Raw genomic sequence first — 57,452 nt, 5'->3', positions numbered from 1 at the left:
CCTGCGTCCGGCGGCGGATGAGTTCGGCCTGGCCGGAGGTGATCGCGCCGGACAGGGCGACAGCGCGACCGGTGGGGGTGTCCACCACATCCGCGGAGTCCGCCACGGCCAAGGGCGGCGCATCCGCATTCCCGCCGGCGGTCAGGGTCGTCAGCAGTTGCAGCACCGGGTCCGGCCCGCGCTGCACTTTGGTGAGGTCATCGCGGGTCCGAGCGAGAATGTTCTCCAGGTACTGAATCCGGTGCTGGACGTCGCTGAGCTCGGCGACCTGGCGGGCCTGTGGGGTGACGGCGGCGTCCACCGGCGGCTGCGGATACAGGTCGGCGCCGGGATCGCCAGCGATGAGCGCAGGGGCCGATCCGGGGCTCACGATCGGCCCGTCGTTGCCGGGCGGGGCCGGGACGCCCGCCCGCGGTAGCTTGCCGGCGGTCGGGGGAGTAGTCGCGGGTGACGCAGTCGGTCGGGTCGATGCAGTGGCCGACGGGACGGGCGGCGGCTTCACCGTCGGCGACTTGATGGGCGGCAGCGTCACCTTCGGCGGTTTGACCGGTGGCAACGGCAGGGTCAGCGACGGACTCGGCAGGGCCGGCAGGGTAGTCAGGGTAGGCAGGGGCGGCAGGGTAGGCAGGGGCGGCAGGGTCGGCAGGGGACCCTGCACAGATGAGCTTTGTGCCCCGGCGGTCGCCGCCCCGGCATCCAGGCAGAAGGATGTCACCATCAGCGTCGCCCCGGCGACGGCCGCCAGCGTGGCCTGCCTCCACCACCCTTCGCTCATGACGTACTCCTGCCGTCGACCCCGTTCCCGTCCCTCTGCTACATCGGATCCTGGTGCCTGGTCGTTACAGCCGGCCGGGGGGTGGAAGGCCGTGACGCCGCCGCAGCCGTCGACGCGTCAGCAGGGTGCCCGCCGCAACCGCGCCGACCACCACCGCCGCAACGGCCGGCATCCGCAGCGACCGTCCGGGCGGCCGGACCTCACTGGCCACGGCCGGCGACTCCAACGGTGGCTCCGTGGCCGTGGCCGGCGAGCCCGGGAGCAGATAGGCGTTGCTGGCGATTTGGGGATCCGTCGCGGTGGACTCCGCCGAAGTGACACCGACCCGGTTGCGGACCACCGTGCCCGGCGGCACACCCGGGCGGATGCGCCCGGTGATCGTGATCCGCGGCACCGCTGCGGCGGCACCCAGGAGCAGGTCACCGAGGTCGCAGACGACGATACGAGGGGATGCTGCACACCGACCCGGCTCGGCTTGGGCGATGACACCGTCGAGATCAGCCGTGGTGGTGAACGTAACCCGCGTCGCCGTGAGGGTGCCCCTGCCGGAGATCGTGACGGTGTGGGTCACCCCCTGCGCGGGAAGCGCGCCGAACGGTGTCGACGTCAGCACCGGCGTGGCGTCCACCGCAGGGGCCGGTGGCGGCGCCGGGGCAGCCACGGCCACGGCGCCCATCATGCCCGCTACCGACGCGGCGACAGACTCCCACATTCCCACACTGTAAGCCGACCGACCCACGATCGCCCCCGGCCAGGTGCACCTTCGTGCTCAGCCGTACTCTCCGCGACCCCAGCCGCCCGCGCCACGAGCCTGATCCCACCGTCACCAAGCATCCGGGCCTCGGCCCCCATCAGCAGACGCCGCCGCTCACCCAGATGCGGGAACAACACCTGGAACTTCGGAGGGCCCAGCCGTGTTGCGAAAGCTTGGTGATCGCCGATATTGAACATAGATAGGTGTGACACACACACTCCCAGAGGAGGCCCCTCATGCCTCGAACCACCCCCCTCCTGATCGCCGGCGTCCTTGCGGCCGCGCTCGTCGCGCCGGTCGCGCCGGTGCAGGCGAGCAACCCGCTCGCCCCGATATCCAGTTCACTGGCGCGGACGCTGACGACAGCCTCCGGCACGATCCCGGTGTTCGTGCACGGCACGAGCATCGGCGCCGCCCGGCAGGCGGTCGCCGACACCGGCCTCAAACTCCTCACAACCTGGAACAAGATCGGCGTCGCGGTTGCGCGCGGCACCGCCGGGCAGATCGCGGCCGTTCGCGGTCACGCCGGTGTGACGTACGTCGAAGGTGACCAGCCGCTGCGGCTGCACCTGTCGACCTCGAACGTGGCCACCCGAGGCGAGCAGGCGCGCGCCGAGCTGCGCGACGGGCAGGGACGGCCGGTCGACGGCCGCGGTGTGTCGGCGGCGATCATCGACACGGGCGTGGACGGTACGCACCCGTTCTTCCGCACCGCTGACGGTTCCAGTGCAGTGAGGCGCAACCTGAAGAACATCTGCGGCCCGCTCACCGACCTGGGTCTGCCGGTCCCGCTCCCCAACGACTCGTGCTTCCTCGACTTGACCGCGACCAACGACACCGACACGCTGTCGGCCGGCGGGCACGGCACGCACGTGGCGGGGATCGTCGCCGGGCGGGACACGACGCTCACCGACGGCACCCGGCTGCACGGCGCTGCCCCTGGCACCACGCTGATCAGCCTGTCGGTTGGCGCGGGATTGAGCATCTTCGGTGCGGACAGTGCGCTGAACTGGGTGCTCGAGCATCACCAGAACCCGTGCGCGGGCTGCCCGCCGATCAAGGTGAGCAACAACTCGTACGGGCCCAGCGGCGGTGGGGCGTTCGATCCGAACTCGGCGACCGTCAAGTTCCAGCGGGCGCTGGCCGCGGAGGGTGTCGTCACCGTGTGGGCGGCCGGCAACGACGGCCCGGACAACAGCGCCACCAACCCTGCGGGTCAGGACCCCACTCCGGGCATTGTCATGGTCGCCTCCTACGACGACCGCGGCACCGGCACCCGCGACGGTGGCGTGTCCACGTTCTCCAGCCGCGGCGCGGCGGGGCACCCGGAGACCTACCCGGACGTCTCGGCACCCGGATCGAACATCACCTCGGCCTGCCGGCCGTACCTGCCGATCTGCTCGACCGGTCTGGACCCGCAGAACGGCCCCGGGCCGCTGGACGTCGGCACGTTCAACACCATCAGCGGAACCTCGATGGCAACTCCGCATGTCGTGGGCATCGTGACCCAACTGTTCCAGGTCGCGCCGAACGCGACCCCGGCCCAGATCGAGGACGCACTCAAGGCCACCGCGTACAAGTTCACGGACGGCGCGCCGTACCAGACCGTCGGGCCCTACACCATCGCAGTCGACAAGGGAACGGGCCTCGTCGACGTGTACGCCGCCGCGGTACGGCTGGGAGCGACACCCGCCTGACGGCCGATCGACCCACCGGCGCAGCAGCGAGTTCAGCCGGCGCCATCACCGGACACGATCGACGACCAGGACCGCTACGAAACGTACGCCGCGGCGTTCATGAGGTAGTACCGGGGACGACTCCTCGCCACCGACGAGGCGCCGGAGGCGGTCGGAGGGTGCCCTGGTCGCTCATCGCCACCGTAGTCCTGGTGCGGTCAGTGTCGGTTACAGGTGTACGTGGCCGCGCGGCCCGAACGCCTTGACCAGGCTGCGTTCGTTCCATAGGGCGGCGCGAACGTCGTTGCGGGTGGTGCCGGCTACGCGCAGTCCGATGGACATCTCGGCGGCGGATAGCACCTGAGCGTGTGCGCCCCACATGGCGGCAACGGCGTCGGCTGGTCGGCCGCGGACCGGAGGGACATTCCCAGGCTTCGGATGACCTCGGAACACGTGTGGTCTCGTCGCCCGGCTCGGGCGGTCCGGGCGACGAGAGGCCGGCCTGGCCGGGTGCCGTCAGTGGAGCGTGCGGAAGAAACTCGCGCACGTCGCCGACGAGGAGGTTGGGTGCTGCCGGGCGGCGAAGTGGCCGCCGCGGCTGAACTCGGTCCAGTGCACCCCGTTGTGGTCGCGGTGGGTCCCGCTGCCGCCTGGACGAGCCCCGGCTGCGGCGGCTGGCCGACGCCCTAAACGAGGGGCCAGCCGCGCACGGGTTCGGCGAGGACCAGCGGTGGACCCTGGCGCGGGTGTCGGATCTGATCGCTCGGATGTTCCGCACCCGGTACACGCTGCGCGGCACCTCGTATCTGCTGCACCGCATCGGCTGGTCGGTGCAGGTCCCGGCGCACCGGCCCGTCGAGCCTGACGTGGCGGCGGTCGCGACGTGGCGGCAGGAGGTGTGGCCGGCGGGAAAACGGTAGCGGCGCAGCGCGACGCGTGGATCTGCTTCGAGGACGAGGGTTGATGATCAGCCCGAGCGCGGCGTCCGCCACGCAGTCGTCCAGCACGTCCGGCGTGTTCGACGCAGCGATGCCGCGTCAGGCTTGCAGGAGCCCACGCATGACCCGTAGTCCCGCCTTGCGGTGCGACGTCCCGGTCTTGCCGGCGGGTGCCGTGCCGGGGGCCGACCAGCGGGATCCGGAACACCGTCCGTGGCCCAGGGCCGGTTCAGCGTCGGTCGAGCTCCGACTGGAGTCGTTGGATCAGGGTCTTTCGGCCCTTTCCGTCGCGCTCGGCGCGCAGGGCCGCCTTCAGCTGAGCGGTGTCCAGGTCGCGGACGTGCCGGGTGGCCTCGGCGACCGGCAGTTCGGTGAGTGACACGGCCGCGGCGGCGTCGCGGCGCGCCCGGCTGGCCGGCCCGGTGTTCGGGACGTACTGCCGGCCGGATCTCGACTCCTTGCGCTTGCGGGCGTCGGTGGCGCGTTGCTGCTCGGGGGAGAGCTCCTTCCACGCCTGCTCGGGGAGGTAGCGGTCGGTCTCGCCGTCGTGGCGGGCCCGGGTGGTGCCCTTGCGGGTCTGCCACTTCTGCTCGCCCCAGTGCTGCAGGGACTGCTGGCGCTCGTCCTTGGGACCCTGGTAGCCGCCGCCGCGCTTCTGGTACTCCTTGGTGAGCAGCTGGGACTTGCGCGCCGACCATTGTCCGGGCCGGCCGCCCCGGTCAGACGCCGTGATCTCTTCCTTCAACTGTTCCCGCAGCTCGGGCTTTGTGTAACGCGCCATGCCCGGCGGGTACCCCCTGCCGCGCGGCGTACGCACCGGGCGCGGTGTCCGAGTGGGCAGTTCGGCTCGGCTGCGCCCATTTGCACGCTGTGCGGCCAGCGGCCGCGTTTGTGCGGTTCCCGAGGCGGACCTGCCGCCCAGGTGGGGTTGATCGACGACGGCGTCACGGGCCGATGCCCAGGACGGTGCAGCGAACCGCTTCTCACGCAGGTCACGCCAGGGCGGTCCAGCGCCCCATCGCGTACGTCACTTGACGGACACGGCCGGCGGCCGGTGGCTGCCCCGAAACCCGGTGGCCGGGCCGGAGCGCCGCTTGACCCGCCGCAGCCGCGGACAGCCGCGCCGAACCAGGCCCAGTCACTGCTGCAACCGCATCTGCCAACCCACTACAGTTACCGGACGTGGCCGACCGGCCACCACAGGATCGGATGGCTCGATTCGGAAGGGGCGTCAGTGGCGGTCGCAGCGGTACCGATGCGGGTGGGCGGCAGGGAACTTCTCGTCGAGGTGGTCCAGGTCGCCGGTTCCGAGCCGACCTCCCGCACCGACGCCGCCCGCGAGCGTGTGGTCGACGCCTTCGACCGGGCCAGGGACGCCATCGTGGCGGTGGCCACCTCCACGATGGAGACCGCGGACGAACTGACCCGCCGGGCGGCAAGCCCGGAGGGCATCGAGGTCGAGTTCGGAATCAAGTTCTCCGTGCAAGGCAACGTCATCGTGGCGGGCGGATCCGGCGAGGCGACCCTGACGGTACGGCTGACGTACGCCGTCGGGGCGCGTCGACAGCCCGAGATCCCGCCGCCGAATCGCGACCAGGCCGCGGCACGCGACTGAGGCGCCGGTGAGCGCCGACCCGCGGGTACCCGGCTTCCTCGGCCGCATTCTGTCCGGCGAACAGGGTGAGCCGACCGGCACCTGCTTCCAGATCGCGCCCGGGATCCTGGCAACCGCCTGGCACGTCATCGACTCGGTCCGGGCCGGTGAGCAGGGCCAGCCGGTCTGGGTCGATCCGCTGGCGGGTGGCGCGGCGGTACCGGGCCGGACGGTCCGGATCGATCCGGTGCACGACCTCGCCCTGGTGCGGATCGAGGGCGCACTTCCCCAGTCGGTGGAGGCGCTGGCGCCCACCGACAGCGAGCCGCAACGGTCGCCGGTGATCGTCACCGGCGTCGTCGAACTGAACGACCCGGCGCACACGCACCGGTTCCTCGACGCCAGCGGCACGATGGAGGGCGGCACCACCCGAGACGACCAGATCCCCCTCGGGCGGATGCAATCCCCGTCGGTCCTGCGCGGCATGAGCGGTGCTCCCGTCCGGCGTCAGGGCGACGGCGCGGTGGTCGGTGTCGTCTCCGCCCGGTACAACTCCGCCGACGGCTGGGCCAGGGACTCGGTCTGGCTGGCTCGGATCGAGAACCTGTTGCCGCTGCTGTCCGGGCTGGCGGAGCCGCCGGTGCGGCGCAGCGCGTGGACCGGCGACGTCATCGACCTGACGCTGGACGTCGAGAAGGACCAGGTACGGCTCACCGGCGCCGGGATCGCCCTGTCCGCTGCCCATCCGGGGGAGAGCCCCCTACTACGTGCGGCGGTGGATCGGTGGTGCCGGCACCGGAACCACCTGGCCGGGTCGCGTCAACCCGCACCGGCATCCGCCGAGGTGGAGATCTCCGAGACGGAGCACGTCGGCCGGCTCCTGGCCTCGTCCTTCCTCCCCGGATCCCTCGCAACGGAACTCGCGGCGGCGCTCGCGGCAGCCCGGTCCCGGCGGGTTCCGCTGCGCCTCGGGATCCGGGCCGCCGGCGAGTTGGGCCACCTGCCCTGGGAGACCCTGTGGCTGCCCGGCGAGGACCGGCCCGTCGTACTCGACGGACTCGTCCGGCTGTACCGGCGAACCGAAGCGGCGACAGTGCCACCTTCCGCCGGGCCGCTGCGGATCCTGGTGGCGATCTCGTCACCGCTCCAAGGCCGCGAGGGACCGCTCGACCACGAACGGGAACTGCGCAACGTCCTCAAGGCGGTGCGCGGAGCCCGAGCCGGGCGGGCCGAGGTGCGGATCGTGCACTTCGCCACCACGTCCGCGATCCGTGAGGCGTTACGCCAATGGCCGGCGCACGTACTGCACCTGTCCGGACACGGCGGACCGGGATCGTTCGTGTTCGAGAACGACAAGGGCGAGGCCCGACCGCTGACCGCCCGGCAGTTCGTCGACGAGGCGATCCCACCCGGGCGGATGCCACCGGTTGTCGCCTTGGCCGCCTGTCACACCGACGCGGCTACCGCGACCGGTGAGCCGTCGTTCGCGGCACGCCTGCTGGCCAGCGGGGCCGCCGCGGTGATCGCCACGCAGACCGCCATCACCGACATCTACGCGACCCGCGCGTTCGCCCGGATCTATGACCTGTTGGCCTCGACCGCGGACGCCGACGCTGTCGCCGCCGTCACCGAGGCACGCACCGCCGTGCAGCGCGAGCTGGCGCGCGTGGACGATCGGGACCACCGGTTGGCCGAGTTGGACGAGTGGGCCGTCCTCAGCCTGTCGGCGGGCTCCGGATCCGTGCCGCTGCTCGACCCCACCAGCCCGCAGCTCGACTCGTCGCCGCCCGAGGCGAGAGCCGGCGTTCTCCGTCGGGAGACCGGAGAGGTGGTCGGCCGCCGCTGGGAGCAGCGCCGGTACCCCGATGAGCTGCGCTCACCAGGCGTGGCCGGCCTGGTGCTGCACGGCCTCGGCGGGGTAGGAAAGACCACTCTCGCCGACGAACTCGTCGCCCGACTGACCGACGCCGACCCGACCCTGGTGGTCGCGGTCGTGGCCCGGCAGACCAGCGCCGAGCAGTTCCTGGATTCCCTGGTCGACGCGTACGCCGGTCGGCTCGGGCCGGCACACCGGCCGCCCTGGGCCGGCGATGCCGTGCTCCGCGCCCTGGCCCGGGCCGGTGACGGCGACCTGACCTGGCGGCAACGGTTCGCGGTGCTGCGTGACCAGGTGCTCCCGCTGGCGCCCACCGTCGTCCTGGTCGACAACTTCGAGGACAACCTCGCCATCGACACGACGGACGCGGCGCGCCCGCTGGCCGACGCCGAACTCGCCGCCCTGCTCGCCGAATTCGCGGCCACCCCGGGCCAGGGACGGCTCCTGTTCACCACCCGATACCGCTTCGTCCTGCCCAACCGGGCCGAGCGGGCGTTGCGGTTCCATGCGCTCGGACCGCTGTCGTACGCGGAGACCCTCAAACTCGTCTGGGCGTTGCCCCAGCTGGACCGACTCGACGAGGCCGGGATCGTGCAGCTCTGGCGGGCCATCGGGGGGCATCCACGCTGCCTGGAGTACGTCGACGCGCTACTGGCGAAGGGACAGGCACGCTTCACCGACGTCCTGCTCCGCCTGGTGGACACCGTGGCCGATCGCCTGCACCGACTCGGCCAGCCCGACGACGACATCGACCGGTACCTGGCCGAGCACGAGTCGCTGGATGCGGCGCTGGCCGAGGCGGCGGCGCTCGCCGCCGACGACGTCCTCCTGGACGACCTGCTCGCCGGGCTGTCACACATTCCGGGAGCGCACCGGCTCCTGCTCGGCGTCAGCGTCTACCGCGTGCCGGTCGACAAGAACGCCCTGCTGTACCAGATCGGCGAGCCGGACAGTTCAGCCGGGGGTACCAAGGAATGGTTCGACAACTACCTTGAGATCGACCGGATCGCCCGTGAGGCCGGGTTCTCGGTGCATGACCTGGATCCAGCACGGCTCAGTGAACCGATCCGAGCCAAGCTCGCTCCGTACCTGGCCTACCGGCCGAAGCCCCGGGCGCGCACCCGATTCGACCTCGAAAAGCTGATCAGTGCGTGCGCCGCATCCAGCCTGATCACGGTCACCGCGACCGGCGAGGACAGACTCGCGTTCATGCACAGGTGGACGGCGAGCGAGATTCAACGCCGCCAGCCTGCCACCGCATGGCGGCAGCTGGTGACCGCCCATCACGCCGCGGCGGCCTACTGGCGGTGGCGGGAATTGTCCTGGCCGCAACCCCTGGACGGGAAGATCGCCGACCTTCGGGAGGCCTACCACCACACGCGAGAGGCCGTACGCCTCGGCGACCCGAACGCGCGATCGGGAGTGGCCCACATCGCCCACCAGCTACAGGACAACCTCGCCAACCGGGGGCGCCGCGCAGAGGCGCTCGTCTACTGTCAACAGGCGGTTGACCTGAAGCGAATGCTGGCCTCGGAGAACCAGCGCGAACACCTCGTCGAGCTGACTGGCTACCTCATCGACCTCGGCAACCGATTGATGGATCTCGGCCGGCTGGACGAGGCACTCGCCGCCGACACCGAGGCGGTGAAGATCCTGCGCCGCATCGCCCCACGAGACCCCGACGCCCTCAACCCCCGCCTCGCGGCGGCGACGGCCAACCTCGCGAGCCGCCTGTCGATGTCCCGTCGGCACGAGGAAGCCCTCACCGCGGCCACGGAAACCGTCAAAATCTATCGTCGGCTGGCCGCCACCGACCCGTCCAGGTTCGCGCCCCGGCTCGGCGGGGCACTCAACAACCTCGGCATCATCAGGTCGGAGCTCGGCCATGACGAGACCGCCCTCGACCTGTGCACCGAAGCCACCACCCTGCTGCGTGACATCGTCGCCGACGACCCTGCCGTCATCGGTCCCATTCTCGCCACCGCCTTGACTGCCCTCAGCAATCACTTCTGTCAGATGCGCCGGTACGACGAGGGCTCGGCCGCCGCCGCCGAGGCCGTCGGCCTGTTCCGCCGACTCATCGAGGCCAACTCCGTGTTCGAACCCGACCTCGCGAAGGCGCTGGGCAGTCTCGGCGTCAACCGGTGGAACCGCGGTGAGCGCCAAGAGGCCCTCGACGCCTTCGTCGAAGCCGTGAGCATCTACCGTCGGCACGTCATCGCCACCCCCCAGGTCTTTCAACCCGCCCTCGCCGACGCTTTGCACACGCTCGGCGACGGCCTCGCGGAATGCGGCCGGAACGACGAGGCGCTCGCCGCCACCACCGAGGCCGTCACCCTGTACCGCCAGCTCGCGGCGATCAACCCGCAGAAATTCCAGGCCATGCTGACCGACGCCCTGACCAGTCTTGACTCGCAGCAGCTCCAACGCGACCGCGACGGCGGGGCCACCGGGTGACTCCGCAGGCTTCGTGGCGCCGGTTTGTCAGCCGCGAATGCAGCAGCAGCGGCTGCTGCTGATCGACACCCACACGCACCGCCGCCTCGAGGCTCCGGTCCCCGCGTTGCCGGTCGGACCGCGCCACGGCAACGCGCGGTCCGACCGGCTGCCGCCTGGTGGCCGGCAGCGCGCCGGCCACCAACGCTACCTCCACCTGCTGGGCGGGCGGCTGGCCACGGTGGGCGGCCCTACCGTGACAGCCAACTCCCGGTGATGGTTGATAACGCTAACAGCAGAAGTTGTCTCCCACGTGGTGTGGTGGTCAGCGGTAGCCGGCGGCCACCACGTTGGCCTGGACGGCGTTCTCGGTCGCGTCGGACGGGTAGCCCGTCACCATGGCACCCTCGTAGAAGGTGCCGGCGCTGAGGTTGGCGCCGCCGCCGGGCTTACAGCAGTCGCCACCGCTGCCCAGGATGATCGCGCCCTGCTTCTTCATCGGGCTGTAGCCGGGCGGCAGCGACCCGTCGTACAGGGTGTAGAGGTTGCCGGACTGCGCGTTGCTGCCCTTGATGGCGAACCGCGAGGTGCCGTTGTTCTTCAGAGTGGCCGTGACGAACTTGCTGGTGAACGCCCGCTGGTTCGGGTTCCAGGACTGGCTGCCGCCGGGGAACAGGCCCCACTCCAGGTCGGCCTGCACCCAGGGGCCGCTGCCCGAGCAGCCGCCGAACCAGCAACTGGTGCTGAAGTTGATCGCGTCCATCGCCCCGGCGGCGTCGGCGCTGCGGGTGGTCTCGCTGTTGCCGTAGTCGAAGCAGCAGCCGCTGTTGACGTGGGTGCCACTGGTCACCATGTACATCCCCTCGGGCGCCGCGCCGGTGGGGACGCCGGTCAGGTGACCGTCCCGCCAGTAACTGTTACCAGGGTTGATGTACAGCGAGTAGGCCTTGGCGCCGCCGACGGTCAACGACTCACTGGTCGCGATGGCCGGCCGGCTGGAGGTGGAGCCGGGGACCTGCGCGGAGCCCTGATACCACAGGTCGTTGCCGCGTCCCGACTGGTCGTAGACCACCGTGATGACGCAGGTCGTGCCGCCGCAGAACGAATCCTGGCCGGCGGCGTCGGCGTAACCGCCCGTGCTCAGCACCCCGATGTTCCGAGTGCCGTTGTCCGAGGAGCGGCGCACCTGGTAGAGGTTGCCGCCGTACGCCGAGAACAGCGCCCGGGTGGTGCTGTGCGCCGCCACGCACGGCGTACCGCCGGCGGCGTAGATGTCGCACGGCCGGCCGCCGGTCGGGGGTGGTGAGGTGGGCGGGGACGTCGGCGTCGTCGACGTGTTCCACTGCTGGTTGGCCTGACCGTTGCAGGTCCACAGGATCAGCTTCGTGCCGTTGGCGGTGCCGGCGCCGTTGGCGTCCAGGCACAGCCCGGACTGCTGGCCGACGATGGTGCCGTTGGTGTTGACGGTCCACTGCTGGTTGGCCTGGCCGTTGCAGTCCCAGATGATCACGGCGGTGCCTGGGCTGGTGCCCTGGCCGTTGGCGTCCAGGCACTTGGTGCCGTACACCGTGAATTGCCTCGCCGACGTGTACGTCCAGGTCTGCGGGGCGGCGCCCGTGCAGTCGTACAACTGGACCTGGGTGCCGTTGGTGGAGCTGCCGTTCGGCACGTCGACGCAGCGGCCGGACTGCACACCCACGATGGAACCCGGCCCGGGGGCGGCGACGGCCACCCGCGCCTGTGTCGCCAGGGCGGTGCCGCCGGCGGCCAGGACGAGGGCCAGGGCCGCGAACAACAGGCGTGCTCGGCCGAATCGAACGGATCGGGGACGGGGGTTGAGCATGGCGGCTCCTCCGATGCGCCGGGCTCCGGGACCGTCTGTGCCGGCACGGAGCCTTACGGGTGGTGAATGGCGATCGATGGGAACGCTGACGCGCGGGGCGTTGTCCGCCGCGGGCGTTGTACTCCGGCCCGAGGCGCGCACGCGCCACGATGCCGGAGGTGCCGGTGGTGGGGCCGACCGGGCATCAGTGTTAGCGCAAACATCGATCAGAATCATTAGAACATAGCGAGGGGCCGGGCACCGGTTCTGAGTTGTCGCCGGGTGATCCGACACCGCATCGTCGCCCCGGGCCGAGGGGCCGAGCCGGCAGAGGGCTGGCGGGCCTGTAGACCATCCACCCCGACGGGTCCTGCCTGCTGCAGGCAGGCGCCGAAGATCGCGGACTGCGGCTGGCCGATGACCACGAGCACGCCCTACGTCAGCCCGGCCCCACTACCGGCCCAAAAACTCCAAGCGCGTCTGACCACAGCGGCTCTCGGGCGTCAACGGCGTCTGATTCCACTCACCACGAAACGGCGTCAGAGGACCTCGGCGCCCGGCACATGCCCTACGCGGCGGCTGCCGGCCTCCCGCCCGCTCCCGGACTGCAGACCCCGCCCAGGGTTTCGCTCGCCCGGATGACCGCGGCCAATTCCGACCCGGCGGCGACCGCGTCCGCCTGTCGGCCGGCCGTCTCCTCGAGCAGGTCCTGGCCGAGGTAGCGGATCAGCACCCCGTAGCGCGCCAGGTAGACCACCACGTCGTTGATGGGGCGTCCGTCGTGGCACGCCAGAAGGATGTACGTCAGCAGTTGGGTAAACAGCGCGTCGACGTACTCGGGCTGGTCCATCCGCCCGGTCTTGACCTCGCCCACGGTGCTACCCATGATCAGGTCGGCGTGTCGATACCCGCCGAGCAGGGCCGGCGCCGGATCAGCCGGCCCGTACGAGCGCAGGGCCTCCCGAAATCCGCCGCAGTAGCTGCGCCAGTAGATGCGCAAGGCCGGACGGGCCCGCCAGAGGTCCAACTGCCCCGTCCGGACCATGACATCCTGCTGTAGCAGGCATTCCACAAGCATGCGTGGCCGTCCAGCTGTTTCCTCCGAAGAACCTGTGCAGGCTGGCCAGGTACGCCCCGGCGGTGAACAGCCGCGCTGGCCGGGCCTCGCCGGTGATCCGCCGCCACTCCGACTCCGCCGCCGGGCCGGTTGACGGTGGGGCGTAGCCAGCCAGGCGCAGCAACCGCTGCCGGTGGACGTCAGTCAGGCAGCCGGTCAGCCTTTCGTACGGCGGTCGTTGCGCGAGGTCCAGGCCGATGACGTGCTCGAAGATCAGACCGAGGAACGACTTGTCGGGTGGGTCGACATCCAACGGCCGTCGGTAGCGCAGCCGGGCGGCGACGTCGGCCAGCAGCCGTTCCCGGTAGGGAAACATGCGGGCCAACCACTGCTCAGCCGTGATGGGACGATGTGGTGCGGGCATGACGCTGCTCCTGACGTGGTGGGAAGGCCCGGCCGTCGGCCGAGTTGATGCCGGCGGCGTGCCGAGAACACGAGAGGGCGGCAGGACCGCCGGCCGACTCCACGAGTCAGAACCGGAAAGAAGTGGTGGCGCCGCAGATGGGGGATGAGGGCCGCGCGCGTCTGATGGCCCTCGGCGTCCTGGCCGGTCAGTGGGCCCGCGCAGTGTGCGGCATTACCCGACAACGGGTGTCACATCGACGGAAGCCTGTCCATCGATGAGTCGGACTCTAGCCACTCTTCGCGCCCGTCCGCAACGGGGCCAGCAATGCCTTCCACGAACGCCACGACGGAGCCGCCGTCTCCGAGCAGGGTGAGCAGGCCGCCCACCTCCGTATGCAGCCGGCGCAGCTCCGCCGCCGTCGGCGCCAACTCGTAGCAGTGGTGGTGCGTCGCGGCCGAGAGTGTCGCCCACGCGTACCCGATCCGGCGGGCGACCGCGGCGCCCGGGCCGAGCCGGCCGCGCAGCATCAGCTGCTTCGCACGATTCTGCTGACATGCGGCGACGGCCGGGCGGACCCGCCGCCAGTAGTCGTCGACGCCGACCTCCAAGGCGAGCCGGATCAGGCAGGCGCAGGCCCGCGGCCACCAGCCGGCGGTTACCGCCGCCGCACCGACCATGCCGGCGCCGCGCAGCAACTGGTCGGCCGCCGCCAGGCAGCGGGCGGCCGTCGGCGCGGTCACGCCAGCACCCCGACCAGCCGGCGGGTGTCGGCGACCAGGCCGGGCAGGTCCGCCGGGTACGCGCCGTGCACACCCTGGCGGCAGGCCTGGTACGCCCGCACCGCCCCACCACCCTGGCGCCGCAGCCAGCCGAGCACGTCGCCGCCGCGCTCCGCGTCGTCGAACACGGCCAGCGCCAGGATCGTGGCCAGCCGGCGGGACGCGTCGACGATGGCCGCCTCGATCTCGTCGTGGCGCACACCGCGGGCCACCCGGGCCCGCCAGATCCGCTGGTGGCAGGCCGCCTCCACCGCCGTACGGCACAACTCCGCCACCACCGGCCCGCGCACCTCGGCCGGCACCTCACCGCTGCGGGCCAGCGCGCCGGCGTCGTCGAGCTGCCGGCTGACCGGGTCGGAGCCGGGACGCAACGTCACCACCGACCGCTCCGCCCGGTGCACCTCCACGATCCGCGCCCCGCCGAGGTCGAGCCGCCGCACCGCGTCGGGCAACCGGCTGTCGTGGGTGAAGACCACCACCTGCCGATCCTCGGCCAGCTCGGCGAGCACTCGGGCCAGACCGTCCACCTTCGACGGATCCATGCTCTGCACCGGGTCGTCCACCACCACGAACCGGAACGGGCTCTCCGGCGCGCAACCGCGTGGCAGGAAGGTGGCCAGCCCGAGAGCCTGCATCTCACCCTGGCTCATCACCCCCAGCGCGGTGCCGTTGTCGGCGCCGTCCACGGCGACCGGAAACACCACCCGCCGCCGCGTGTTCGCCCCCGCCAGGCTCATCACACCCAGCTCGACATTGCTCTCCTGCCGCAGCCGCTCCCAGATCCGCTGCGAGCGCGCCGCGAACGGCCGCAGCCGCTCGTCCCGCACCGCCGCACCGGTCCGCGTCAACCAGGCCCGCGCCGCCTTCACCCGGACCAGCGCCGTCTCCCGCGCCGCCAGGCCGCCCGCCGCGGCCAGCCAGGCCCGCAGCTCGACCGCCGCCGCCCGCCAGCCGGTGTCGCGCTGTCGCAGGAAACCCTCGGCGTACGCGCGCGCCGCGCCGGCCGCCGCCACGACCGCCGGGTACCGCGCCGCCAGGTGGTCGGCCAGATCCGCCGGCCCACCGGGTACGCGCCGCAGCGCCGCCACCGCCTCGGCGAGCGGTCCGACCACCTCGGTCAGCTCGCCGTCCTCGCTCCAGCCGGCCCGCTCCGGCGCCTCCGGCGGGAACGCGATGTCGTCGACCAGGTGGTGCGCCTGGCGGAGCAGGGCGGTGAGCCGGGAGGCGCCGTTCTGCGCGGCCACGCTGCGCTGCCGCAACTCGGCCAGCGACGCCTCCGCCCGCGCCCGCCAACCCCCGTCCAGCGTCCCCGCCCGACACACCGGGCACGGCCCGTCACCACCGTCCTCGTGCTCCTCCAGGGCGAGACGCAGCAACTCCGCCGTGCGCAACGCCGCCCGGGACCGGCCGCCGTCGTACCGGACCGTCTCCACGGCGGCGGCGCGAAGCTGCCCCGCCAGCCGGGCCACCTCGGCCACGTCGGGCAGGGCGAGGTCGGCGAGTTCCCGGCAGCGCCGGACCGCCTCGTCGGGGGTGGCCTCGTCCGGTTCGGCGAGGATCGCCGCCAGCGCCACCAGATCCGCCGCGCCCCGACGGCGTAACAGCACCGTCGCCCGCCGCGCCCGCTCGTCGGCCACCCCGTCCAGCACGGCGGCCAGGGTGGCCCGCTGCGCGCGTACCTCCTTGACGGCCGTCTCGTGCGGCCGGGCGGCGCGCAGCAGACGCCGGTCCGCGTCGGTGATCGCGTCCAGGCCGAGGATCGCGAAGAGCGCGTCGAAGAGCTGGCTCTGCGTGCCCGCGGTGAGCCGGCCCAGCTCGGCGGCGGTGAGGAACGGCCGATACAGCTCCAGCGGGCGGGCCAGCCCCAGCTCGTCGAGGCCACCGTGCCGGCCCCGGTCACTGGTGACGGTGACCTGCGCGTCGGGCAGTTCGGCGCCGGCCGGCCAGGCCCGCGCCACCCGGGTCGGCGTGGCCACCCCGTCCACCCGCAGCTCCACGGCGATCCGGCACGGCTGCGGGGCGTGCAGGTTCCGCCAACCGGACCGCCACACACTGCTCTGCTCCGCCCAGCGAGCGCTGTCTCCGGTGAGCGCCAGCTCCACCGCCTCGGCGAAGCTGGACTTGCCGGAGCCGTTGCGCCCCACCACCAGGGTGAGACCCGGCCCCGGCGCGACGTCGAGAGTGCGCTCCTCGCCGACCCCGCGGAACCCGGCGACGGTCACCGATTTCAACCAGATCCGTCGGCTCGGATCGTCACCGGTGGGGGAGCGGGGGTCCAGCCGGGTCGGCTTACCCGCGAGGGCGGCGGCCAGGTCGTCGTCGCCGGCGAGCGCAGCGAGGACCAGGTCGGCGACGTCGGCCGGTACGGTCTCGTCGTCGGCGAGCCGGTCGAAGACCAGCTCCATCAGGGGCTGCGCGGTGTCGCTCATGGTCGTCTCCCTCAAGTGCGGCGAGTACCGGTAGCGGGCTACCGGGTGGGGCCGATCCAGCCGGTGTGCCGGGGAGCCTGCGGATTCCGGGGAGTGGGCATGGTCGCCTCCGGGGCAGGTGGGGCCGACGGGCCGGCCGGTGGCCGGTCCGCTGGTTCAGCGGGAAGAGATGCGCGGCGGCGGGTCAGCCGCGGGCGGCGCTGATGTGGTGCCAGTCGCGCAGGAACGCGTCGACCAGGGCGTACGCGCGGGCCGACAGGTCAAACGCCTCGGTACGGCGACGGCGGGCCATGTGGGACAGGGCGTCGGCGGCCTCGTTGAGCGGATGACCGCTGTGCCCCTTGACGTGGGCGAACGTCAGGTCGGGTCGGCCGGCCACCTGCCCGGCGAGACGGACCAGGGTGGGCTGCGTCGCCCACCGGCGCTGCCGCAGGTCGTAACCGGCCGGCATCGCGCCCGTGTCACCGGCCTGCCAGCGGTGCAGCCACCGCACCGCCGACAGGCTGTCCACCAGCACCGTCAACCCAACCGGCGGCTCCCCATCGTACGCGGTCAGCAGATAGTCGACCGCCCGCAGCTCGTTGATCAGCACCCGGGACACCCCGGTCGGGTCGAGCCGCCCGGTGCCCCGGCCGAGCAGGCCGTAGCGGCCGTCGCTGACCACGTACCCGATGCCACCCGCGCGGCCCTTCCAGCTCGCGTCGGTCGCGGCGACCAGCGGCGCGGACGTCGACGCCCAGCGGGCCACGCGGCCCCGGCCCCGCTGCGGGTGCTGGATGGCGGGACCGCGGTGCGGCGGATGCGACACGGCGAGCCGGCCGGCGGTGTCGAGGAGTTCGGTGCTGGCGATGAGCTCGTCGTAGCGGGCGGCGGTGAGGGCGAGGGCGACCGCGTCGCCGATGCGCTGGCAGTCGGCGCAGCGGGTGGGCCGGGTGTAGTCGGTGAGGGCGGCGGCCCGGTCGTGCAGGGAAGCAGGGAGCAGGGCCAGGGCGTGGAGGAACTCATCGGAGCGCACGACGCCTCCTGACGTCTCGGGGAAGGGCGGGACTCAGCGAGCCGGGCGCCACTCGCCACACCGCTGGGAACTGAATGCGTAATCGGAGGAACGGATGGTGACCTGCACACGGCGGGCGCCATTGGTGAAGTAGTTGTCGATGATCTCGCCGTTGCTGTCCTGCCGCTCCCAGTAGCAGCTGTCGACGTCGGTGACGACGTAGGTGCCGGGTTTGATCTCCTTGCCGACGCGGAACGTGCCCTCGCCGAAGAGCCGGCCCTGGGCGGCCAGGTCGACATCGACCTGGCCGCGCTTGATTGCCTGCTTCCACCGCTTGGCGTAAGGGTGCGTCGGGCAGAGAACGAGGGCCGCCTTGATCTCAGGTATCTGCTCGGCACTCGCCGCGAAGCCCGACTCGGCGTAGGCATCGTCGGGGTCGATCTCGCCGCACATCTCGTAGAGGACGGCGATGTCGCCCTCGTCGTACTGAGCGGTCTTGAGCGCGGTCTTCTCGATGGCGGTGACGGGAGACACGGAAGAATCGGTGTCGCACGAGACCGTCTTCTCCGCCCACAGTGCGGTGAAGTCGGCTCGGCCCTGAGGGCCGGCGGTGGTGACGGTGAACTGGGTGGTCTCGTCGGAGCCGTCGTCGAGGTAGCAGGTGAGCGTGAACGGTGGCTGCTGCGGGACGTTCTTCGGATCGTCCGGGTAGGGGTCGGCGAGGTCGGAGTAACCGTCACCGTCGCGGTCGGGCTCCGGAGTGGGGCTGATGGTGGGCGAAGGGCTGACCGTGGGGGCGGCGCTTGACGTGGCCGTGGCTACCGCGGTCGGGCTGTCGTCGGTGCCGCACGCAGCGACAGCGAGAGTGACGAGCAGGGCCGCGGCCACCAGAAACGCCGCCGGGCGGGAGCTGAAGTCGGGGCCGGTCTGAGAGCTGCGCAGGCGGTGTGGACGAGGCAGGGACATGACGGGCGTCTCCAGGGTGCGATGAGGTAGGAGTCAGGTGTGACGCCAGACCGCGGTGATGGGCGCGGAGGTTGCTGCACTGCGGATGCGGTGGGTGATCAGGCGGGCGGGATGGCGACGACCTCGACGTCGACGCCCTCGGCGCGCAGTGCCTTCATCGCCTGGTAGAGCGCGACCTGGGCGAAGGTGAAGAGCGAATCCACGGTTAGCGTGCGGCCCGACCTGAGGGCGATGGCGTAGACGACCTTGCGCGGCCGGAAGCTTCCGGGGAGGCCCCGGCCGTTGGGCTGCCGCCCGACCAGGTCGAGGAACCTGACGCGCGCCTCCTCGTCGTAGCGCAACGCCTCGATCGAGGTGATCCCCTGGGCGAAGAGGTGGCTCAGCGGTGAGCTGCCCGAGGCGCGCTTGACGTGGATCAGTTCGTCCTCCGGGCCGAGCAGGTCACACGCCTCGATACCGCGCGGGTGCTGAGCTGTGCGAAGGAGCTTCTTGTCGAGCAGGACGAGCTTGCTGTCGCGCTTGACGACCTCACGGTTGTAGGCGTCCTCGTCGGGCAGATCGTTCGTCCAGGGCGGCAGGACGATCTGGGACGGCCGCTCCAGGATCTGATGGATCTCCTGGCTGAGGAACTCCCGGTGTCGGTCACCGATCTCGTACCACCGGTCCTCGTGCAGCAGCAGGTGGCTGGTGCCATGAGCCACCTCCGCAGTGATCCAGCGGGAGACCCGCGTCGACACCATCTCGTCGTTCCCGCCCGCGTCGGCGTAGAGCGTGACGGTCCCGGTGCGCAAGCCATTCCACCGGTCACCGTCGAGCGCCTGGTTGGTGTGGGCGAGGATGGCGGCCAGGTCCAGCTCCGCGGTCAGGCTCCGCCGCCGCCCGGACTTGGGCACCTGGATCCGGTACGACCCGACGTGCTCGATGTCGGAGACGAGATCGCCGGGCACGGCCAAGCCGAGATCGGGCGGATCGGCCAGCGCCAGCCGCTGGTCAACGGTGCCGGCGAGTTCCGGCATCCGAGGGTCGGACAACGGCACCGGTCGGATCTGCGTGATGAACTCCAGATCGGCCAACGGCGACTCCTGCCGGCACACCCGATCGACCTCCCGGAGGTCTGCGAGGAGCCCCTCGGGCTCCACGCAGAGCGGGATGTGCAGCGCATCGCCACCCTCGACCCTGATCGACCGGCCGGTGCGGCGGCACGCCGTCAGGTTCGGATTGTCCGTGCGACCGGACACCTGGCCGACGATCTCGCCCCACTTGTCGATGCCGTACCTCCAAATGGGCTGACCGCCGGGCACCAGGCTCCGGTCCACCCGACCGCTGGCACCGACCACCCGTCGGCGGACCTGGCGGATCTCGCTCGGCAGCAAGGCCCGCACGGCGAAGGACACACCGAACGTCCGGTCGAACGTCTCATGCTCGACCATGAAGCGGCCCAGGGTGCCGTACGCCAGGGCGTACGCCCGGTCGTCGACGGCGAGGAGCAGCGCGCCGCCGCCGCTGCTGTAACTGAGATCGACGTCCGCGCCGATGAGCCCGGCCAGTACGTCGCACCACCCCGCACGGGCACGCGGCACGGTGCCGTGCACCAGCAGCGCCGGCGCCCCGGCGACCTGTCGAGGCGCCGGCTCGAAGCCGTGCTCCCGCAGGTAATCCGCGTTGAGCGCCGTTACGAGCCCGTCCGCCGTGGGCGGCACGGTGAGTCGGTAGACGGTTGTCGGGTGGGTGCCCGCTGGCGCTGGCGGCAGGGGGCAGTCGAACAGGGCGGGCTGGTTGGGGGAGCGGCGCTGGCGGTCCTTGCGACCGGTGCCGGCACGGTTCGTCGCACTGCGCATGTCGATCTCCTCGCGGAGAGATTCGGGCTGGGGGAGGTGCGGTGCGGACTACGCCGGGGGTGGGCTTCGCGGGTCCCGCCCCCGGCCATGACGACGTCAGCTCAGGGCGACGGTGACGCCGCCGGAGAAGGGCGAGTCGTGCAGCTCGAGCTTGGCGAGCTTGACGTTCTTCGGGATGTCGAAGACGACCACTCCGCTGACCTGGTTGCCGGGGTTGATGTCGTTGAGGAACGTCTCGGCGTTCTCGTTGGCGTAGAGGGCCGCCCCGCCGTCGGCGGAGTATTCGGTGCCGTCGGCCGCGTACGCCTTCTGGCTGCTGCCGTCGAACATCTGCGCTTCCTTGCCGATGTTCTTCACGGTCATGGTGACCAGGCAGAACTGGCCCTGGGCCTTCTGACCGATCGTGCTGTTGCCGATCTTGGCGACGCCGCACTTGGCCGACTTCACCGTGAACTCGAACTTCCCGTCCCGGGCCGGCTGGCCGATCTTCGCGGTCTTGGCGGGCTTGTCCTCGCCCGTGGTGCCGCCGTTGTCACCCGAGCCGCCGGCGTTGTCGGTGGCGCCGGCGCCGCAGCCGAGCGCGACGAGACCGGTGGCGATCAGGGCGAGGGTGGTGAGCTTGCGCATCGATGTCCTCCTGGTGTGAACCGTGGCGGCGTCAATAAGAGCATGAGCCGTGAACACTGTCAACAGACATGATGCTTGACGGGTGTGACACACTTCGGAGGTGCAGGAGACACCGACCATCACGGCGGCAGAGATCGCCCGGCTCGCCGGCGTCGGCCGGGCCGCCGTCAGCAACTGGCGCAAACGGCACGCCGACTTCCCCGCCCCGGTGGCCGGCACCCCGGCCAACCCCGAGTTCGACCTCACCCAGGTCGAGCAGTGGCTCCACACCCAGGGCAAACTCCCCGAGTTGGCCACCGCCGACCGGCTCTGGCGTCACCTCGCAGCCGCCAGCCAGTCACCGGCCGCCGGCCTGGCCGCCGTCGGCGCCCTGCTGCTGGCCCGACAACGCGGCCAGCGCCCCGGCCGCTCAGCCGACCCGCAGCTCAAGCCGCTGCTGCCCGAGATCGACGCCCTCGCCGGCGAACTCGGCACGCAACAGGCCTTCGACGAGCTGTGGCAGCGGTTCTCCGCCCCCGGCCCCGGACGGCTCTTCGCCACCCCCGACGACCTCGCTGACCTGATGGCGGGGCTCGCCGACGTCGGCGGTGGCTCCGTCCTCGACCCGGCCACCGGCTCCGGCGCCACCCTCCGGGCCGCCGCCCGCGCCGGCTGCACCTCGGCACACGGGCAGGAACTCGACCCCGACCTCGGCCGGCTCGCCGGACTTTGGCTGGCCCTGCGGGACGTACCAGGGGAGGTGTGCATCGGGGACTCGCTGCGCGCCGACGCGTTCGCTGGCCGGACCTTCGACGCGGTCATCTGCCACCCGCCGTTCGGGGCGAGCAACTGGGGCGACGAGGAACTCGGGCACGATCCGCGCTGGATCGTCGGCACCACACCCCGCACCGAACCCGAGCTTGCCTGGGTGCAGCACGCCCTCGCCCACCTGCGGGTCGGCGGACACGCCGTGCTGCTGATGCCACCCACCGTCGCCAGCCGCCGCGCCGGCAAACGGATCCGCGCCGAACTGCTGCGCCGAGGCCACCTGCGAGCCGTGATCGCGCTACCGGCCCGGGCGACGGCCGGACACGGCGTACCCCTGCACCTGTGGGTGCTGTGCCGGGCGGCGGCCGACGCGCCGCCACCGGCGCGGGCGCTGCTGGTCGACGCCGCCGGCGGCGACCTGGCCGAGGCAGGGCCGCGGATCCTCCAGACCTGGCGGGCCTTCCTCGCCACACCAGACGCGGAGGTGGGGGAGGCCGGGTTCGCGCGGGCGGTGCCGGTGATCGAGCTGCTCGACGAGGAGGTCGATCTCACCCCCGCGCGCCGGCAACCCGCCGTCGCGGGCCAGACCACCGGCGAACATCTGGTACGCACCCGCGAGCGTCTGGCCGCCGTCGTCGGGGACCTGTCGAAGCTGATGCCGCAGGTCACGCCCGCGCCCGAGGGGCACGAGGGGGAGTTCTTGTCGGTGGGGGAGCTGGCCCGGGCCGGCGCGTTGCAGGTGATCGGACCGGTCCGCGCGCTCCCCGGCGACGACGCCGAGCCGCCGGCCCCTGGGCCGCCGGTGCTCACCGTGCAGGACGTGCTGAACGGGGAGGAGGCGTCCGGCCGGGGCGACGGCCGGCTCGGGCAGGAGATTCCCCTGGCCGTCGGGGACGTGGTGGTGCCGATGATCGCGCGGCAGCTCACCGCCCGGGTGGTCACCGCCGAGGGGGCGCTGCTGGGGCGCAACCTCTATCTGCTGCGGCCGAATCCGGCTGCCTTGGACTCGTGGTTCCTGGCCGGGCAGTTGCGGACATCGGCGAACGAGCGGCAGGCGTCGAGTTTGTCGGGGACGCTGCGGTTCGATGTGCGGCGGGCGCAGGTGCGGCGGTTGGCGCTGGAGGAGCAGCGGGCGCACGGGGAGGCGTTCCGGCGGCTGGAGGCGTTCGAGGCCGCGATGCGGCAGGCGGCGGCACTCGGGGCGGAACTGGTCCAGCTCACCGCCGACGGCCTGGCCAGGGGAGTGATTCGACCGGACGGGCCGGCGCGGTGAGGTCAGACCTCGATGATCGGCCAGTCGTCGCCAAGTACCTTGCGGACCTGGTCGGCCCGGGACGTGACGAGGCCGGCGGCGCTGCTGATCGCTACGAAGGCGGCATGGCCTGCCCCGAGGCGGCCGGTCTGCCGGGCCATGCCTCCGATGACTGGGCAGTCGTCGGCCCGGTCGACGTGCAGGGCAGGCGTGACCACCTGAACGGCGGGGTTGCGGCGCAGCATTCGCAGGAACTCGTGCTCGGTGTGGTCGAGCAGGCTGTACGCCTCGAGCAGGCACACCAGCGGAACGGCGACCGTCTCGCCGGCGTCGGCAGCCTCCACCACCGCCTCGCCGACCGCGTCGACGCTTTGGGCGTAGGCCATCAGCGCGCCGGTGTCGAGCACGTAGACCGGTGCGTTCACGCGGCGCTCTGCCGGTCGAAGTCGGTGCGGACCTCGTCCACCGGGCGGTCCAGCAGCTCCGCGACACGGGCGATAGCGGCCTCGCGCATCTCCGGCGTCACCCGGCGAGCCGCCAACCGTCGCGTCGCACCCTCCGGGTCGTACGGGAACTCGCCGTGGCCGGCAGCCCGCAGCGCGGCCCGCATGTCGTCGGATATCCGACGCCGTCGCAGCGCTTCGGTCACGTACGCGGAAACCTGGCGGGCCGGGAGCGCGTCCAGCTGCTCTGCTACGTCATCAGGTACGGAGATCGTTACACGCCGACTCATACTGCGGAGCCTAGCGAAGTATGAATCGTCCGTCAGCAACGCCCCGCTGACCATCTGCTGATCACACCCACCCGGTGGGGGCTACAACGATGCAGAGCGGCAGTCCATACTCCTTGACTTAAGGCAATCGAAAGGAACCCGGTGAGCACCAAGCACCAAGAGTTGGCCACCTTCATCTGGTCGGTGGCCGACCTGCTCCGCGGCGATTACAAGCAGTCCGAGTACGGCCGGGTCGTCCTCCCGCTCACCGTGCTGCGGCGCCTGGACTGCGTGCTCGAACCGACCAAGGACGCGGTGCTCGCCCGGCACCAACAGCTCAAGGACGCGGGCGTGCAGAACATGGACCCGGTGCTGCGCCGGACCGCCGGGCTGTCGTTCTACAACACCAGCGAGATGTCCTTCCGCCGCCTGCTCGGCGACCAGGACCACGTCGCGCTGAACCTGCGCGCCTACATCGGCGGCTTCTCGCCCGGCGCGGTCGACGTGCTCGACAAGTACGGCTTCGACACCCAGATCAGCCGGCTCGCCGAGGCCGGGCTGCTCTACCAGGTGGTCGCCAAGTTCGCCGACATCGACCTGCACCCCGACGTGGTCTCCAACCACCAGATGGGCTACGTCTTCGAGGAGCTGATCCGCCGCTTCTCCGAAATCAGCAACGAGACCGCCGGTGAGCACTTCACCCCGCGCGAGGTCATCAAGCTGATGGTCAACCTGCTGCTCGCCCCCGACGAGGACGACCTGGTCACCCCCGGCATCGTCAAGAAGGTCTACGACCCGGCCTGCGGCACCGGCGGCATGCTTACCGAGGCCCAGGAACACATCCAGGCGCACAACCCGCACGCCACCGTCGAGGTGTACGGGCAGGAGCTCAACGGCGAGACGTACGCGATCTGCCGCTCCGACATGATGCTAAAGGGCGGCGACCCGACGAAGATCGCCTACGGCAACTCGTTCAGCCAGGACGGCCACGAGGGCGAGCGCTTCGACTACATGCTCGCCAACCCACCGTTCGGGGTGGAGTGGAAGAAGGTCGAGAAGGTCGTCAAGGCCGAGCACACCCGCGGCTTCGCCGGCCGCTTCGGCGCTGGCCTGCCCCGGATCAACGACGGCTCGCTGCTCTTCCTCCAGCACATGATTTCAAAAATGAAACGGCCCGAGGACGGCGGCAGCCGCCTGGCGATCGTCTTCAACGGCTCGCCGCTGTTCACCGGCGCGGCCGGGTCGGGGGAGTCGGAGATCCGCCGCTGGATCCTGGAGAACGACCTCCTCGAAGGCATCGTCGCCCTGCCCGACCAGCTTTTCTACAACACCGGCATCTCCACCTACTTCTGGATCCTCACCAACCGCAAGGAGCTAGCCCGGCGGCGCAAGGTCGTGCTGCTCGACGGCCGCGACTACTGGACCAAGATGCGCAAGAGCCTTGGCGACAAGCGCAAGATGCTCACCGACGAGCACATCGCCTCGCTCACCAAGCTCTACGTGGACGCGCTGTCCATCGCGGACGACCCGGAGCATCCACAGTACGCCAAGGTGAAGGTCTTCAAGACCACCGACTTCGGCTACCAGCGGATTACGGTCGAGCGTCCGCTGAGGCTGCGGTTCGAGGTCACCGAGGAGACGGTCGCGCTGCTCGCTGAGGCGAAGGCGGTGCTCAGGTACGTCGAGCGGGAGTCGCTGCTGGCAGCGGCGAAGTCGTTGATCGGTACGTCGTCTGCGACTCGTGCTGACTTCGCGATGAGGCTGAACGGGCTCGGGAAGCTGCCAGCGGCGGTGGAGAAGGCGGTGTGGGAGGCGTTCTCGGTCAGCGACCCGGAGGGTGAGGTGCAGACCGACCGGAAGGGCAAGCCGTTGCCGGACCCGGACCTGCGCGACAACGAGAACGTGCCGCTCAACGAGGATGCCCACGAGTACCTCAAGCGCGAGGTGCTGCCGCACGTCCCCGACGCCTGGACCGACGAGACGAAGACCAAGGTCGGCTACGAGATCCCCTTCACCCGTCACTTCTTTGTTTACCATCCGCCGCGCCCGCTCGGCGACATCGACGCCGAGATTAAGAAGCTTGACGTCGAGATTCAGGCTCTGCTCGGTGAGGTGACGAGGTGAGCACCGGACTTGCCGGGGTAGGCACACCAAGCTCTTGGCAGTGGTGGCCGCTGAAGCACGCTGTCCTCTCCATAAACCGAGGATCTGCTCCGGACTATGTGGACGATGGGCCGGTCTGGGCCGTGAGTCAGGCCGCCAACCAGCCAGAGGGTCTTGATTGGAACCGCGCACGCTTCCACACCTTCGGCGGTAACCCTGCAAACCTAAAAGGGCTCTTGCGGCCGGATGACGTCCTGGTCAACTCGACAGGGCGAGGTACGCTCGGCCGGGTAGGCTACTTCTCTGGTACCCCAGATGGTCGGATGGCCATGGCCGACGGTCATGTAACTCGGGTCAGAGTGCGCCGCGAGGTGCTTGACCCTCGATATGCCTACTACTACCTCTCCTCTGAGCCATTCCAGCACTACATTTACTCAGCCCTCATCGTTGGAGCAACCAACCAGATCGAGCTCGTAGGTGAGCGCCTCGCGTCCGCCCCGGTGCCAATGCCACCGATTGAGGAGCAGCGGCGCATAGCCGACTTCCTCGACGGCGCAACGCGGTACCCAGTTCGACTTGGTGAAATCCACGAGCGCCTACGTGAGGTGATCAAAGAGCGACGTTGGTCCCTTTTTCAGCGCCTGGTCGAGGAGGTTCAGGCACCGCTGATACCTCTAAGGCGCGCCATTCGGTTCATCACGGACGGCCCCTTCGGGAGTGCCTTCAGCAGCTCCGATTACTCGGAGGAAGGAGCTGCGGTCGTCCGACTGGGGAACATCGGATTCGCCGAGTACCGCGCCGGCGAGCAGGCCTTCATCCCTCTTGATCTGTATCGGAAGTTTCATCGGCACAAAGTCAGTGCAGGGGACCTGCTTATAGCCGGCCTTGGAGATTCTCGTAACCACGCTGGTCGGGCTTGCGTAGCGCCTGATCTTGGGCCCGCGATTGTGAAGGGTAAGTGTTTCTGTGCGCGTGTGAACAGAAAAGCTGCAGACCCTCGCTTTCTGTCGCTGCTCCTGTCGTCGCCACTTGGAGTGCAGGCAATGGACAGCCGCGGTTCCACTAGGTCGATGATCAACCTTGAAGTAGTGAAGTCAGCGGTCGTTCCCCTGCCGAACCTCAGCGACCAGTTGAGGATTGCCAGGACTATGAATTCGGCAGATGAGGTGCAGCAGCGAGTGGTGACAGCTGTTTCCCATCAAGAGGCCATGCTGATTGAGCGGCGACAGGCGCTGATCACAGCGGCGGTGACGGGGCAGTTCGACGTGACGACCGCGAGCGCGGTGGACGCATGAGTCCAATTCATCAGGAGCAGTCGTTTGAGGGAGCGATCGAGGAGACGCTGCTCGGCGCGGGGTGGCAGACGGGCTTTGTCGATCACTATGGTCGACGGTTAGGCCTGGACACCTCGGAGCTGTTCATCTTTATTGGCGCCACCCAGCAGCCGGCTTGGGACAAGCTTTGCGCCTACCACGGGAGCAAAGACGAGGCGCAGCGGCAATTTGCCCTGTACCTCGCTAGGCAGATCGACGAGCGAGGCCCCCTCGACGCCCTCCGCCGGGGTGTCAAGGATAAGGGCGTCTTGATCCGTCTCGCCTACTTCAAGCCCGCGCACGCCATCACCGACGACGCGCTCAAGCTCTACCGCGCCAACCGCCTCACCGTCACCCGCCAGCTCGCCTACTCGACGAGCACCAACAAGACCCTCGACCTGGTCCTCTTCGTCAACGGCATCCCGCTGGCAACCGCCGAGCTGAAGAACCCGCTCACCGGCCAGACCGTCGAGGACGCCAAGGAGCAGTACCGCAAGACCCGCGAGCCGAAGGAACTGCTCTTCGCCCGGCGTGCCCTCGTGCACTTCGCCGTGGATCCCGACCTGGTCTTCGTGACGACGAAGCTGGCGGGGGAGAAGACCCGGTTCCTGCCCTTCAACACGGGGTCGAACGGGCCGGGCGTCTCCGGCGGGGCCGGCAACCCGCCGGCCAACGACAAGGGCTACCGCAGTTCCTACCTGTGGGAGCAGATCTGGCACCCGGACACCTGGATGGACCTGGTCCGGCGGTTCCTGCACTACGACAAGGACTCCAAGGCGCTGATCTTCCCGCGCTACCACCAGTGGCACGCGGTCACCCAGCTCACCGACCACGCCGCCCGGCACGGCTCGGGGCAGAACTACCTGGTCATGCACTCGGCCGGGTCGGGCAAGTCCAACACCATCGCCTGGCTGGCGCACCGGCTGTCCAGCCTGCACACCGCGCCCGTGGTCGACAACGAACGGCTGCGCCCTAACGAGCCGGTCTTCGACAAGGTCATCATCATCACCGACCGGGTGGTGCTGGACCGGCAGTTGCAGGACACGGTCTTCCAGTTCGAGCACGTGCCCGGCGTGGTGCAGCGGATCGACAAGGACTCGGCCCAACTCGCCGCCGCCCTCCAAGGCGAGACGGCCAAGGTCGTCATCACCACCATGCAGAAGTTCCCCTACATCCTCAACCAGGTGCAGGGGCTCAAGGGGAAGCGGTTCGCGGTGATAGTCGACGAGGCGCACTCGTCGCAGTCCGGCGACTCGGCCGCCGCGCTGAAGAAGGTGCTGCTCAAGCTCGGCAGCGACGACGTGGACGAGTCGGGTGACCTGCTCACCGCGTCCGCGCTGGCCCGCGGCCGGCACGAGACGCTGTCCTACTTCGCGTTCACCGCCACCCCGAAGCCGAAGACCCTCGAACTGTTCGGCACGCCGGACCCGGTCACCGGCAACCCGCACCCGTTCCACACGTACTCGATGCGGCAGGCCATCGACGAGGGCTTCATCCTCGACGTGCTGCGCAACTACGTGACCTACAAGTCGTACTGGAAGCTGGCCAACGCCAACCCCGACGACCCGGACGTCGACCCGAAGAAGGCCGGCGCCCAGCTCGCCCGCTTCGCCACCCTGCACCCCACTATGCAGGCGCAGAAGGCGGAGATCATCGTCGAGCACTTCCGCAAGCACACCGCGCCGCGCCTCGGCGGGCGCGCCAAGGCCATGGTGGTCACCAGCTCCCGCGAGGCCGCCGTCCGCCTGCACACTGCCATCAAGAAGTACGTCGACATGCACGGCTACGTCGGCTGCGACTCCCTGGTCGCCTTCTCTGGCGATCTGGAGGTCGACGGGGTCGAACACACCGAGGCGCGGAGCAACGGGTTCAGCGAGGGCGAGCTGCCCGAGCGGTTCGCCTACACCGCCGCCGACGACAAGCACGCCGGCACGCCCCGGGCCAAGCAGGACACCGAATACAAGATCCTGGTCGTCGCCGAGAAGTACCAGACCGGCTTCGACCAGCCGCTGCTCACCACGATGTACGTCGACAAGCTGCTCAAGAGCGTCGCCGCCGTGCAGACCCTGTCCCGGCTCAACCGCACCCACCCGCTCAAGGCCCAGGGCGACGTATTCGTCCTCGATTTCGTCAACGAGGCCGGCGACATCGCCGCGCACTTCAAGCCGTACTTCGAGACCGCCGCCACCACCCCCACCGACCCGAACCTGCTCTACACCGCCCAGAACGCGGTCACCGGCTACCCGGTGTTGGTCGACTCGGAAATGCAGGCGTACGCCGAGGCGCTGCTCGCCGCCGAGCGGAAGGCGACCACCGACACCGCCCTCCAGCGGGCCCACGCCTCCCTCTACCGCTTCATCGAACCGGCCGTCGACCGCTTCAAGGCCCTGGCCGCCGACGACCCGGAGGCCGCGGACGGCTTCCGGACCGCGCTGCGCGACTACACCCGGATGTACGCGTTCCTCAGCCAGGTCGTGCCCTACCACGACGAGGACCTGGAGCGGCTCTACCTGTTCGGGCGGGCGCTGCTCAACCGGCTGCCGCGCCGCCAGGACCCGTCCGTCGACATCGGCGAGGTGCAGCTGACCCACCTGCGGGTCAGCAAGACCGGCGAGCACGACGCGTCGCTGACGCCCGAAGGCGAGCAGATGCTGCCCGGGTTTGTCGGCGGGGGAGCGGGCCGGCAGCATGACCCGGAGAAGGTGGCGCTCTCCGACCTGATCGAGGAGTTCAACGACCGCTTCGGCATCGGGCTGGGCGAGGCCGACAAGGTCTGGGTGGAGCAGCAGATCGTCGCCTTGGCCGAGGACGGCACGCTCGAAGCCGCCGCGATGGTCAACGACGAGAGCAACTTCGGCGTCGTCTGCGACCGGCGGATCGAGGACGTGATCCTGTCCCGGCACGACGACAACGGCAAGCTCATGCAGCGCTACCTCGACGACGAGAGCCTGCGGTCGCAGCTCAACCAGTTCGCGCGCCGGCAGGCGTACCAGATGATCCGCCGCCGCAAGGGCATCGCCTGACTGAGCACTTCCGGAGAGGAGGACGACTGTTGTCCCCGTCCAACCACACCTTTCACCTCTGGATCGCCTCCGACGATTCCCGGACGATTGTGGCCCTGGCGCCGCTCAGAGTCACTCGGCGACCGGTCAAGCACGAGTGGGGCAGCATCACCGAGGTGAACGCTCTGCCGCCAGCTCGTGTCTCGTCCAACATCGGCGGCCTAATCGTGCTGGTTGCGCTGGTTCCGCTGTGTGCCGCCACGCTCCTGATTCTCGGCGCGCCACCGTTGGGAATCCTGGTCTTGGCGGTGCTGGTCCTGGCTGCTGGCTCTGCCTCGCTGCTGATGAAGGACCCGCCGAGTCACGTGGTCTCACCCGATCTGGTCGAGTTCCCCGACATCCACCGTGTCCTCGATACCCCCGAAGAGCGCGACGATTTTCTCGATCTCATCGAGCTTGCCGAGCAGGCGGGACGTTCTCTGCCCGCCCTTGGTGCGCAGGCCGACCTCGTGCAGGCGGGTCAGTCGCTGGCGGAGGCGTTGTGGGAAGCCGCGGATGTCCTGAGCCGACGCGCGCAGCTCCGCCCGCACATGGACAGACAACTGCGTCATCCCGAGTCTGCGGCGAACATCACGAGGTCGAGCGGCTACTACTTGGCCGGGCAGCGTGAGAAGCACAGGGACATGTGGGAGCAGGTCGATAACGAGTTGGTTCGGGTCCGGACGGCGCTCGAGGTCGCGGCTGTGGCCGGTGAAAACGCCGCCGACGACCGAGACGCGATGGCGGCAGCGCGGGAGGCGTACCGGGACCTGGCTGCCCTTTATGGCAGCAGTTCCTGATGCAGTCAGCGCAACCGGCAAGTTGGTGGAGGGCTTGATGCGGGCGCAGGAACGCGTTGCCGAGCGGTACGAGTTGACATACCCGCTCGGCCACGGCGGCATGGGTGAGGTGTGGGCCGGCTTCGACGAGAAGCTCGATCGACCGGTCGCCATCAAGTTTCTCCGCAAGCTCACCATCGCTGAAGCCGAGCGGGAGACGGCCATCGAGCGGTTCACCCGGGAAGCCCGGGTCACCGCCCGACTCGACCATCCGGGGGTGCCCAGCGTCCACGACGTCGGACACCACGGCGACGACCTCTACATCGTCATGCAGCTCGTGCCGGGTGTCCTCCTGTCCGACCTGATCGGCGAGCGCGGCTGGCTCGCCGTGCCGTGGGCCGCCGCCATCGGCGCCCAGATCTGCTCGGTGCTCGCGGTGGCCCACGCGGCGTCGCTGGTGCACCGTGACCTGAAGCCGCAGAACGTCATGGTCACCCCGGCCGGCGCCGTGAAGGTGCTCGACTTCGGGGTGGCGGCGCTGCTCGGGCCGGACGTGCCCCGGCTGACCGCCACCGGCAACACCCTCGGCACGCCCACCTACATGGCACCGGAACAGGCCCTCAACAGCGCCGTCGGTCCACGGGGCGACCTGTACGCCCTCGGCTGCGTCCTGTTCGAGCTGCTGACCGGGAATCCGCCGTACCGGGCGGACAATCCGCTCGGCATGCTGCACCGGCACATGAACGACCCCATCCCGTCGATCATCGACCATCGCGCCGGGGTACCCGACGACCTGGTGCAGCTCGTCGCCCAGTTGCTCGCCAAGGAACCGCAGCACCGGCCTGACTCCGCCGCCGACGTGTACGGGATTCTGGCACCGTTCGGCGCCGTCGAGCAGCAGCTGGCCGAGGACCTCGCGATGGCGGTCGGCGGCGGGGAGTCGGTCGATCCCACGATGCCGTACCGGTATCCCTTCGGTCCGCTGCCGCCGCGGACGCCATTGCCAGCGACTCGTGTCGACATCGTCCGGCCGCGGAACGCACCGGAGCTCGTCGAGCCGCCGTCCCTTGCCGAGTTGGCGGAGATGGAGGAGCGCGCCTGGGGGTTGGCCGAAGAGGAGCGGTTTACCCAGGCGGCTGAGCTGCTGGAGACGGCGCTCCGGCCGGTGCGGAAGGGGCACGCCGCCAAGCAGCCGAGGGTCCTGGAACTGCGACTCAACCTGGCGAACCTGTACGTTCTCGCTGGCGCCTACCGGCAGGCGCTGCCCGAGTTCACCAGGCTCGCCGACGACCTGGCCGAGCGGCCGGTCCCCGACCGGGAACTGATCTGGCACTGCCGCCAGCAGGCCGCCGTCTGTCAGGCGGAACTGGGTGAGGCTGCGGCGGCGCTGACCGAACTTCAGTCGCTGCTCGCCGAGGGGCAGCAGTTGATGTCGCCCGAGGCCCCGGAGTTGCTCGGGCTGCGCCAGCAGTTGGCCATGCTCAGGGCCGGTGTCGGGGACGTTGCCAACGCCCAGAGCGAGTTGGAAGACCTGCTTCGGGACGTACGTCGGCTGTCCGGCCCGCACTCGTCCGCCGCTGCGGAGATCCAGGCGTTGCTGACCCACCTTGGTCGGCTGAGCGAGGCAGCTTCATGACCCAGTGGATGAGGTCGCAACAGACCACGCTGGCTCCGGGAGATCTGCGCGTGGGCGGCATCGGGCGGTTCACCGCAGGCAAGCTGTTCGCTCGCAAACGCTCGAGGTTGGTGCCGGTGTACGACTCGGTGGTGGTGTGTACCTTTGGCACTGGCAGCAGCGTCTGGGAGTGGCTGCACGGCCGGCTCGGCGCGGAGGCGACCGGCTGACGCACTGCCTCCGCGCACTGCACAAGCAGGTCGGCCTACCCCGAGGTAAGCCTCAATCGCGTGCTGGTTGTCGTGTTCTGGGTGCGACACCAGAGGGCGCACAGCGCCAAGGGATGTGTGGGACAGCAACTGCCCTGATCCAGGTGCCCGGAAAGGAGGACTGCATGACGCGGCGAGCGTCGAGCAACGCCGTGTCCGCCGCGTACGTCTGCGTCAACTGTGGTGAGACCGTCCATGGCCGGGCGAACACGCGCCGACGAGGACCGGACATCGCCTGGTTCGTGCACTGCCGCCCGTGCGCGGATCTGGTCGCCGACCAGATCGAACCTTTGGGGATGCTGCCGGGCGGCAGCGCCGACCTCCACCGGTGCCGAACGTGCGGCAGCCTCCGGGTCTGCCGTACGGGCTGGCGTACCCGGTGCCACGTCTGCCTCGACCAGCGCTCCCTTGGCCTCGCTCTCGCAGCAGGGGAGCGGCTGCTGGCCCGGCTTCCGGCCGAGCCCGCGATCGCGGAGCAGGTGCGCCGATTCGCCGGCCTGGTCACCGACGACGCCATCACGGTCCGCGCCGCCGCCGAGTTCCAGGCGGCGATCGCCCTCGGTACGGAACTCGACCGGCGCCGCCGGGACGGCTGGACCGACATCGCGGGGGACGTCCACGGCCTCCCCTGGTACGGCGAACGGCAGCGGAACCATTCCCACGGCACCTGGGGTGTGCACCTCGCCTGCGGGTCGTGGCAACCGCTTCGCGACCGTGCCTGCGGGCAGTGCCCGCCCGAGCCCACAGACCGGACCTTCGCGGCGCTGCGGGACACGTCGTACCTGCTTTACCTGGTGCGGCACCATGGACTGCTGAAGTTCGGGGTCGGCAACGCGGGCCGAGTTCGGCACCACCTGCGTCACGGCGCTGAGCCGGTGGAGGTCCTCGAGGGACGGCACGCCGACGTCATCGCCGCGGAGGCGGCCCTCAAGCGGCAGAAGCGGGAGGCCGCGGTGCCGCTGCGATGGTGGCGTACGCGACGGATGCCGGCGTCGTTCGGAGCAGGCACCGAGGTTGTCCGCATCGGCGTACAGATCCGCCTCGCCGATGTCCTGATCGACGGCCGGGACGTCACCGACCGCTTCACAGGCCACGTATGACGGAAACGAGGCACGTCCCGGGAGACTGACGATGCGAATTCCAACGATCCCTGGCGTGCTGCGACTGACTGCACCCCGGTCACGGTCGGTGCCGTCAGTTCAACTGCGGTCCTGGCAGTCAGAAGGAAGGCCCGACCGCTCTCTGCGCGCCCGCAATCATGGCCGAATTGTGTCGCTCGACGGCTTGCGCTGCGAGCAGGGGACCCATGACGAGATAGGCGATCCACGTCAGAGGCATCGTCACGATGCCGATGAAAACAAAAATCAGGAAGAAGTTGACCCAGAACAGTCCCCAGAAGGACAGCATCAGCGCCATCCCCATACCCGTCCTACCGGCGTACAGATTGCCCACCCCGAAGATGCCCAGGAGGCCAAGAAGCAACTCCAAGGCGACGGCAGCGCCGGCCGACTTCTGCGGCACGATCACTGCGGGCGGTGTCAGATGGACCGGCCATTGTTGTGGGGGATCGGGGTAGGTCACCGGATCAGTTTGCTGGGCGGGAGCCGCCAGGTCACCCACCGTTCGGTTTCGTGCTCGGACCGCTCGTCTGATTTGGACTTTGCAACGTTCGTCACTAGTGAGTCGGTGCTTGGCACTCGGTACGCCAAGATCGCGGATGGGCTGCTCCTCGGCCCGGTATGCGGGGAGGTGTCGCGAGGCATCTCGGGATCGGACGGCTCGTTGGTTGGACCCTACCGCCCCAGAATGCTGACTAGGGCTGTGACGGTCAGCTGGCGAACAGCACCCGCGCGGGGAACTCGCCACTCGATCGCCAGAGTCTGACGATCTTTGCCGTGATGGCGCTCGCGGGCGCGTTGAAATCGCCATCCGCAACGCGGGCTTCCAGCGTGCTTGGATCGATCATCAGAATCCGGTCGAATCTGTCCTCGAAGCCGAACTCATAACGAATCTCATCGGCATCAGCCTCAACCCGCCTGGCCGTCACCATCATGCCCATGATCTAGCCGTTACCAGTCGGTCGCTCTGCGGGTGGGGCGTCGTGGTCGCCGGGAATCAGAGGCGGGTCGTGGCCAGCCGGACGCCGAGCCCGAGCAGCGCGATCCCCGTCGCCGCGTCGATCGCCCGGCGCACCGCGGGCCGCTGGAGCAGCCGCCGCAGCGCGGCCACCACGTTGGCCACGCCGACGAACCACAGCAACGCGACGGACGCGCCGGTCGCCGCGAGCACCAACCCGTCCACGGCCGTCGCGCCGGCACCGAGGAACTGCGGCATCAGCGCCACGAAGAACACCGCCGCCTTCGGGTTCAGCACGTTGCACAGCAAGCCTTGCCGGAACGCCGTGGCCGTGCCGACCCGCTTCGGCCCGGCCTCGTCGGCGGCCACCACGTCGCCGCCGCGAGCCGCCGCGCGCAGCGCCCGGATGCCCAGGTAGGCGAGGTAGCCGGCCCCGACGAGCTTGACCACGGTGAAGGCCGTCGCCGACGCCGCCAGCAGCGCGGCGACACCGGTCGCGGCGGCGAGCACCCAGACGAACACCCCCGCCGCGACACCGGCGGCCGTCGCCATCCCACGCTTGCGGCCGGCGGCCACCGCATGGCGTACGACGATGGCGAAGTCCGGGCCGGGGGAGAGCGCGCCCAGCGCCATCAACCCGGCGAACGCGACGATCGTCGCGGCGGTCACGACCGGCCGGCCGGCGAGCTCTGCCGGATGAAGGCGGACCAGGCGGCCGGCGGGAAGGTCAGGTGCGGTCCGTCCGGGTCCTTCGAATCGCGTACGGCGACAACGCCCGCGAGGTTGGTGGCGACCTCGACGCAGTCCCCGCCGTTGTCGCCGCTGCGGGTGCTCTTGCGCCAGACGGCGCCGGTCAGGTCAGTCATGTCGCATCTCCCCGACGAGCCGCTTGATCATGTCCTTCGATTCTGCCTCACCTAACGCGAGTGCATCTACGCCCTTCCACGTGTTCTCGTATGCCGCTAGTTCGTCGGGCTTGTCGAGGTAGAGGGCTCCGGTCAGCGATTCGCTGTAGACGACGGATGGCTCGGGTGGGGTTCGGCCCTTGTTGGTCGCGGGGAAGTCGAGGATGACGAAGGAGCCGGCCACCGCCCCCGGGTGTGGCCCGGCCGCGAGTGGCACCACGCGCACCGACACGTGCGGCAGCTCGGTCGTCTCCAGGAGGTGATCGAGCTGGCCGGTCATGACACCTGACCCGCCGACCGGTCGTCGGAGCACAGCCTCCGAGAGCATGGCCTCCAGCCGTGGCGGTTTGGGCAGTCGCCGGGTGAGCAACCCCTGGCGCTGCATGCGAACCTCAACGGCTCGTTCCCGTTCCTCGGCATTGACTCGGCTGCCCGGGTGGTAAAGCCCCAGCGCGTACTGTCGGGTCTGGAGCAGCCCGGGGATCAGCGATTCGTCGTAGCGGCGCAGGTGGGCGGCGGCGGACTCCAGTCCCACGTACAGCTCGAACCAGCTCGGCACTGCGTCCCCGTAGGCGTGCCACCATCCCTTCGACTTCGTCTCGGCCGCCAGCCCCTTCATCGCCTCGGTCATCTCGTCGGCGACCCCGTACAGCTCGCACATCGCCTTGACGTCGAGCACCCGTACCGCGCCGAGCCCGCACTCGATGCGCCAGATCTTCTGCCGGCTGTATTCGAGGGCCTCGGCGGCGGCGTCGAGGGTCACCCCCGCCTCGGTGCGGTACTGGCGCAGCAGCCGGCCGAGTTGCCGGCGCGGCACGGTCGATCCGAGGTCGTCGGCCATCCGAGCACTCCTTGATTCCATGCCGCAACAGCGCGTGACGTTCCCTTGCAACTCGTACAGGTTTCACTAAAGAAAGTCAATGGATCTGGCGAGAATCTCCGCACGGAACGTTGCAAGAGTACGCCGAGCTGTCGCAGGCTGACTACCAGAGCCCTGCCGCCGTACCGCCGTTGAGCTGCGGTGACAGGTGCCGGGTGGGTCCGCCCGTACGCGGAGGGCGGGCGGTCCCGCCCTTCCACCCCACGACGAGAGGCAGGTCCGGCATGAGTGTCCGCAACGAGCGACCGGAGGCCGCCCTCGTGAAGCTCGCGCTGCTGCGCCGGGCCTCGGGAAAACCGGCGGTGACCGGCCGGTACGTCATCCACCTGCCGGTGGCCGCCCCCGACCTGCCCGCCGCGCAGCGGCTGGCCCGGGTGGTCGCCCGCTGGAGCGCCATCCTGCCGCAGACCGACCCGGGGGAGACCACCGTCTCCGCCGAGGACGACCAGAACGTACGCCATCGGATCTTCTGCGACCTGCGCATGCCCGGCGGCCGGCGCTGTCTGTTGCCCGCCGACCACGACGGCCCCTGCGCCCGCCGGCTGCGTCACTGACGGAGCGCGGCAAGCCGGCCCGCGTGATCGCGCCGACCGGCCTGCCAGGCACACCCGGCACCGCAAAGTCGGGCCCTCGCCTCGGATCGGCACAAGTCGTCCGAGATTTCTGTTACGTCTCGCGGCTTTAGACCGATCTTCAAGGTGCAGTGCTGCCGGATCCTGAGGAGAGGCCCATGTCGTTCACCCGGTTGCCCGGTCGACCACGGTGGCCACCGCTGTCACCGCCGCGACGTCCGCACCGGCCCGCCCTTGTCGGCCGCCGTGCGCACGGTGAGCGGTTCCTTACCCCGATGGCCTGACCATCGCGGCCGCAACCGGCACGCATGGTCTCTGAACAACACCTACCGGCCACCGTGCGCCTGCCGACGAATCGTCGACCGGCGACGGGCCAGATAGGAGCGATATGGGTTGCTCGCACATCCAGAGTTGTCCGCTGTTTCCGCTGCTCAACGCGAGCCTGCGCGACTGGCGCAACTACTACTGCGACAGCGCGACCCAGTGGCGGGAGTGCGCCCGGTACCAGATGTCCAGGACCGGCCAGCTGGTGCCGATCACCCTCCTGCCCAACGGGGTCGACGCGATGCACCTGAGAGGCATTCCCGCCGCCGACGGGTCCGGCCCGGTGACACCCGGACCGGTCACACCGTCGGGTTTTGAGGCAGTGCCGGCACCGACGCCGCCGCCGACCGGAGCATCGCCCCCCGCTCGGGAGTTCGACCCGGCCCCGCCCGCGCAGGTTCCGCAGCCCGCCAGCACGCCATCGAAGCCACCCGCCCCACGTCGGCGCCGGTGGTGGACCCGAATCGCAGATTGGATCTCAAGTCCCGCATGAACGACTACTGGCCCTGGTGGGCGGGAGCTGCCGGCCTCGCTCTCGTCACCATCAACTACGCCATCGCCACCGATCGCTCCTTCGGGGTGTCCGGGGCCTGGGACCGCGTCCTGCACTGGCGCACCGAACGCCGCGTCGAACGGGCGAACGCGCAGATCACCGACGACGCCGTCCTCCTCGAAGCGCTCGCCGCGGCCACCGCTGGGCCGCTCGGCGCCCCTCCCCTCGCGCCCGCTTCCCATCCCGCCGCTCCGGGCGACGGAGGGACACCGGGAGCGGACCGGCTACCCCCGGCGGAGGCGAGTTCCTCCATGGCGAGGCTGCTGCCGGCACCCCTGGTCAGCCAGGTCGGCCTGCTGCTGTCGATCCTCGTCGGGGGCTGGGTGGCAGCGGTCACCTCCGGACGGTTCCAGCTCCGTCTCGACATGGGCGAGGGCTTCCGCCAGATCGTCACCGACAAGCCGACCGAAATGATCGCGGCGCTGTTCGTCGGGGGTGTCCTCGTCGGCTTCGGCACCCGCCTCGCCGGCGGCTGCAGCAGCGGTCACGGGCTCAACGGCTGCGGTCGCCTGCAACCGGTCAGCATCGTCGCGACCGCGGTCTTCTTCGGCACCGCCGTGCTGGTGTCGTTTCTGCTCTGGAAGGTGATCTGATGCGTACCCGAGGTTCGATCCTGATCGCCAACATCATCACCGGGCTGGCCCTCGGCTACACGGTCGCCAACATCGGCTTCGGGGACTACGCCGAGCTGAACCGCATGTTCACCTTCCAGGACCTGCGGATGTTCCTCTCCTTCGCCGGCGCCGTGGCGATCATCGTGGTGGCGTTCGCCGTGTTGCGCGTGCGCCGCGTACCGGGACGCATCCATGCCGGTGTCGTACCCGGCGCGGTGCTGTTCGGCACCGGCTGGGCGATCTCCGGGGGCTGCCCGGCGATCCCGATCGTTCAGGTCGCCAGCGGATACCTGCCGGCCCTCGTCACGCTCGCCGGCATCGCCGTCGGCATCCGACTCTGCCGGTGGGCCAACACCAGATATCTCCGGATCGACAGCGGATCCTGCGCCGGGTAGCCGGGCTTCCGGCCGTACGCCGTCGGGCCTGCCGCGACCCGCGCAGGCCCGGCGGCCGGCACCGCCCGCTCCGCGCCGACCACAGCGTCAGCCGATCTGGCTGCTGTCCTTGAGCGCACCCCATCCGTGCCAGCGGTCGATCTCGATCAACGCGCTGACCCGGCCGCGCTCCCGTCGCGGATAGGCGTTGCCCGTGTAGTGCTGCGCCAGCCGGTCGATGTCCGCCAGCTCCTTGTCCTCGCGCAGCTCGACGACGCGCCCGACGATGCTGAGGTGGGTGTACCAGCCCTGCTCGTCCAGCACGGTCAGCGTGACCCGCGGATCGTTGCGCAGATGGCTCAGCCGGCGGCGGCCCTCGTCCATGTTCACCAGGATCCGGCCGTCGTCCCACAGATACCAGGTGGCCGCGGAGACCGGCTGGCCGTCCGGCCGCAGCGTGGCGATGACGGCGGGGTTCGGCTTGCGCAGCATGGTGATCGCGGTTTCCGGCAGCGGCGGCTTCGACATGGCAATCCTCTTCCCGGCGGCGTTGACTCCGCAAATGTACGCACCCGCACCGCCCGCCGCAGGCCGGCCAGGCCTTTGAAACACGGCCTATCGTCGGGCGGCCCGGCGTGCGGCCCTGCGCCGCCAGGGCGCCGCCAGGAACAGTGCGGCCAGCGCCGCCGCGCCGCCGAGGCCGACAGTGATTGGCCCCGAGAGTCGCGCCGCCCCGGGGCGTTCGCCCTTGAGGGCCACGACCGGATGATCCTGCTTCTGCTGGTCCGCGTCGACCAGGCGGCCGACCGACGCGCCGGGGGAGAGGGCGAAACCCCAGTCCAGCAGGGCCGCCGCCTCGCCCAGGCTGCCCAGCGGCGCGGTCTCCGCGCCGAGCAGGGTCACCACGAGCCGCCGTCCGTTGCGTTCGGCCACCCCCACGTACGTCTGGCGGGCCAGGTCGGTGAAGCCCGTCTTCCCGCCGAGGGTCCCCGGATAGTGGTCCAGAAGGGTGTTGTCGTGCGCGATGGACAGGCCCGACGTTCCCGCCCCGGCCGGGATCTGCGCGACCCGGGTGGCGACGTACCGGCGGAAGTCCGCCCGGGCGTAGGTGGCGCGGGCGATCAACGCCAGGTCGTACGCGCTGGTGTACTGGCCGGGTCCGTCCAGGCCGGACGGTGTCGCCGCGTGGGTCTGGTTGGCGCCGAGCCGGTGTGCCTCGTCGTTCATCGCCTGCACACCGCCCGGCCGTCCGGCCGCACCGCCACCGACGCGGGCCAGGACGTTGGCGGCGTCGTTGCCCGACCGGAGGAGCAGCCCCAGCCACAGGCTCTCGATGGAGTAGTGGCCGCCCTCGACCACTCCCATCACCGAGCTGGCCGGATCGAGATCCCGCAGGTCCGCGCGGGTCACCTCGACCACCTGCGTGGGGTCGAGGCGGGGCATCAGTGCCGCCGCCAGCAGCATCTTCTGCACGCTGGCCGGGGTGCGGCGCTCGTGCGGGCCGCAGCCGCCCAGCACCGCCCCACTGTCCAGGTCGGCCACCAGCCACGACGTGGCGGTCACCGCTGGCGCCGCCGGCGCGCCGGCGGGAGCGGCCAGGCCCGCCGTCGCCAGCGACTCGCCGCCGACGGCCCGGTCGGCGGCCCCGACGGGCGGAGGAGCGGGTACGGCCGGCGGCGGCGTCGGCGGCCGCACGGCCGGGCAGGGCCGGTCCGAGGGGGCCGCTGACGCCGGTGAGACGGGCAGTAGGGCGGGCGTGGTCATGACGGCGCTGAGCAGCACGGCAGCAATGCGATTGGCAGCCACGCTAAAGGACCGTAATTGCCCACGAGGCCGGGCACGCCCAGATTGCCGAAAGCGCCTCCGCGACCGGGAAAAGGCGCCACCGGCGGGTCCCGCTCCTGCTGGGACCTTGTGCCTTTTTCGCCTTTTCTGCTCGCCTTGCCGCCCGACGAGCGGTGCTTTTCCGGCGAATGAACGCGGGAGACCCGTTCAGCGTTGATACGCGCCGCCGCGGCGTCCAGCGGCCGTCGGGCGTCACAAAAGCGCAGGCCGGGCCGCGGCGGGACAGAATGGCGATCGTCCGGTCAGGTGTGAGAATCGCCAACGGACGGTTCAGTTGAGCCTAATCCCCGAGCGCGGCGGCGAATTCGTCGAGATACCCGGCGACCGGCCCCACGGTCAGCATCCCGCTGCCCGCCCCCGCCACCTCCCCGGCCGCCGGCAGCAACGCCTCCCGCGCCCGCCCCAGCACCGCACGATCACCCACCCCCACCGCGGCCCGCCCGGCCAGGCACCACAACGCCTCGAACAGCAGGCCAGGCGGCGGCTCCGGGACACGACGCAGCGCCGCCGCCGCCTGCCGCGCCCGACCGTCGGCGAGCAGCACGAGCGGCCGGGCCCACGGCGCGTACGGCCCCCAGTCGGTGTCGTCGGCGAAGTCAGCCGGCAACCGGTGCCACACCCGCAGGCCCAGCAGCGCCAGCGGCAACAGCCCACGCTCGACACCCGGCATCCCGGCGCCGGTGAGCCGGCCCGCCGCCTCCCGGTACGCGGCCTCCGCCGCCGCCGGTGGCGCCCCGGTCGCGGCGTACCGCATGGCCCGGTACCACCCGGTGAACACCCCGACCAGGGGGAGTTCGTGCCGGTCGGCGAGCCGGTCCGCGGCGGCGGCGTGCCCGTCGGCGCCGGCGAAGTCGGCCAGCGCGCCGCGCGCCTGGAGGCGGACGAGGTGCCCGAGGACCTCGAACGTCACCAGGGCGTGCCGCTCCGACAGGGCGACCAGTTCGGCGCCGGTCGCGTCCCGTTCGGCGGCGAGCCCGGCCCGGTGGAAGGTCTGCATGAACGTTCCGTTGAGGGCGAACGCCAGCAGCGTCGGGTCGGCCAGCCGGCGGGCTATCGCCTCGGCCTCCCGGGCCGCCGCGGGCCCGCGCGCCGACCGCGTGCCACGCGACTCCACCGCGATGGTGGCCAGCAATCGGGCCCGGGTCGCGTCGGACCCGCCGGGCCGCAGGGCGGCAAGGGCCCGCTCGGCCGCCGCCACGACCCGCGCCGCCTGCTCCGGGTCGTCGGACCGGGGCCAGTTCGCGGGTACGTCGTAGCCGCCGATCACCCGGGCCGTCAGCTCCGGATCCCCCAGCTGCTCGGCCGCCACGATGGCGGCGACGCGCTGGTCCCGGGCCGCCGCCAGGCCATCCGCGCCGGTCACCGCGAGGCTGCGCAGCAGGCCGACGGTCGATTCGAGGCGGGCGCGGGCGCCGGGTACCACGGCCCGCTCGTACGCCGCGGCGGTCTGCGCCCACACCTGCGCCGGGCCCGACGGGCCGGCGCCCACCTCCCCGGCCTGCCGGAGTATGTCGATCTCCAGCTGGCGCAGCCGCGGGCCGGGATCCACGCCGAGCTGGTCTCGCAGCAGCTCCCGGGCCCGGCGCAGCACCGCGAGCGCGTCGCCCTGTCGCCCGGCGCGGGACAGCGCCAGCGCCAGCAGCCGCCACGCGTCCTCCCGCCACGGGTGCTCGGCCACGTGCGCGTCGAGACCGGGCACGGCGGCGGTGGCCCGCCCGAGCGCCAGCAACGCCTCGGCCCGCCGCTCCACCGCGTTCAACCGCAGCTGTTCCAGCCGGGCCCGCTCGGCGCGCGCCCACGGCTCGTCGAAGCCCGCGTAGGCGGGCCCCCGCCACCGGCCCAGCGCCCGGTCCAGCTGCTCGAGCGCCGGCTGGGGGAGCGCGGCGTCGGCGGCGGCCACCTCATCCTCGAACAGCCACGCGTCGACGCTGTCCGCGTCGGCCCGCAGCGCGTAGCCCGGTCCGTCGGTGACCAGCAGGCGCGCCGGCTCACGCGGCGGGCGCCCCGGTTCCAGCGCGCGCCGCAGCGCCGCCACGAAGGTACGCACCGCGCTCACCGCGCCCGCCGGCGGCGCCTGCCACAGGTCGTCGACGAGTACGTCCACGGACAGCACCCGGCCCCGTGCGGCGATCAGCCGCCCCAGCACCGCCCGGTGCCGGGGCCCCTTGAGGTCGATCGGCGTGCCGGCGTCGTCCCAGGCCGTCACCGGCCCGAGCACCCCGCAGCTGACCCGCACCGGTCGACCGTCCCTTCCCCGCCTGCGGCCAACGTATCGCGCGCTCATCGGCTGCTCATCCGGCACCGGCACGCTGAACCGGACCGGCACACCGAGGAAGGGACGACCTGTGACACCTGTCATCGCCGATTTCGACTACCAGCGCATCGCCGTGGACGGGGACGTGCGCCTGAACGCGGCGGTGGGCGGCTCCGGCAGCCCCGTCGTGCTGCTGCACGGCTTCCCGCAGACCCACCTGATGTGGCGGCACGTCGCCGCGGATCTGGCCGCCGACCACACCGTCATCTGTCCGGACCTGCGCGGCTACGGCGCCAGCGACAAGCCGGTCGCGCGCGATGACGCGACGTACGCCAAGCGGACCATGGCCGCCGACGTGCTCGCGCTGGCCCGCGCGCTCGGACACGACCGATTCGCGCTCGTCGGGCACGACCGCGGCGCCCTGGTCGCCGTTCGCGCCGGCCTCGACCACCCCGACACGATCACCCACCTCGGGGTGCTCGACGTCCTGCCGACCCTCGACATGTGGGACATCCTGCACGGCGCCAGCGCCGCCGTCGCCTTCCACCTCTACCTCATGGCCCAGCCACCCGGCCTGCCCGAGGAGATGATCAGCCGCAGCGCCGACGCCTTCTTCGGCTACTTCCTCGACGCGTGGGGACAGCACCGGGAGGCCATTCCGGCGGACGTGCGGGCCGTGTACCTGGACGCCTCGCGCGCGGCGGTGGACTCCATCGTCGCCGACTACCGCGCCTCGGCCGGCATCGACGTCACCCACGACCGGGCGGACCGGGCCGCCGGCCGGCAGCTGGCGATGCCGGTCACCGTCGTCCAGCAGGACTGGGGCGCGGCACTCGGTTACGACGCCGCCGGCCGGTGGCGGGCCTGGGCGGCGGACCTGGAGCACCACACCACCTCGGCGGGGCACTTCATGGCGGAGGAGGCGCCCGGCGAGATCAGCAAGCTGCTGCGCGCGCTGCTCGCCCGGTAGCCAACGTGGGGCCACCGCGGGGGGCCGGTTCGGCGGCGGCCCGGCTGGGCAAGACTGGCCCGATGTCGTCGTCGATGCTGGTGGCCGGCCCCCGCCTCGCGGTCGCCCTGGTCCTGCTGACCGCCGTCGCGGCGGCCGTGGCCACGGTGGGTCGGCTCGGCCACGGCCGGCAGATCGCGGTCGCCGCCGCCCGCGCCGCCCTCCAACTGGCGGCCGTCTCCGCGCTGATCACCGCCATCGTGGCCTCGTTGCGGGCCACCGCCGCCTTCGTGGCGGTGATGTGCGCCGTGGCGGCCGGCACCTCGGCCCGCCGGATCACCCGGGGCCGGCACGGCTGGTGGGCCGCCGTCCCGATCGTGGCGGGCAGCCTGCCGGTGGTGGTCGGGCTCCTGGTGGCGGGGCTGCTGCCGCCGCGCGGGATCGCGGTCATCCCGGTCGCGGGCATCCTCATCGGTGGCGCGATGACCGCGACCTCGCTGGCCGGTCGCCGCGCCCTGGACGAATTGGACGGTCGGTGGGGTGAGGTGGAGGCGGCCCTCGCGCTGGGGTTGCCGTCGCGCGACGCGTCCCTGCTGGTGTGTCGTCCGGCGGCGGCGCAGGCGTTGATCCCGGCGCTGGACCAGACCCGCACGGTGGGCCTGGTCACGCTGCCCGGCGCGTACGTCGGCGTGCTGCTGGGCGGGGCCAGTCCGGTGGCCGCCGGGATCACCCAGCTCTTCGTCCTGGTGGGGCTGCTGGCCGTGGAGGCGGTCGCGGTCGTGCTGACCGTCGAGCTGGTGGCCCGGGGGCGGCTGCACCGGCGCTGACTCCACGGTGACCCGCACGGCGGCGGTACGCCGGGCGCTGCCGGGGGTATGAGCGGAGGAACGGAATGTGACGGTGCAACGGCGCGCAGCTCGTGTTTGAATCGGTGCTTTTTGCGCAGCGAAATTGCGCACTATAGTGGCCCGGGATCCGAGTCGACGGTAAGAGGAGTTGCCCACGATGTGTGGCATTGTTGCCCTGCTGCCCCGGTATGACCGTCTTGGTGAGGCGGTGGGCGCGTCCGCTGTGCTCGGCAGCCTTACCTGGGAGCTGGCCTCGGCCGACTCGGTGGAGACACCCTCGGTGGCCGCCGCGTCCGAGCTGCTCACCGAGGCCCACGAGCGGGCCGAGCAGGCCCTTCGGGTGATCTCCGCGCCGGCGACCCTCGCCGTGCTCGCCGCCGACGCCAACCTCCAGCGGGAGGTCTCAGCCGCCCTCGACGGGATCCAGCGCTGGCTGGACGGCTGGGACGCCGTCCTCGACGACGGGTCGCACGGTTCGGCCGAGGAGGTCGAGGCGGCGCAGGCGCAGGCCGTCGTGGTGCGGGACCTGCTCTGGATGCTGCGCAACGACCGGCTCGCCGCCGCCCGGCGGATGCGGGAGCTGGGCTTCGGCGACGCCGCCGACGGCCGGCTCGCGGTCTCCTACCTCGGCGTGGACTCCGTACTCGACGCGATCGACCGGCTGGAGGTCCGCGGCCGCGACTCCGCCGGCGTGCAGATCTGGGTGGGCCTCGACGACGTCGACCGCAAGACGATCGACGCGCTCGCCCCGGACCGCGACCCGCGGTTCCGCTCCGGCGCGGTGGAGATGGTGGCCGACGGCGTCGTCTTCGTCTACAAGCGCGCCGCGATCCTCGGTTCCCTCGGCGACAACGTCGCCCACCTGCGTACCGCCATCGCCGCCGACGAGCGGCTCGCCACCGCGCTGCGGCTGCCCAGCGCCCGGATCTCGGTGCTGGCCCACTCCCGCTGGGCCAGTGTCGGCCGGATCAGCGAGGCCAACGCCCACCCGGTCAACAGCGTCGCCGAGGGCGCCGAGCGGCCCTACTCGGCGGCGGTGCTCAACGGCGACATCGACAACCACGTGGAGCTGCGCCGCAAGCACGCCGTGGTGACCGACGAGATCACCACCGACGCCAAGCTGATCCCGGTGATGTACTCCGCCGCCCGGGAGCGGGGCCTGGCCCCCGGCGCCGCGCTGGGCGACTGCGTCGCCCAGTTCCACGGCTCGATGGCGATCGGCGTGCAGGACGACGCCGGCCACCTCGTGCTCGCCCAGAAGGGCAGTGGCCAGGGCCTCTACGTGGGCCTGGCCGACTGGTGCTACCTTGTCGCCAGCGAGGTGTACGGCCTGGTCGCGCTGACCGACCGGTACCTGCGGGTCGACGGCTCCGGCACCGACGGCGGGGTGGTGGTCGTGCTCGACGGCGACGCCGCCGGCACCCTGGCGGGCATCACCGAGGTCACCGACGCCGGGGTCTGCGCGCCGGAGCGGGTGCAGACCGCCGAGATCACCACCCGGGACGTGGCCCGCGGCGACTACGACCACTACCTGGTCAAGGAGATCGCCGGGGCGCCGCGCTCGTTCCGCCGCAGCCTGCGGGGCCGCATCGCCGAGGTCGACGGCCTGCTCCAGGTCTCCGTCGGCGAGAGCGGCCTGCCGACCGCGCTGCGCGAGGACATCGCCCGCGGCCGGTTCCGCGAGGTGGTGCTGGTCGGGCAGGGCACCGCCGCCGTCGCCTGCCAGGGCATCGCCGAGGTGATCCGGCCGCACCTGCCCGGCCTGGGCGTACGGGCGGTGCCGGCCACCGAGCTGTCGGCGACCGACCTGCCGCCGGACATGAGCGGCATCCTGCTGATCGCGGTGAGCCAGTCGGGCACCACCACCGACACCAACCGGGCGGTGGACCTGGTGGTCCGCCGGGGCGCGGCCGCCCTCGCCATCGTCAACCGCCGCGACAGCGACCTGGCCCACAAGACGCACGGCGTGCTCTACACCTCCGACGGCCGCGACGTCGAGATGGCGGTCGCCTCGACCAAGGCGTTCTACTCGCAGGTGGCCACCGGCGTGCTGCTCGGCCTGCAGATCGCCCGCTCCTGGGGGCACCTGCGGCCGGAGGTCGAGAACGACCTGCTGGTCGGCCTGCTGGAGATGCCGGCGCACCTGACCGCCGTGCAGGGCCTCGCCGACGAGGTGGCCGCCGCCTCGCGCGAGATGCCCGCGTACCCGTCGTGGGCGGTCGTCGGGTCCGGCCCGAACCGGGTCGCGGCGGCCGAGGTGCGGATCAAGCTCTCCGAGCTGTGCTACCGCACCGTCTCCACCGACGCCCTGGAGGACAAGAAGCACATCGACCTCTCCGCCGAGGCGATGATCCTCGTCTGCGCGGCGGGCACCCCGCCGCAGCAGGTCCGGGACATGGCCAAGGAGATCGAGATCTACGCGGCGCACCGCAACGCGCCGGTGGTGATCGCCGACGACGGGGTGGACATCGCCTGGGCCGCGCAGCACGTCATCCGGGTGCCCCGGGCGCACCCCGCGCTGGCCTGGCTGCTCAGCACCGCCGTCGGGCACCTGATCTCGTACCACACGGCGCGGGCGATCGACGAGCTGGCGTTGCCGCTGCGGCAGGCGCTGACCCTGCTGGAGGAGCGGGTCGACCAGGGGGCGTCCCGGTTCACCGACGTCGCCGAGCTGGCCGAGCCGGTGGAGGAGTTCCTCGCCGAGGTGGCCACCGGCCGTACCCGCGGCGTGCTCTCCCCGCAGGCCACGCTGAGCCTGGCCAACGTGCTGCTCCTGCTGCGCGGGCTCACCGCCGGTCTGCCCATGCGCGCCGACGAGATGGGCGAGCCGCTGGACTACGTCCGCGACCAGCTCACCGAGGCCGTGGAGGAGCTGACCCGCTCCATCGACTCGGTCAAGCACCAGGCCAAGACGGTCACCGTCGGCACGTCCCGTGACGACAACGACCTGCTCGACAACCCGCTGACCGCGGCCCTGATCGAGGCGGGCAGCGACGTCAACCTGCTGACCTACCCGGTGCTGCTGGCGCTGCGCGCCCACGCGCCGCTGATCGAGCAGGTCACCGGCGCCGTCCGGTACCGGGTGGAGCGGGCCGCCGACGAGAGCGCCATCCGGGTGGTGGCCAAGTCCGGTGCGGTGGCCGGCACGCCCAGTCGGGCCGACAACGGCACCCGGCTCACCGGTTCCAAGCGGTACGCGGTGGACGCCCGGATGATCCAGGTGGTCCGCGGCCGGCGCGACGACAAGCTGGTGCTGATGGTGCCCGAGCAGGTCGGCGCGCACGTCTCCGGGTTGACCCTGCTGCACGTGGCGCTGGCCCCGGCCGCGGACGCGGCCACGCTGACCAACGCCCTGCAGACGACCGGGACCCGGCTCGCCGAGATCGACGCCGCGGTCACCGAGACCGAGGCGGGCTTCGACGAGGCCATGCTGGAGAAGGTCCCGGTCGAGACGCTGCTGGTCGGCTCGGTCGGCGAGGTGACGGCCGCCCTGCTGTCCCGCTGACGCACGCGACACCGGCCGCGCCGGGTGGGTCCACCGACCCGCCCGGCGCGGCCGTCCGCGCGTGCGGGGCGGGTCCGGTCGGCGCGGGTGCCGCGTCCGGGGCGGCCGTCCGGGTCAGCGGGTGTGGGTGACCTTGGTGATGCCGCGCGGGCTGTCCGGGTCCTCGCCCCGGGCCAGCGCCAGGGTCAGCGCCAGCCGCTGCAGCGGCAGGATGTCCAGCAGCGGGGAGTAGCGCTCGTCGACCGCCGGCACGCCGATGTGCGCCGGGTCGCCGGCCGACCCGCCCGGTCCGACCGTGATCACGTCGGCCCGCATCGCCCGCAGCCGCTCGATCACCTCGGCCATCGCGGCACCGCCGGGGCCGTCCCCGACGACGGCCAGCACCGGCATCTCCCGGTCCGCCACGGCCACCGGGCCGTGCAGCAGGTCCGCCCCGGAGTAGGCGAGCGCCGACAGGTACGACGTTTCGATGATCTTGTGGCTGGCCTCGCGGGCCGTCGCGTACGCGTAGCCGCGCCCGGTGACCACCAGCTCGTGGGCGTAGCGCAGGCGGGCCGCGACGGCCTCGTGGTCCCGGCCGGCGAGCGCCTCGGCCGCCAGCTCCGGCAGCCGCGCCAGCTCCCGGGCGACCGCCGGCTCCGGGTCGCCCGTGCCGGTGCGTACGCCCTCCACCACGAGCAGCAGGGACAGCAGCTCCGCGGTGTACGTCTTGGTGGCCGCCACCGCGCGCTCCGGGCCGGCCAGGATGTCGACGTGCAGCTCGGCGGTGCGGGCCAGCGCCGAATCGGGCGCGTTGGTCAGCGCGAGCGTGGTCGCCCCGCAGCGGCGGGCGCTGTCGAGCACCTCGACCAGGTCGGGGGAGCGGCCGCTCTGCGACACCCCGATCACCAGCGCCCCGGACAGGTCCGGGTGGGCGCCGTAGAGCGACACCACGCTGGGGGAGGCGAGGCCGGCGGGCCGGCCCAGCCGGATCTGGCTCAGGTACGACCCGTACAGCGCGGCGTGATCGGAGGTGCCCCGGGCGACCAGCACCACGTGCCGGACGTCGCGGCGGGCGACCTCCCGGGCCACCTCGCGCACGGCCGCCGCCCGGTCGAGGATCCGTTGATAGGTCCCCGGCTGTTCCGCGATGTCGGTTGCCATGCCCTGCCCGGCGTCTGCCACGTCCACACTCCCGTCCGCTCCGGTCCCCGGAGCACTCGCGTGAACATTTTTGCACGAAGCTGCTTGTGCATCAATCCGACGAAACATTTTCGCGCATGACACGCGCGTTCCGTGCGCGTCTCGCCGGCGCACCCCGTACGGCTGGCACCCCCCGGCAAAACCCGCGGCGCCCCGCCGGGCCGGGCTACCGTCCGAGCGTGGACGCCCGAACCGACGTCATCGCGGCGCTCAAGGCGGACCCGGCGACCTCCGCGCTGCGCCGCTCCCTGGACACCTACTACGGCGACCCGGCCCGCGACGCGTCGATGGACGCCTTCTACGCGCGGTTCGTCGCCCCCGGGGAGCTGGCCTTCGACCTGGGCGCGCACGTCGGCGACCACGTCGCCTGCTTCCGCCGGCTCGGCGCCCGGGTGGTCGCGGTCGAGCCGCAGCCGCTCTGCGCCCGGGCCCTGCGCGCCCTCTACGCCGGTGACGACCGGGTGCGGCTCGTCGAGGCGGCCTGCGGCGCCGAGGCGGGCCGGATCGCGCTCGCGGTCAACTCCGCCAACCCCACCCTCTCCACCGCCTCGCCGCACTTCCGGCGCGCCGCCGGGACCGCCGACGGCTGGCGGCACGAGGTGTGGGACGACCGGGTGGAGGTCCCACTGGTCACCCTGGACGCGCTGATCGACACGTACGGCGTGCCCGGCTTCGTCAAGATCGACGTGGAGGGCTTCGAGGACGCCGTGCTGGCCGGCCTCTCCCGGCCGCTGCCCGCGCTCTCCTTCGAGTTCACCACCATCGCCCGGCCGGTGGCCCACCGCTGCCTCGACCGGCTGACCGCGCTCGGCCTGGACGGCTTCAACCTGGCGCTCGGCGACACCCGGCGGCTGGTCTTCCACGACTGGGTGCCGGCCGCCCGGGTGGCCGAGCACCTGCACGCCCTGCCGGCCGCCGCCAACTCCGGCGACGTGTACGGCCGGTGGACCGGCGCCGGTTCGTAGAATCCGCGCCATGCCCCACATCGTCGCGCTGCTGGCCTCGCCCGTGCACCGCTACGTCGGCCGGCCGGCGGACGGCCCGGCCCCCGCGCCACCCGGCGAGCTGGTCGAGGCGATCCAGGTCCGGGCCGGCCTGGGCATCGTCGGCGACCGGTACTTCGGCCGGCCCGCGCACCGGGACGCCGCCGTGACCGTGATCGCCCAGGAGTCGCTGCCGGCCGGCGCCGACCTGACCCAGGTCCGGCGCAACATCCTCACCAGCGGGATCGCGGTCGACGACCTGGTCGGCGCGGTGCTGACCCTGGACAGCGGGGACGGCCCGGTGAGCCTGCGGGTACGCCGCCCGGCCAACCCCTGCGCCTGGATGGACGCCACCATCGGCCCGGGCGCCTGGCGGGCCCTGCGCGGCCGGGGCGGAATCCGCTGCGCCCCGCTGACCGACGGGGTGCTGCGCGTCGGCCCGGTCGAGGTGACGATCAGCGGCTGACCACCGGCGTCGCCTCGCGCCGCGCCGGGCGCTCCAGGACCGGGAAGACACCGTCCAGCCGCATGGTGTGCAGCACGGTCCGGACGAACCGCGACGGCGAGACCAGGCACAGCTGCGCCGACCGCGCCCGGGCGTCCTGATGCGCCCGGACCAACAGCCCGAGACCGGCCGAGTCGATGATCTCCACCCCGCTGAGGTCGACCAGCACCTGGTCACCCAGGTCCAGCGCCTCGGCCAGGGCCCGGCGTACCAGGTCGGCCGGCTGGTCGTCCCAGGCCGGGGTCTCGCCGGCGTCGTCGAGCCGGCCCACGCCGAGCCGGTCACCGGCCGTGGACCGCCAGGGTCGTTCGGCCTCGCCGGTGGCACAGCGCGGGCAGTGGTGCGGCCCGGCGGCGAACGGGGAGCCGGACCAGCCGTGGTCGAAGACCAGCGTCCAGACCACCTCCGCGTCGGGCAGCACGCACGCCGTGCCGGTGACGGCGTCGCCGCAGCCGTCGCAGATCAACGTCCAGAGGTGATCGGCCGGTACGACCGTCATGACCTCTCCTCTCGTTCGTCGGCGACCTCGCCCGTGCTGCCGGTCGGGGGCCGGTCAGCCGCGCGGCGCAGACCGGAGCCGGCGCGGGTCCCGGCGGTCGGCGGGACCCGGCGGTCGCGCCGGGGCGGCCGGCTGCCGGGCGACGGCGGCCCGGACGGCGAGCAGCGTCGCGACGACCGCCGACGCGGCCTGCACGAGCAGCCGGGGCCCGGCGTCGGCGTCCAGGCCGGCGCCGGCGAGCCGGACTCCGATGGTGCCGAGCAGCGCCGCGGCGATCCCCAACGCGATGGTCAGCCAGACCGGGACGGCCCGGCGCCCCGGCAGGGCGAGCCGGCCGAGCATGCCCACGGCGAGGCCGACCAGCAGCGCGCTGACCAGCGCGTCGCCGCTCACGGCCGGTGCCCCGTCAACGGGCCCGGCCGGCGGGCGCCGACCGACGCCCGGCCGCCGGCCGCCAACTGGTGAGCCGGCGCCGGCCGGTCGTCCCCGGCCGAGCGCGCGCCCTCGGTGGTGTACACGATCCGCAGCACCCGGCCCGCCCGGGCGGTGTCGAGGATCCGCCGGACCCGCCGGTGCGGGTTGCGGACCGTGAGCCCCGCGCCGTGCCGGGCCAGCCGGCGACGCACGTCCAGCAGCAACCCGATGCTGGCCGCGTCGATGTGCCCGCACCCGGACAGGTCGATCACGACCTCCCGGGGGCGCAGGGTGAGGACGGCGTCGAGGACACCGGCGACCTCCCGCAGGTGCGCCAGGTCCAGCTCGTCGGTGATCTCCAGCTCGACCAGCGGGACCGCGCAGTCCGGGTCCGGCGGCTGCGGTGCGGTCACGGCGTCGGCTCCCCTCGCGCTGGGTGTCGGTCGTTCCACCACCGTGCTCGTGGCCCGTGGCGGGCACCCCGCGATCGTGTGACGGTTGTGTGACAAAAGAGAGGAACGGGTGACCGGGTTGGGGCAGCCGGCCGCCGGCCGGGCATCATGCAGCCATGACGGCCGTACTGGTGATCGAGGACGACGACCGGATCCGGCTCGCGCTGCTGCTCGCCCTCGAGGAGGAGGGCTACACGGCCCAGGGCGCGGCAACCGCCGAGGAGGGACTGCGGCAGCAGCGGGAGCATCCGGCGGACAACGTGCTCGTCGACCTGATGCTGCCGGGCCTCGACGGCTACGAGTGCATCCGCCGGATGCGCCGCGACGACGACGTGCCGATCGTCGTGGTCAGCGCCCGGGACGACACCCACGACATCGTCGCCGCGCTGGAGGCCGGGGCGGACGACTACCTGGTCAAGCCGGTCGCCGTCAAGGAACTGACCGCCCGCCTGCGGGCCCTGCGCCGCCGCGGCCGGGCCCGCACCACCCCGGTCACCGCGCAGGTCTTCGGGGACCTGGAGATCAGCGAGGAGGCCGGCGAGGTACGCAAGGCCGGGCGGCCCGTACCGGTCACCCGTACCGAGTTCCGGCTGCTCTGCGAGCTGGCCGACCACGCCGGGCGGGTGCTGTCCCGGCAGCAGCTGCTGAGCCGGGTGTGGGGCTACGAGACCGGCGACGAGCGCCTGGTCGACGTGCACGTCGGCCGGCTCCGGCAGAAGATCGAGGACGATCCGGCCAACCCCCGGCACCTGGTCACCCTGCGCGGGCTCGGCTACAAGCTGCAGCGATGACCCGACTCGGACTGCGCGCCCGCGTCACCGCCGCCTTCGCCGTCGGCGCGCTGCTGCTGGCCGCGTCCATGGCGCTGTTCTCCTACGACCTGACCCGGCGTTCCCTGCTGGAGGAGCGGGAACGCACCGCCGTGCGGGTGGCCTACTTCGACGCCGCCGTGGTCCGCAGCGGCCTTGACACCGACGAGCCGGACGTGGTGGAGGTGCTGCGCTCGCTGGACACCGGCAGCAGCCGCCGCCCGCTGCTCCAGATCAACGAGAGCTTCCACGCCCGCGCCGCCGAGGTCGTCGGCGACGACCCGGTCCCCGAGGCGCTGCGCCGGATGGTCCGCCGCGGCGAGCCGGCCGTGCAGCGGGTCCGGCTCAACGGGCAGCCCACCCTGGTGGTCGGCGTCCCGATCTCCGCCACGATCAGCTACTACGAGCTGACCTCGCTGCGGGAGGTGGAGGACACCTTCCAGGTGGTGGCGTTGACGCTGACCGCGGTCGCCATCATGGTCGCCGGCTCGGGCGCCGCGCTCGGCTGGTACGCCACCCGGCACAGCGTCCGGCCGCTGACCGCGGTCGCCGACGCCGCCGAGCGGATCGCCGCCGGGGACGTCACCACCCGCCTCGACCCCACCACCGACCCGGACCTCACCCGGCTCTCCAGCTCCTTCAACCACATGGTCGACCAGCTCGCCCGCCGGATCGAGCGGGACCGTCGCTTCGCCGCCGACGTCAGCCACGAGCTGCGCTCGCCGTTGCAGACCCTCGCCGCCGCGGCCAGCGTGCTGAACCGCCGGCGCGAACACCAGGACGAGCGGACCGCCACCGCCGCCGGGCTGGTGGCCGACGAGGTGGCCCGGTTCCAACGCCTGGTGGACGACCTGATCGAGCTGGCCCGCACCGAGCAGCCGGCACAGCGGCAGCGGGTGGACGTGGCGGCGCTGGCCCGGGAGGCCTGCCGGGCCCGCGACCTGCCGGAGAGCCTGGTCCGCCTCGCCCCGGGCACGCCGACCGGGTGGCAGGTCGACCGCCGGCGGGTCGAGCAGATCCTGCGCAACCTGCTGGACAACGCGGTCCGCTACGGCGGCGGACCGGTGGCCGTACGGCTGTCCGGGGCCGGGTCCGGCGTCGGGGTCGTCCAGGTCGACGACGCCGGACCCGGCGTACCCGCGGCGGACCGGGAAGTGATCTTCGACCGGTTCGTCCGCGGCCGGGCCGCCCATGCCCGCGCCGGCACCGACGGCACCGGTCTCGGCCTGGCGCTGGTGGCCGAGCACGCCGCCGCGCACGGCGGGCGGGCCCGGGTCGACGACCGGCCCGGCGGCGGGGCCAGCTTCCACGTGGAGCTGCCCGGGAGCCTGTCGTGACCCGCCGGCTGGGCCTGCTGCTCGCCACCGCCGCCATGGTGGCCGGCTGCGGGGTGCCGGTCGACGCGGCGCCGCGCCCGGTGCAGGCCCCGCCCGGGCCGTTCCCCACCTCGGGCAGCGGCAGCCCGAGCGTGGCCACCGGCCAGGAGGACGAGACGCTCTGCTACGTCCGCGACGACGGGCTGGACATCGTGGTCCGTCGGGTGCAGGCGCTGCCCGGCATCGACGTGCACCTGCAACGCCTGCTCGCCGGCCCCACCGCCCCGGAGCGGGACCGTGGCCTGACCAGCGCCCTGCCCGGCACCCTCACCGTCAGTGGTGTCCGATTGACCGGCACCCTCGCCGAGGTGACCGTGCAACCGGTCGGCGACGAGATCGGCCGCAGCGACGAGGTCCTCGCGTTCGGGCAGATCGTCTGCACCCTGACCCGCCGCGGCGACGTCAGCGGCGTCACCTTCCGCCGCGGCGACCGGCTGCTGGAGGTGCCCCGCGCGGACGGCTCGCTGACCCGCCAGCCGCTCACCGCCGCCGACTACCAGCCGCTGCTGCGCCGGCGCTGACCGTCGCCGGCGGGCCAGGGGATTCCACGAGAGCGCCCGGGTCAGATGTTGGCCGAGTCCGCCGGCACGTCCGCCGGCAGCGCGGGCGCCCCCGCCGGCTGGTCACCGGTCACGCAGGACATGCCCACCGTGTACGCGGTCATCGACAGCGACCCGTACGCGTACCCGTCCACCAGCACCTCGGGCCGATCGCCCGCCGCGCCGGCCACACCCGCCAGGTACAGCAGCGGGATGAAGTGGTCCGGCGTCGGCACCGCCAGCCGGTAGTCGCGGTGACCGTCCAGCGTCGCCGCCTCGGCCGGCGCGTCCTGCAGCAGCTCGCGGGCGGCCTCGTCGAAGCGCCGCGCCCAGTCGAAGCCGTCGTCGGGCAGCCGGCGGTCCACCCCGCCCAGGTTGTGCACCACGTTCCCGCTGGCGACGATCAGCACCCCGCGCTCGCGCAGCGGCGCCAGCCGGGCACCGAGGTCGAGGTGGTGGTCCAGATCCTTGAACGCGTTGACGCTCAGCTGCACCACCGGCACGTCCGCGTCCGGGAAGGCGTGGGTCAGCACCGACCAGGTCCCGTGGTCGATGCCCCACGAGTCCGCGTCGGCGCCCACCCAGGTGGGGTGCACCACGTCGCTGATCTCCTCGGCCAGCTCCGGCAGCCCCGGCGCCGGGTACCGTACGTCGAACAGCTCCTGCGGGAAGCCGAAGAAGTCGTGGATGGTGCGCGGGCGCGGCATCGCGGTGACCGCCGTCGCGCCGACGTACCAGTGCGCGGAGATCACCAGGATCGCCCGCGGCCGCGGCACCGCCGCCCCGAAGGCCCGCCAGGCCGAGGTGTACCGGTTGACCTCCAGGGCGTTCATCGGGTTGCCGTGCCCGAAGAACGCCGCGGGCATCCGCGCCGTGGCCGTGCTGCTCATCCGGACTCCTCGGGGTCGAGCGTGCAGCCGAGGCTAACCCGCAGCGCGGGCGAGCGCGGGGACTTCGGCGACCGGAACCGGGATCGTGGCCGCCGCATCCGGCCAGGAGCGCGGACGGGCGCCGCCGGTCGGCAAGGTCACGGCGGTGTGAGCGATCACGCACCCCGCGGGACATCGCCCGCCCGGCCGGTACTCCTAGGGTCCAGGTGGGAACGCCGTGCAGCGGGGAGGTACGACATGCGGTTCGTGGTGGTGGGAGCTGGCGGCATCGGCGGCTGGTTGGGCGCCCGGCTGGCCGCCGCCGGGCACGAGGTGGCCCTCGTCGCCCGGGGCGCGCACCTCGCGGCGCTGCGCGCCGACGGGCTGCACCTGCACAGCCCCGCCGGCGACGTCGTGGTGCGACCGGTCCAGGCCAGCGACGACGCTGCGGCCCTCGGTCCCGCCGACGTGGTTCTGCTCGCGGTCAAGACCTGGCAGCTGCCCGCCCTCCTGCCGGCCCTCGGCCCGCTGATCGGCCCCGGCACGGCCGTGCTGACCACGCAGAACGGCGTCGAGGCGCCGCATCAGGTCGCGCGGGCGTACGGCCGGGACGCCGTCCTCCCCGGCACCGCGAAGATCTTCGCCGAGATCGAGGCACCCGGCCGGATCCGCCACGTCGGCGGTCCCGGCCTGCTGACGTACGGGGAGTGGGACGACCGGCGTACCGACCGGGTGGAGCGGCTGCGGGAGGCGCTGACCGGGGCGGGCGTCGCCGCCCTCGTACCGGACGACATCTGGGCCGAGCTGTGGACGAAGTTTCTCTTCGTGGTGCCGCTCGGCGGCCTCAGCGCGGCCACCGGCGCGACCACCGGAGTGCTGCGCTCCCGCCCCGGCACCCGGGCGCTCCTGGCCGAGCTGATGGGCGAGATCCAGGCGGTCGCCGCGGCCCACGGCGTCGTCCTGCCGGCCGACGTGGTGGCGGCCACCCTCGCCTTCCTCGACCAGCAGCCGGCCGCCGGGCGGACCTCGCTGCACCGGGACATCCACTCCGGACGGCCCTCCGAACTGGACGCCTGGACCGGCGCGGTGGTGCGGCTCGCCGCGGCGACCGGCACCCCGGCGCCACGCCACGCCATGCTGTACGAACTCCTGGCCGCCCGCCTCGGCCAGGACGCGGCGGACCGGGCGGTGGCCGGCGCCCCGGAAGACCGGGGCCCGGCCGCCGCCCACAACTAGACGATCTATTCCAAGGGTTCAGTGGTCGTACGCGGTCAGTGAGCGGAGTACGGGTTGGTTGGTGTGCCAGTTGTGCCAGATCACGGCGGTG

51 protein-coding genes (1 of these 51 running past the window's edge) are annotated in these 57,452 nt (G+C 71.8%); 25 read left to right on the top strand and 26 right to left on the bottom strand.

Going from position 1 to position 57,452, the window contains the following annotated elements:
• Both AB0H57_RS11080 and AB0H57_RS11075 read right to left on the bottom strand, forming a co-directional pair.
• On the bottom strand, positions 1–775 hold the 5' portion of the coding sequence (locus tag AB0H57_RS11080) for a peptidoglycan DD-metalloendopeptidase family protein (protein ID WP_357505032.1). 482 nt of this gene lie to the left of the window's left edge; the window shows 775 of its 1,257 coding nt (coding positions 1–775); the start codon lies at positions 773–775; its stop codon lies off the left edge, out of view.
• Between the two features lie 64 nt (positions 776–839).
• Complete coding sequence (locus tag AB0H57_RS11075; RefSeq protein WP_357505030.1) at positions 840–1,487, bottom strand: hypothetical protein; 648 nt, start codon at positions 1,485–1,487, stop codon at positions 840–842.
• Positions 1,488–1,765: 278 nt separating this feature from the next.
• On the opposite strand from AB0H57_RS11075, the gene AB0H57_RS11070 reads away from it, so the two are divergent.
• Entirely contained in the window at positions 1,766–3,226 is a 1,461-nt protein-coding gene (locus AB0H57_RS11070) for a S8 family serine peptidase (protein ID WP_357505028.1), read from the top strand.
• A 629-nt stretch (positions 3,227–3,855) separates the two neighbouring features.
• The gene (locus AB0H57_RS11065; RefSeq protein ID WP_357505136.1) at positions 3,856–4,125 is read left to right on the top strand and encodes a winged helix-turn-helix domain-containing protein; all 270 of its coding nucleotides are present in this window, start codon (positions 3,856–3,858) and stop codon (positions 4,123–4,125) included.
• Between the two features lie 247 nt (positions 4,126–4,372).
• Here AB0H57_RS11065 and AB0H57_RS11060 read toward each other — a convergent pair whose 3' ends face one another.
• Positions 4,373–4,924 (bottom strand): hypothetical protein, encoded by a 552-nt coding sequence (locus AB0H57_RS11060; protein ID WP_357505026.1) that lies wholly within the window; start codon positions 4,922–4,924, stop codon positions 4,373–4,375.
• A 453-nt stretch (positions 4,925–5,377) separates the two neighbouring features.
• On the opposite strand from AB0H57_RS11060, the gene AB0H57_RS11055 reads away from it, so the two are divergent.
• From AB0H57_RS11055 to AB0H57_RS11045, 3 genes are read left to right on the top strand one after another with little or no spacing between them, the layout of a single operon-like run.
• Complete coding sequence (locus AB0H57_RS11055) at positions 5,378–5,758, top strand: CU044_2847 family protein (RefSeq protein ID WP_357505024.1); 381 nt, start codon at positions 5,378–5,380, stop codon at positions 5,756–5,758.
• Between the two features lie 7 nt (positions 5,759–5,765).
• Complete coding sequence (locus AB0H57_RS11050) at positions 5,766–10,070, top strand: CHAT domain-containing protein (RefSeq protein ID WP_357505022.1); 4,305 nt, start codon at positions 5,766–5,768, stop codon at positions 10,068–10,070.
• Positions 10,071–10,107: 37 nt separating this feature from the next.
• A complete protein-coding gene (locus AB0H57_RS11045; protein WP_357505020.1) occupies positions 10,108–10,326 on the top strand; it encodes a hypothetical protein in 219 nt (72 codons plus the stop codon).
• A gap of 48 nt (positions 10,327–10,374) precedes the next feature.
• Here the strand turns inward: AB0H57_RS11045 and AB0H57_RS11040 are convergent, their stop codons facing one another.
• The 8 genes from AB0H57_RS11040 to AB0H57_RS11005 all read right to left on the bottom strand — a co-directional run bounded on the left by AB0H57_RS11040 (position 10,375) and on the right by AB0H57_RS11005 (position 20,967).
• Positions 10,375–11,892, bottom strand: a complete 1,518-nt coding sequence (locus tag AB0H57_RS11040; RefSeq protein WP_357505018.1) for an arabinofuranosidase catalytic domain-containing protein — start codon at positions 11,890–11,892, stop codon at positions 10,375–10,377.
• A gap of 547 nt (positions 11,893–12,439) precedes the next feature.
• A complete protein-coding gene (locus tag AB0H57_RS11035; protein WP_357505016.1) occupies positions 12,440–12,871 on the bottom strand; it encodes a hypothetical protein in 432 nt (143 codons plus the stop codon).
• Positions 12,872–13,582: 711 nt separating this feature from the next.
• The gene (locus AB0H57_RS11030) at positions 13,583–14,074 is read right to left on the bottom strand and encodes a hypothetical protein (RefSeq protein WP_357505014.1); all 492 of its coding nucleotides are present in this window, start codon (positions 14,072–14,074) and stop codon (positions 13,583–13,585) included.
• The gene (locus AB0H57_RS11025) at positions 14,071–16,542 is read right to left on the bottom strand and encodes an AAA family ATPase (RefSeq protein WP_357505012.1); all 2,472 of its coding nucleotides are present in this window, start codon (positions 16,540–16,542) and stop codon (positions 14,071–14,073) included. Before AB0H57_RS11025 ends, AB0H57_RS11030 begins: the two co-directional genes overlap by 4 nt.
• A 184-nt stretch (positions 16,543–16,726) precedes the next feature.
• On the bottom strand, positions 16,727–17,557 hold the full coding sequence (locus tag AB0H57_RS11020; RefSeq protein ID WP_357505010.1) for an RNase H family protein: 831 nt from the start codon (positions 17,555–17,557) through the stop codon (positions 16,727–16,729).
• Positions 17,558–17,590: 33 nt separating this feature from the next.
• Entirely contained in the window at positions 17,591–18,424 is an 834-nt protein-coding gene (locus AB0H57_RS11015) for a hypothetical protein (protein WP_357505008.1), read from the bottom strand.
• Positions 18,425–18,600: 176 nt separating this feature from the next.
• Complete coding sequence (locus tag AB0H57_RS11010; protein ID WP_357505006.1) at positions 18,601–20,340, bottom strand: DUF6119 family protein; 1,740 nt, start codon at positions 20,338–20,340, stop codon at positions 18,601–18,603.
• A 96-nt stretch (positions 20,341–20,436) separates the two neighbouring features.
• Positions 20,437–20,967: a DUF4352 domain-containing protein gene (locus tag AB0H57_RS11005; RefSeq protein WP_357505004.1), complete on the bottom strand. Its 531-nt coding sequence runs from the start codon at positions 20,965–20,967 to the stop codon at positions 20,437–20,439.
• A 100-nt stretch (positions 20,968–21,067) separates the two neighbouring features.
• On the opposite strand from AB0H57_RS11005, the gene AB0H57_RS11000 reads away from it, so the two are divergent.
• Positions 21,068–22,987, top strand: a complete 1,920-nt coding sequence (locus AB0H57_RS11000; protein ID WP_357505002.1) for an N-6 DNA methylase — start codon at positions 21,068–21,070, stop codon at positions 22,985–22,987.
• A gap of 2 nt (positions 22,988–22,989) precedes the next feature.
• Here the strand turns inward: AB0H57_RS11000 and AB0H57_RS10995 are convergent, their stop codons facing one another.
• Both AB0H57_RS10995 and AB0H57_RS10990 read right to left on the bottom strand, forming a co-directional pair.
• A complete protein-coding gene (locus tag AB0H57_RS10995) occupies positions 22,990–23,391 on the bottom strand; it encodes a hypothetical protein (protein ID WP_357505000.1) in 402 nt (133 codons plus the stop codon).
• On the bottom strand, positions 23,388–23,699 hold the full coding sequence (locus tag AB0H57_RS10990) for a hypothetical protein (RefSeq protein WP_357504998.1): 312 nt from the start codon (positions 23,697–23,699) through the stop codon (positions 23,388–23,390). The genes AB0H57_RS10995 and AB0H57_RS10990 overlap by 4 nt, the downstream gene beginning before the upstream one ends.
• A gap of 141 nt (positions 23,700–23,840) precedes the next feature.
• Here AB0H57_RS10990 and AB0H57_RS10985 point away from each other — a divergent pair, with 141 nt between their 5' ends.
• The 7 genes from AB0H57_RS10985 (at position 23,841) to AB0H57_RS10955 (ending at position 33,898) form a co-directional block, all read left to right on the top strand.
• Positions 23,841–25,802, top strand: coding sequence for a class I SAM-dependent DNA methyltransferase (locus AB0H57_RS10985; protein WP_357504996.1), 1,962 nt, complete (start codon positions 23,841–23,843; stop codon positions 25,800–25,802).
• The gene (locus tag AB0H57_RS10980; protein WP_357504994.1) at positions 25,799–27,076 is read left to right on the top strand and encodes a restriction endonuclease subunit S; all 1,278 of its coding nucleotides are present in this window, start codon (positions 25,799–25,801) and stop codon (positions 27,074–27,076) included. The genes AB0H57_RS10985 and AB0H57_RS10980 overlap by 4 nt, the downstream gene beginning before the upstream one ends.
• 287 nt (positions 27,077–27,363) lie before the next feature.
• Positions 27,364–30,117 (top strand): type I restriction endonuclease, encoded by a 2,754-nt coding sequence (locus tag AB0H57_RS10975; RefSeq protein WP_357504992.1) that lies wholly within the window; start codon positions 27,364–27,366, stop codon positions 30,115–30,117.
• Between the two features lie 29 nt (positions 30,118–30,146).
• Positions 30,147–30,935: a hypothetical protein gene (locus AB0H57_RS10970; RefSeq protein ID WP_357504990.1), complete on the top strand. Its 789-nt coding sequence runs from the start codon at positions 30,147–30,149 to the stop codon at positions 30,933–30,935.
• 37 nt (positions 30,936–30,972) lie between these two features.
• Positions 30,973–32,550 carry a serine/threonine-protein kinase gene (locus AB0H57_RS10965; RefSeq protein WP_357504988.1) on the top strand — a complete coding sequence of 526 codons (1,578 nt, stop codon included), beginning with the start codon at positions 30,973–30,975 and terminating at the stop codon, positions 32,548–32,550.
• Entirely contained in the window at positions 32,547–32,759 is a 213-nt protein-coding gene (locus AB0H57_RS10960) for a DUF6308 family protein (RefSeq protein ID WP_357504986.1), read from the top strand. Before AB0H57_RS10965 ends, AB0H57_RS10960 begins: the two co-directional genes overlap by 4 nt.
• A 164-nt stretch (positions 32,760–32,923) precedes the next feature.
• Positions 32,924–33,898, top strand: coding sequence for a hypothetical protein (locus AB0H57_RS10955; protein WP_357504983.1), 975 nt, complete (start codon positions 32,924–32,926; stop codon positions 33,896–33,898).
• 118 nt (positions 33,899–34,016) lie between these two features.
• Here the strand turns inward: AB0H57_RS10955 and AB0H57_RS10950 are convergent, their stop codons facing one another.
• The 5 genes from AB0H57_RS10950 to AB0H57_RS10930 all read right to left on the bottom strand — a co-directional run bounded on the left by AB0H57_RS10950 (position 34,017) and on the right by AB0H57_RS10930 (position 36,620).
• A complete protein-coding gene (locus tag AB0H57_RS10950; protein WP_357504981.1) occupies positions 34,017–34,418 on the bottom strand; it encodes a hypothetical protein in 402 nt (133 codons plus the stop codon).
• A gap of 208 nt (positions 34,419–34,626) precedes the next feature.
• A complete protein-coding gene (locus AB0H57_RS10945; protein WP_357504979.1) occupies positions 34,627–34,857 on the bottom strand; it encodes a hypothetical protein in 231 nt (76 codons plus the stop codon).
• Positions 34,858–34,913: 56 nt separating this feature from the next.
• Complete coding sequence (locus AB0H57_RS10940; protein ID WP_357504977.1) at positions 34,914–35,543, bottom strand: LysE family translocator; 630 nt, start codon at positions 35,541–35,543, stop codon at positions 34,914–34,916.
• Complete coding sequence (locus AB0H57_RS10935; RefSeq protein ID WP_357504975.1) at positions 35,540–35,740, bottom strand: DUF397 domain-containing protein; 201 nt, start codon at positions 35,738–35,740, stop codon at positions 35,540–35,542. Before AB0H57_RS10935 ends, AB0H57_RS10940 begins: the two co-directional genes overlap by 4 nt.
• The gene (locus AB0H57_RS10930) at positions 35,733–36,620 is read right to left on the bottom strand and encodes a helix-turn-helix transcriptional regulator (RefSeq protein ID WP_357504973.1); all 888 of its coding nucleotides are present in this window, start codon (positions 36,618–36,620) and stop codon (positions 35,733–35,735) included. Before AB0H57_RS10930 ends, AB0H57_RS10935 begins: the two co-directional genes overlap by 8 nt.
• Positions 36,621–36,961: 341 nt before the next feature.
• Here AB0H57_RS10930 and AB0H57_RS10925 point away from each other — a divergent pair, with 341 nt between their 5' ends.
• The 3 genes from AB0H57_RS10925 (at position 36,962) to AB0H57_RS10915 (ending at position 39,117) form a co-directional block, all read left to right on the top strand.
• Complete coding sequence (locus AB0H57_RS10925) at positions 36,962–37,213, top strand: hypothetical protein (RefSeq protein ID WP_357505134.1); 252 nt, start codon at positions 36,962–36,964, stop codon at positions 37,211–37,213.
• An 831-nt stretch (positions 37,214–38,044) separates the two neighbouring features.
• Positions 38,045–38,701 (top strand): YeeE/YedE thiosulfate transporter family protein, encoded by a 657-nt coding sequence (locus AB0H57_RS10920; protein ID WP_357504971.1) that lies wholly within the window; start codon positions 38,045–38,047, stop codon positions 38,699–38,701.
• Positions 38,701–39,117: a YeeE/YedE thiosulfate transporter family protein gene (locus tag AB0H57_RS10915; RefSeq protein ID WP_357504970.1), complete on the top strand. Its 417-nt coding sequence runs from the start codon at positions 38,701–38,703 to the stop codon at positions 39,115–39,117. Before AB0H57_RS10920 ends, AB0H57_RS10915 begins: the two co-directional genes overlap by 1 nt.
• An 87-nt stretch (positions 39,118–39,204) precedes the next feature.
• Here the strand turns inward: AB0H57_RS10915 and AB0H57_RS10910 are convergent, their stop codons facing one another.
• The 3 genes from AB0H57_RS10910 to AB0H57_RS10900 form a co-directional block, all read right to left on the bottom strand.
• Positions 39,205–39,624 (bottom strand): PPOX class F420-dependent oxidoreductase, encoded by a 420-nt coding sequence (locus tag AB0H57_RS10910; protein WP_357504968.1) that lies wholly within the window; start codon positions 39,622–39,624, stop codon positions 39,205–39,207.
• An 87-nt stretch (positions 39,625–39,711) separates the two neighbouring features.
• On the bottom strand, positions 39,712–40,860 hold the full coding sequence (locus AB0H57_RS10905) for a D-alanyl-D-alanine carboxypeptidase (protein ID WP_357505132.1): 1,149 nt from the start codon (positions 40,858–40,860) through the stop codon (positions 39,712–39,714).
• A gap of 361 nt (positions 40,861–41,221) precedes the next feature.
• Positions 41,222–43,177 carry a BTAD domain-containing putative transcriptional regulator gene (locus AB0H57_RS10900; RefSeq protein ID WP_357504966.1) on the bottom strand — a complete coding sequence of 652 codons (1,956 nt, stop codon included), beginning with the start codon at positions 43,175–43,177 and terminating at the stop codon, positions 41,222–41,224.
• Between the two features lie 109 nt (positions 43,178–43,286).
• On the opposite strand from AB0H57_RS10900, the gene AB0H57_RS10895 reads away from it, so the two are divergent.
• The 3 genes from AB0H57_RS10895 (at position 43,287) to AB0H57_RS10885 (ending at position 48,497) form a co-directional block, all read left to right on the top strand.
• Positions 43,287–44,165: an alpha/beta hydrolase gene (locus AB0H57_RS10895; protein WP_357504964.1), complete on the top strand. Its 879-nt coding sequence runs from the start codon at positions 43,287–43,289 to the stop codon at positions 44,163–44,165.
• Positions 44,166–44,227: 62 nt separating this feature from the next.
• Positions 44,228–44,971, top strand: coding sequence for an ABC transporter permease (locus AB0H57_RS10890; protein WP_357504962.1), 744 nt, complete (start codon positions 44,228–44,230; stop codon positions 44,969–44,971).
• Between the two features lie 229 nt (positions 44,972–45,200).
• Complete coding sequence (locus AB0H57_RS10885) at positions 45,201–48,497, top strand: SIS domain-containing protein (protein WP_357504960.1); 3,297 nt, start codon at positions 45,201–45,203, stop codon at positions 48,495–48,497.
• A gap of 114 nt (positions 48,498–48,611) precedes the next feature.
• On the opposite strand, the gene AB0H57_RS10880 is transcribed toward AB0H57_RS10885, so the two are convergent.
• Positions 48,612–49,640, bottom strand: a complete 1,029-nt coding sequence (locus AB0H57_RS10880; RefSeq protein WP_357505130.1) for an SIS domain-containing protein — start codon at positions 49,638–49,640, stop codon at positions 48,612–48,614.
• 218 nt (positions 49,641–49,858) lie between these two features.
• Here AB0H57_RS10880 and AB0H57_RS10875 point away from each other — a divergent pair, with 218 nt between their 5' ends.
• Together AB0H57_RS10875 and AB0H57_RS10870 are read left to right on the top strand one after the other, a co-directional pair.
• Positions 49,859–50,644 (top strand): FkbM family methyltransferase, encoded by a 786-nt coding sequence (locus AB0H57_RS10875; RefSeq protein ID WP_357504958.1) that lies wholly within the window; start codon positions 49,859–49,861, stop codon positions 50,642–50,644.
• A 10-nt stretch (positions 50,645–50,654) separates the two neighbouring features.
• On the top strand, positions 50,655–51,128 hold the full coding sequence (locus tag AB0H57_RS10870; protein ID WP_357504956.1) for a molybdenum cofactor biosysynthesis protein: 474 nt from the start codon (positions 50,655–50,657) through the stop codon (positions 51,126–51,128).
• On the opposite strand, the gene AB0H57_RS10865 is transcribed toward AB0H57_RS10870, so the two are convergent.
• The 3 genes from AB0H57_RS10865 to AB0H57_RS10855 are packed head-to-tail and all read right to left on the bottom strand — an operon-like array spanning position 51,118 to position 52,493.
• Positions 51,118–51,666, bottom strand: coding sequence for an STAS domain-containing protein (locus tag AB0H57_RS10865; RefSeq protein WP_357504954.1), 549 nt, complete (start codon positions 51,664–51,666; stop codon positions 51,118–51,120). The two genes, AB0H57_RS10870 and AB0H57_RS10865, sit on opposite strands and share 11 nt — an antisense overlap.
• Before the next feature lie 54 nt (positions 51,667–51,720).
• Positions 51,721–52,059 carry a hypothetical protein gene (locus AB0H57_RS10860; RefSeq protein WP_357504952.1) on the bottom strand — a complete coding sequence of 113 codons (339 nt, stop codon included), beginning with the start codon at positions 52,057–52,059 and terminating at the stop codon, positions 51,721–51,723.
• Positions 52,056–52,493, bottom strand: coding sequence for an STAS domain-containing protein (locus AB0H57_RS10855; protein WP_357504950.1), 438 nt, complete (start codon positions 52,491–52,493; stop codon positions 52,056–52,058). Before AB0H57_RS10855 ends, AB0H57_RS10860 begins: the two co-directional genes overlap by 4 nt.
• Before the next feature lie 155 nt (positions 52,494–52,648).
• On the opposite strand from AB0H57_RS10855, the gene AB0H57_RS10850 reads away from it, so the two are divergent.
• Genes AB0H57_RS10850 through AB0H57_RS10840 form a run of 3 tightly spaced genes read left to right on the top strand, consistent with a single transcriptional unit; the run spans position 52,649 to position 55,238 of the window.
• Positions 52,649–53,323 (top strand): response regulator transcription factor, encoded by a 675-nt coding sequence (locus AB0H57_RS10850; RefSeq protein WP_357504948.1) that lies wholly within the window; start codon positions 52,649–52,651, stop codon positions 53,321–53,323.
• On the top strand, positions 53,320–54,678 hold the full coding sequence (locus tag AB0H57_RS10845; protein ID WP_357504946.1) for a HAMP domain-containing sensor histidine kinase: 1,359 nt from the start codon (positions 53,320–53,322) through the stop codon (positions 54,676–54,678). The genes AB0H57_RS10850 and AB0H57_RS10845 overlap by 4 nt, the downstream gene beginning before the upstream one ends.
• A gap of 35 nt (positions 54,679–54,713) precedes the next feature.
• Positions 54,714–55,238 carry a GerMN domain-containing protein gene (locus AB0H57_RS10840; RefSeq protein ID WP_357505128.1) on the top strand — a complete coding sequence of 175 codons (525 nt, stop codon included), beginning with the start codon at positions 54,714–54,716 and terminating at the stop codon, positions 55,236–55,238.
• A gap of 41 nt (positions 55,239–55,279) precedes the next feature.
• Here the strand turns inward: AB0H57_RS10840 and ygiD are convergent, their stop codons facing one another.
• Entirely contained in the window at positions 55,280–56,146 is an 867-nt protein-coding gene (ygiD, locus tag AB0H57_RS10835) for a 4,5-DOPA dioxygenase extradiol (RefSeq protein WP_357504944.1), read from the bottom strand.
• 237 nt (positions 56,147–56,383) lie between these two features.
• Between ygiD and AB0H57_RS10830 the strand changes: the two genes are divergently transcribed.
• Positions 56,384–57,361: a 2-dehydropantoate 2-reductase gene (locus tag AB0H57_RS10830; protein WP_357504942.1), complete on the top strand. Its 978-nt coding sequence runs from the start codon at positions 56,384–56,386 to the stop codon at positions 57,359–57,361.
• The last annotated feature ends 91 nt before the right edge of the window (positions 57,362–57,452 follow it).

Source organism: Micromonospora sp. NPDC050686 (assembly GCF_040654475.1).
In the GTDB taxonomy this organism is placed as follows: Bacteria; Actinomycetota; Actinomycetes; order Mycobacteriales; family Micromonosporaceae; genus Micromonospora.
The sequence above is the reverse complement of the archived record's forward strand: the minus strand, read 5'-3'. Positions and strand labels throughout refer to the sequence as shown.

What these genes read in the sequence shown, in the direction of transcription:
- AB0H57_RS10850 (WP_357504948.1), top strand. Translation starts at nt 52,649, where the DNA reads ATGACGGCCGTACTGGTGATCGAGGACGACGACCGGATCCGGCTCGCG.
- AB0H57_RS11010 (WP_357505006.1), bottom strand. Translation starts at nt 20,340, where the DNA reads ATGCGCAGTGCGACGAACCGTGCCGGCACCGGTCGCAAGGACCGCCAG.
- AB0H57_RS10935 (WP_357504975.1), bottom strand. Translation starts at nt 35,740, where the DNA reads ATGACTGACCTGACCGGCGCCGTCTGGCGCAAGAGCACCCGCAGCGGC.
- AB0H57_RS11060 (WP_357505026.1), bottom strand. Translation starts at nt 4,924, where the DNA reads ATGGCGCGTTACACAAAGCCCGAGCTGCGGGAACAGTTGAAGGAAGAG.
- AB0H57_RS10915 (WP_357504970.1), top strand. Translation starts at nt 38,701, where the DNA reads ATGCGTACCCGAGGTTCGATCCTGATCGCCAACATCATCACCGGGCTG.
- AB0H57_RS10960 (WP_357504986.1), top strand. Translation starts at nt 32,547, where the DNA reads ATGACCCAGTGGATGAGGTCGCAACAGACCACGCTGGCTCCGGGAGAT.
- AB0H57_RS11070 (WP_357505028.1), top strand. Translation starts at nt 1,766, where the DNA reads ATGCCTCGAACCACCCCCCTCCTGATCGCCGGCGTCCTTGCGGCCGCG.
- AB0H57_RS10910 (WP_357504968.1), bottom strand. Translation starts at nt 39,624, where the DNA reads ATGTCGAAGCCGCCGCTGCCGGAAACCGCGATCACCATGCTGCGCAAG.
- AB0H57_RS11075 (WP_357505030.1), bottom strand. Translation starts at nt 1,487, where the DNA reads ATGTGGGAGTCTGTCGCCGCGTCGGTAGCGGGCATGATGGGCGCCGTG.
- AB0H57_RS10880 (WP_357505130.1), bottom strand. Translation starts at nt 49,640, where the DNA reads ATGGCAACCGACATCGCGGAACAGCCGGGGACCTATCAACGGATCCTC.
- AB0H57_RS10870 (WP_357504956.1), top strand. Translation starts at nt 50,655, where the DNA reads ATGCCCCACATCGTCGCGCTGCTGGCCTCGCCCGTGCACCGCTACGTC.
- AB0H57_RS10890 (WP_357504962.1), top strand. Translation starts at nt 44,228, where the DNA reads ATGTCGTCGTCGATGCTGGTGGCCGGCCCCCGCCTCGCGGTCGCCCTG.
- AB0H57_RS11045 (WP_357505020.1), top strand. Translation starts at nt 10,108, where the DNA reads ATGCAGCAGCAGCGGCTGCTGCTGATCGACACCCACACGCACCGCCGC.
- AB0H57_RS10990 (WP_357504998.1), bottom strand. Translation starts at nt 23,699, where the DNA reads ATGAGTCGGCGTGTAACGATCTCCGTACCTGATGACGTAGCAGAGCAG.
- AB0H57_RS10955 (WP_357504983.1), top strand. Translation starts at nt 32,924, where the DNA reads ATGACGCGGCGAGCGTCGAGCAACGCCGTGTCCGCCGCGTACGTCTGC.
- AB0H57_RS10840 (WP_357505128.1), top strand. Translation starts at nt 54,714, where the DNA reads ATGGTGGCCGGCTGCGGGGTGCCGGTCGACGCGGCGCCGCGCCCGGTG.
- AB0H57_RS10830 (WP_357504942.1), top strand. Translation starts at nt 56,384, where the DNA reads ATGCGGTTCGTGGTGGTGGGAGCTGGCGGCATCGGCGGCTGGTTGGGC.
- AB0H57_RS10865 (WP_357504954.1), bottom strand. Translation starts at nt 51,666, where the DNA reads ATGACGGTCGTACCGGCCGATCACCTCTGGACGTTGATCTGCGACGGC.
- AB0H57_RS10905 (WP_357505132.1), bottom strand. Translation starts at nt 40,860, where the DNA reads ATGACCACGCCCGCCCTACTGCCCGTCTCACCGGCGTCAGCGGCCCCC.
- AB0H57_RS10945 (WP_357504979.1), bottom strand. Translation starts at nt 34,857, where the DNA reads ATGGGCATGATGGTGACGGCCAGGCGGGTTGAGGCTGATGCCGATGAG.
- AB0H57_RS11025 (WP_357505012.1), bottom strand. Translation starts at nt 16,542, where the DNA reads ATGAGCGACACCGCGCAGCCCCTGATGGAGCTGGTCTTCGACCGGCTC.
- AB0H57_RS10965 (WP_357504988.1), top strand. Translation starts at nt 30,973, where the DNA reads ATGCGGGCGCAGGAACGCGTTGCCGAGCGGTACGAGTTGACATACCCG.
- AB0H57_RS10930 (WP_357504973.1), bottom strand. Translation starts at nt 36,620, where the DNA reads ATGGCCGACGACCTCGGATCGACCGTGCCGCGCCGGCAACTCGGCCGG.
- AB0H57_RS10920 (WP_357504971.1), top strand. Translation starts at nt 38,045, where the DNA reads ATGAACGACTACTGGCCCTGGTGGGCGGGAGCTGCCGGCCTCGCTCTC.
- AB0H57_RS11040 (WP_357505018.1), bottom strand. Translation starts at nt 11,892, where the DNA reads ATGCTCAACCCCCGTCCCCGATCCGTTCGATTCGGCCGAGCACGCCTG.
- AB0H57_RS10845 (WP_357504946.1), top strand. Translation starts at nt 53,320, where the DNA reads ATGACCCGACTCGGACTGCGCGCCCGCGTCACCGCCGCCTTCGCCGTC.
- ygiD (WP_357504944.1), bottom strand. Translation starts at nt 56,146, where the DNA reads ATGAGCAGCACGGCCACGGCGCGGATGCCCGCGGCGTTCTTCGGGCAC.
- AB0H57_RS11005 (WP_357505004.1), bottom strand. Translation starts at nt 20,967, where the DNA reads ATGCGCAAGCTCACCACCCTCGCCCTGATCGCCACCGGTCTCGTCGCG.